Source organism: Natronococcus amylolyticus DSM 10524, assembly GCF_000337675.1.
In the GTDB taxonomy this organism is placed as follows: Archaea; Halobacteriota; Halobacteria; order Halobacteriales; family Natrialbaceae; genus Natronococcus; species Natronococcus amylolyticus.
This window is the reverse complement of sequence record NZ_AOIB01000028.1, coordinates 1-57,671: the sequence shown is the minus strand read 5'-3', so window position 1 is coordinate 57,671 and position 57,671 is coordinate 1. Positions and strand designations below refer to the sequence as shown.

The 57,671-nt window shown below is 52.9% G+C and carries 41 protein-coding genes, 10 pseudogenes and 1 CRISPR repeat array; of the genes and pseudogenes, 27 read left to right on the top strand and 24 right to left on the bottom strand.

Annotated features, from left to right (window positions below; all coding sequences use genetic code 11):
* Positions 1-943 precede the first annotated feature (943 nt).
* The 5 genes and pseudogenes from C491_RS13415 to C491_RS23710 form a co-directional block, all read right to left on the bottom strand.
* Positions 944-2,128 (bottom strand): NAD(P)/FAD-dependent oxidoreductase, encoded by a 1,185-nt coding sequence (locus C491_RS13415; protein WP_152421330.1) that lies wholly within the window; start codon positions 2,126-2,128, stop codon positions 944-946.
* 98 nt (positions 2,129-2,226) lie between these two features.
* On the bottom strand, positions 2,227-3,621 hold the full coding sequence (locus tag C491_RS13410) for a sodium-dependent transporter (RefSeq protein ID WP_049892056.1): 1,395 nt from the start codon (positions 3,619-3,621) through the stop codon (positions 2,227-2,229).
* A 127-nt stretch (positions 3,622-3,748) separates the two neighbouring features.
* Positions 3,749-4,315 (bottom strand): hypothetical protein, encoded by a 567-nt coding sequence (locus C491_RS13405; protein ID WP_241431315.1) that lies wholly within the window; start codon positions 4,313-4,315, stop codon positions 3,749-3,751.
* A gap of 671 nt (positions 4,316-4,986) precedes the next feature.
* A complete protein-coding gene (locus C491_RS23715) occupies positions 4,987-5,280 on the bottom strand; it encodes a hypothetical protein (protein WP_005557169.1) in 294 nt (97 codons plus the stop codon).
* Positions 5,281-5,576: 296 nt separating this feature from the next.
* Positions 5,577-5,801 (bottom strand): annotated as a pseudogene (locus C491_RS23710) (PadR family transcriptional regulator); the annotation flags it as partial.
* 26 nt (positions 5,802-5,827) lie between these two features.
* On the opposite strand from C491_RS23710, the pseudogene C491_RS21680 reads away from it, so the two are divergent.
* A pseudogene (locus C491_RS21680) lies at positions 5,828-6,462 on the top strand (IS6 family transposase).
* A gap of 47 nt (positions 6,463-6,509) precedes the next feature.
* On the opposite strand, the gene C491_RS21675 reads toward C491_RS21680, so the two are convergent.
* Positions 6,510-8,681, bottom strand: coding sequence for an acetate--CoA ligase family protein (locus C491_RS21675; protein ID WP_005557166.1), 2,172 nt, complete (start codon positions 8,679-8,681; stop codon positions 6,510-6,512).
* A 231-nt stretch (positions 8,682-8,912) separates the two neighbouring features.
* Between C491_RS21675 and C491_RS21670 the strand changes: the two genes are divergently transcribed.
* Positions 8,913-9,674 (top strand): enoyl-CoA hydratase/isomerase family protein, encoded by a 762-nt coding sequence (locus C491_RS21670; protein WP_083909325.1) that lies wholly within the window; start codon positions 8,913-8,915, stop codon positions 9,672-9,674.
* A gap of 167 nt (positions 9,675-9,841) precedes the next feature.
* On the opposite strand, the gene C491_RS13385 is transcribed toward C491_RS21670, so the two are convergent.
* The 3 genes and pseudogenes from C491_RS13385 to C491_RS21660 form a co-directional block, all read right to left on the bottom strand.
* On the bottom strand, positions 9,842-11,446 hold the full coding sequence (locus tag C491_RS13385; protein ID WP_152421329.1) for a BCCT family transporter: 1,605 nt from the start codon (positions 11,444-11,446) through the stop codon (positions 9,842-9,844).
* Between the two features lie 157 nt (positions 11,447-11,603).
* A pseudogene (locus C491_RS21665) lies at positions 11,604-12,106 on the bottom strand (IS630 family transposase); the annotation flags it as partial.
* A gap of 71 nt (positions 12,107-12,177) precedes the next feature.
* Positions 12,178-12,984, bottom strand: a complete 807-nt coding sequence (locus C491_RS21660; protein ID WP_005557161.1) for an IclR family transcriptional regulator — start codon at positions 12,982-12,984, stop codon at positions 12,178-12,180.
* A gap of 468 nt (positions 12,985-13,452) precedes the next feature.
* Between C491_RS21660 and C491_RS13375 the strand changes: the two genes are divergently transcribed.
* Complete coding sequence (locus tag C491_RS13375; RefSeq protein WP_005557158.1) at positions 13,453-14,481, top strand: zinc-binding dehydrogenase; 1,029 nt, start codon at positions 13,453-13,455, stop codon at positions 14,479-14,481.
* 236 nt (positions 14,482-14,717) lie between these two features.
* Here the strand turns inward: C491_RS13375 and C491_RS13370 are convergent.
* A pseudogene (locus C491_RS13370) lies at positions 14,718-15,152 on the bottom strand (IS630 family transposase); the annotation flags it as partial.
* On the opposite strand from C491_RS13370, the pseudogene C491_RS23705 reads away from it, so the two are divergent.
* From C491_RS23705 to C491_RS23695, 6 genes and pseudogenes are all read left to right on the top strand, one after another.
* A pseudogene (locus tag C491_RS23705) lies at positions 15,143-15,836 on the top strand (hypothetical protein); the annotation flags it as partial. The pseudogenes C491_RS13370 and C491_RS23705 overlap by 10 nt on opposite strands.
* 276 nt (positions 15,837-16,112) lie before the next feature.
* Positions 16,113-16,880 carry a response regulator gene (locus C491_RS13365; protein WP_005557154.1) on the top strand — a complete coding sequence of 256 codons (768 nt, stop codon included), beginning with the start codon at positions 16,113-16,115 and terminating at the stop codon, positions 16,878-16,880.
* Positions 16,881-16,996: 116 nt separating this feature from the next.
* Complete coding sequence (locus C491_RS13360; protein ID WP_005557152.1) at positions 16,997-19,105, top strand: PAS domain-containing protein; 2,109 nt, start codon at positions 16,997-16,999, stop codon at positions 19,103-19,105.
* A complete protein-coding gene (locus C491_RS23700) occupies positions 19,102-19,287 on the top strand; it encodes a hypothetical protein (protein ID WP_005557150.1) in 186 nt (61 codons plus the stop codon). The genes C491_RS13360 and C491_RS23700 overlap by 4 nt, the downstream gene beginning before the upstream one ends.
* Positions 19,288-19,686: 399 nt before the next feature.
* Positions 19,687-20,127 (top strand): annotated as a pseudogene (locus tag C491_RS13350) (transposase); the annotation flags it as partial.
* Positions 20,128-20,820: 693 nt separating this feature from the next.
* Positions 20,821-20,929: pseudogene (locus tag C491_RS23695) on the top strand (3-oxoacyl-ACP reductase); the annotation flags it as partial.
* A 388-nt stretch (positions 20,930-21,317) separates the two neighbouring features.
* Here the strand turns inward: C491_RS23695 and C491_RS13340 are convergent.
* The 7 genes and pseudogenes from C491_RS13340 to C491_RS23690 all read right to left on the bottom strand — a co-directional run.
* On the bottom strand, positions 21,318-22,649 hold the full coding sequence (locus C491_RS13340; protein ID WP_152421327.1) for a hypothetical protein: 1,332 nt from the start codon (positions 22,647-22,649) through the stop codon (positions 21,318-21,320).
* A gap of 71 nt (positions 22,650-22,720) precedes the next feature.
* Positions 22,721-24,151 (bottom strand): glycosyltransferase family 2 protein, encoded by a 1,431-nt coding sequence (locus tag C491_RS13335; protein WP_005557146.1) that lies wholly within the window; start codon positions 24,149-24,151, stop codon positions 22,721-22,723.
* Complete coding sequence (locus C491_RS13330; RefSeq protein WP_005557145.1) at positions 24,148-25,212, bottom strand: hypothetical protein; 1,065 nt, start codon at positions 25,210-25,212, stop codon at positions 24,148-24,150. Before C491_RS13330 ends, C491_RS13335 begins: the two co-directional genes overlap by 4 nt.
* The gene (locus C491_RS13325) at positions 25,212-25,583 is read right to left on the bottom strand and encodes a response regulator transcription factor (RefSeq protein ID WP_005557144.1); all 372 of its coding nucleotides are present in this window, start codon (positions 25,581-25,583) and stop codon (positions 25,212-25,214) included. The genes C491_RS13330 and C491_RS13325 overlap by 1 nt, the downstream gene beginning before the upstream one ends.
* Positions 25,580-27,091: a histidine kinase dimerization/phospho-acceptor domain-containing protein gene (locus C491_RS13320; protein ID WP_005557143.1), complete on the bottom strand. Its 1,512-nt coding sequence runs from the start codon at positions 27,089-27,091 to the stop codon at positions 25,580-25,582. Before C491_RS13320 ends, C491_RS13325 begins: the two co-directional genes overlap by 4 nt.
* Complete coding sequence (locus C491_RS13315; RefSeq protein WP_005557142.1) at positions 27,088-30,195, bottom strand: PAS domain S-box protein; 3,108 nt, start codon at positions 30,193-30,195, stop codon at positions 27,088-27,090. The genes C491_RS13320 and C491_RS13315 overlap by 4 nt, the downstream gene beginning before the upstream one ends.
* A 422-nt stretch (positions 30,196-30,617) precedes the next feature.
* A pseudogene (locus tag C491_RS23690) lies at positions 30,618-30,885 on the bottom strand (IS1595 family transposase); the annotation flags it as partial.
* 451 nt (positions 30,886-31,336) lie between these two features.
* Between C491_RS23690 and C491_RS22510 the strand changes: the two are divergent.
* The 3 genes from C491_RS22510 (at position 31,337) to C491_RS24135 (ending at position 32,286) form a co-directional block, all read left to right on the top strand.
* Entirely contained in the window at positions 31,337-31,528 is a 192-nt protein-coding gene (locus C491_RS22510; protein ID WP_152421326.1) for a hypothetical protein, read from the top strand.
* 330 nt (positions 31,529-31,858) lie between these two features.
* Positions 31,859-32,236 carry a DUF6884 domain-containing protein gene (locus C491_RS24140; RefSeq protein ID WP_338042747.1) on the top strand — a complete coding sequence of 126 codons (378 nt, stop codon included), beginning with the start codon at positions 31,859-31,861 and terminating at the stop codon, positions 32,234-32,236.
* Positions 32,197-32,286, top strand: coding sequence for a hypothetical protein (locus C491_RS24135; protein WP_338042746.1), 90 nt, complete (start codon positions 32,197-32,199; stop codon positions 32,284-32,286). The genes C491_RS24140 and C491_RS24135 overlap by 40 nt, the downstream gene beginning before the upstream one ends.
* 290 nt (positions 32,287-32,576) lie before the next feature.
* Here the strand turns inward: C491_RS24135 and C491_RS21635 are convergent, their stop codons facing one another.
* Complete coding sequence (locus tag C491_RS21635) at positions 32,577-32,798, bottom strand: MarR family transcriptional regulator (RefSeq protein WP_160167157.1); 222 nt, start codon at positions 32,796-32,798, stop codon at positions 32,577-32,579.
* Positions 32,799-32,991: 193 nt separating this feature from the next.
* On the opposite strand from C491_RS21635, the pseudogene C491_RS13305 reads away from it, so the two are divergent.
* Both C491_RS13305 and C491_RS13300 read left to right on the top strand, forming a co-directional pair.
* Positions 32,992-33,195 (top strand): annotated as a pseudogene (locus C491_RS13305) (cell division control protein Cdc6); the annotation flags it as partial.
* 397 nt (positions 33,196-33,592) lie between these two features.
* Positions 33,593-34,361, top strand: a pseudogene (locus C491_RS13300) (IS6 family transposase).
* Positions 34,362-35,457: 1,096 nt separating this feature from the next.
* On the opposite strand, the gene C491_RS21630 reads toward C491_RS13300, so the two are convergent.
* Both C491_RS21630 and C491_RS23685 read right to left on the bottom strand, forming a co-directional pair.
* Complete coding sequence (locus C491_RS21630) at positions 35,458-36,417, bottom strand: restriction endonuclease (RefSeq protein ID WP_160167156.1); 960 nt, start codon at positions 36,415-36,417, stop codon at positions 35,458-35,460.
* A 984-nt stretch (positions 36,418-37,401) separates the two neighbouring features.
* On the bottom strand, positions 37,402-37,611 hold the full coding sequence (locus C491_RS23685) for a hypothetical protein (RefSeq protein ID WP_005557136.1): 210 nt from the start codon (positions 37,609-37,611) through the stop codon (positions 37,402-37,404).
* A gap of 1,998 nt (positions 37,612-39,609) precedes the next feature.
* On the opposite strand from C491_RS23685, the gene cas6 reads away from it, so the two are divergent.
* The 8 genes from cas6 to C491_RS24210 all read left to right on the top strand — a co-directional run bounded on the left by cas6 (position 39,610) and on the right by C491_RS24210 (position 49,988).
* Positions 39,610-40,341 carry a CRISPR-associated endoribonuclease Cas6 gene (cas6, locus tag C491_RS24225; RefSeq protein ID WP_083909323.1) on the top strand — a complete coding sequence of 244 codons (732 nt, stop codon included), beginning with the start codon at positions 39,610-39,612 and terminating at the stop codon, positions 40,339-40,341.
* Positions 40,338-42,203 (top strand): hypothetical protein, encoded by a 1,866-nt coding sequence (locus tag C491_RS22500; RefSeq protein ID WP_152421325.1) that lies wholly within the window; start codon positions 40,338-40,340, stop codon positions 42,201-42,203. The genes cas6 and C491_RS22500 overlap by 4 nt, the downstream gene beginning before the upstream one ends.
* A 14-nt stretch (positions 42,204-42,217) precedes the next feature.
* Positions 42,218-43,162 carry a type I-B CRISPR-associated protein Cas7/Cst2/DevR gene (gene cas7i / locus C491_RS13275; RefSeq protein WP_005557132.1) on the top strand — a complete coding sequence of 315 codons (945 nt, stop codon included), beginning with the start codon at positions 42,218-42,220 and terminating at the stop codon, positions 43,160-43,162.
* Position 43,163: 1 nt separating this feature from the next.
* Positions 43,164-43,940 carry a CRISPR-associated protein Cas5 gene (gene cas5, locus C491_RS13270; RefSeq protein WP_083909322.1) on the top strand — a complete coding sequence of 259 codons (777 nt, stop codon included), beginning with the start codon at positions 43,164-43,166 and terminating at the stop codon, positions 43,938-43,940.
* Positions 43,933-46,389, top strand: coding sequence for a CRISPR-associated helicase/endonuclease Cas3 (locus tag C491_RS21615; protein WP_083909321.1), 2,457 nt, complete (start codon positions 43,933-43,935; stop codon positions 46,387-46,389). Before cas5 ends, C491_RS21615 begins: the two co-directional genes overlap by 8 nt.
* 346 nt (positions 46,390-46,735) lie before the next feature.
* A CRISPR array of direct repeats spans positions 46,736-48,017; the repeat unit is 30 nt; unit sequence CTTTCAATCCGTCGTAGGTCCGATTACGAC.
* Between the two features lie 217 nt (positions 48,018-48,234).
* The gene (locus tag C491_RS24220) at positions 48,235-48,744 is read left to right on the top strand and encodes a Dna2/Cas4 domain-containing protein (protein ID WP_005557128.1); all 510 of its coding nucleotides are present in this window, start codon (positions 48,235-48,237) and stop codon (positions 48,742-48,744) included.
* Positions 48,674-49,729 carry a type I-B CRISPR-associated endonuclease Cas1b gene (cas1b, locus tag C491_RS24215; RefSeq protein WP_083909320.1) on the top strand — a complete coding sequence of 352 codons (1,056 nt, stop codon included), beginning with the start codon at positions 48,674-48,676 and terminating at the stop codon, positions 49,727-49,729. Before C491_RS24220 ends, cas1b begins: the two co-directional genes overlap by 71 nt.
* Position 49,730: 1 nt before the next feature.
* A complete protein-coding gene (locus C491_RS24210) occupies positions 49,731-49,988 on the top strand; it encodes a CRISPR-associated endonuclease Cas2 (RefSeq protein ID WP_005557124.1) in 258 nt (85 codons plus the stop codon).
* Between the two features lie 242 nt (positions 49,989-50,230).
* Here the strand turns inward: C491_RS24210 and C491_RS23280 are convergent, their stop codons facing one another.
* Positions 50,231-50,407: a hypothetical protein gene (locus C491_RS23280; protein ID WP_005557122.1), complete on the bottom strand. Its 177-nt coding sequence runs from the start codon at positions 50,405-50,407 to the stop codon at positions 50,231-50,233.
* Positions 50,408-50,465: 58 nt separating this feature from the next.
* Positions 50,466-50,660, bottom strand: a complete 195-nt coding sequence (locus C491_RS13260; protein WP_005557121.1) for a hypothetical protein — start codon at positions 50,658-50,660, stop codon at positions 50,466-50,468.
* Positions 50,661-51,632: 972 nt separating this feature from the next.
* Between C491_RS13260 and C491_RS13255 the strand changes: the two genes are divergently transcribed.
* A complete protein-coding gene (locus tag C491_RS13255) occupies positions 51,633-52,451 on the top strand; it encodes an ion transporter (RefSeq protein WP_049891907.1) in 819 nt (272 codons plus the stop codon).
* A gap of 309 nt (positions 52,452-52,760) precedes the next feature.
* Entirely contained in the window at positions 52,761-53,375 is a 615-nt protein-coding gene (locus C491_RS13250; RefSeq protein WP_152421324.1) for a hypothetical protein, read from the top strand.
* Positions 53,376-53,579: 204 nt separating this feature from the next.
* Here the strand turns inward: C491_RS13250 and C491_RS22495 are convergent, their stop codons facing one another.
* Positions 53,580-53,966: a hypothetical protein gene (locus C491_RS22495; protein ID WP_152421323.1), complete on the bottom strand. Its 387-nt coding sequence runs from the start codon at positions 53,964-53,966 to the stop codon at positions 53,580-53,582.
* A gap of 502 nt (positions 53,967-54,468) precedes the next feature.
* Between C491_RS22495 and C491_RS13240 the strand changes: the two genes are divergently transcribed.
* Entirely contained in the window at positions 54,469-55,035 is a 567-nt protein-coding gene (locus C491_RS13240) for a hypothetical protein (RefSeq protein ID WP_241431314.1), read from the top strand.
* A gap of 159 nt (positions 55,036-55,194) precedes the next feature.
* On the opposite strand, the gene C491_RS22490 is transcribed toward C491_RS13240, so the two are convergent.
* A complete protein-coding gene (locus C491_RS22490) occupies positions 55,195-55,707 on the bottom strand; it encodes a zinc ribbon domain-containing protein (RefSeq protein ID WP_152421322.1) in 513 nt (170 codons plus the stop codon).
* 259 nt (positions 55,708-55,966) lie between these two features.
* Here C491_RS22490 and C491_RS21595 point away from each other — a divergent pair, with 259 nt between their 5' ends.
* On the top strand, positions 55,967-57,103 hold the full coding sequence (locus C491_RS21595; RefSeq protein ID WP_005557113.1) for an outer membrane protein assembly factor BamB family protein: 1,137 nt from the start codon (positions 55,967-55,969) through the stop codon (positions 57,101-57,103).
* A 122-nt stretch (positions 57,104-57,225) separates the two neighbouring features.
* Positions 57,226-57,671, top strand: a 446-nt coding sequence (locus C491_RS13235) for an IS6 family transposase (protein ID WP_005557111.1), incomplete at its 3' end; no start/stop codon positions are given.

Below are 57,671 nucleotides of genomic sequence, written 5' to 3'. Positions count from 1 at the left end.
GCTCCGAAAAAGGCTGTTCAGTTGCTCGAGTAGCTGATAGCCGGTGCTCTCCAAAAATCAAACAGGATTTTCAGTATACTGACTACAGTCGTAGGGCACTTTTTGGTGTAAACACCACACTTATTGTAGAAACATACTTTTAGCGGATTGCGGTTCGTGAGCGGCACAAGCACCCCAATCAGCACCCACCTGTCCGAGCCAGATTGGCTACAATTCCCCAACTTGTGGCCAACCCCGTGTCGCTCATATGCCGCTTTCCACTCGGATCCAGCAGCGGTCCACCATTGCTATCCAACACCCGCCTTTTGTATAATACCCCATCAGCCAGACGTCAGACACACAGCCAGGGGCACTAAACTACTCTGACCCTCGAGTGGCCGTTCCTCGATTACTTGGAGACGATCTCGTACCCGAGGAGGTAATGAGAACGTTGCTGGGAAGGCTGAATGTGAGGCTAAACGGTTTCTCGAGTTGTTCACCGACAACGAGAGTGATCGTTCGGCGAACGACTAACGATTTGGACCGTATTACCTGTTAATTCGGTAGCGCCTGGATAGCGATGAAAGGCCCACTAATTCGCGTTAACATTCTCTAATTTGGTTCCACAATCTAGTCGTTCAATATCCCTTCCGGTCATGATTTCGAGTGCCCGCAAGGGCGTAGGTGCAATCTCCAGTTGCCAGTCAGCTGAAGGGGTGCCTCCCCCTCCCTTCGCTGATGAGTCGTTGCACCAGCATCCCCACCTACCGTTCCCCCACCCCTGTCGTTCTGTGATTTGAGCAGAGAAATCTCTCGAGGCGACTTCCGTTCTGACCAGCTACGCATCTCGAGCTATAGGGACTCGTCTATAGGTAGGGATGATGAGTGCAACACTGCTTTCTGTTAACCAACGCCCGAGGGGATTATCATCCCCTGTTGGTTAAGCTGGTCAAAGGCCAAGCAGTTAGATGGCCTCGTCTGAGAGGGAATTTCCGTCAGCATCCTCAGAAAACCGATCTAACGAGAAATGATCGATGTCAATGAAATCTGTTTCACCGTGACCGATAAGGTCAGCAACGATTTTTCCGATCGCTGGGCCGTGTTTGAATCCGTGGCCGGAGAAGCCACATGCGAGATAACAGTTCTTCGTCTCGTCAATGATGAAGTCGTGGTCGGGTGTAGTCGAGTAGACCCCACAGTACTGGCCGCGTATACCAGCATCACTCAGTTCGGGGATGACATCGAAGATTTTGTCAGTCAATTCGAGTAGTACGTCTTCATCCGGTTTGTTCTTGTAATTGTCTGGATCGACCTGCTCACCACTGTGATGGGTTGCGACCAGAATACCGTCGCTGAAATCAGGGCGCATATACCAGCTTCCTCCAGGGAGGGCTGTCGTCGGCGTCAGTTCCGGATAGGCGTTCTTGTAGTCCTCGGAGGGCTCCAGGATGATCACTTGCTCCCGCTCCGTTGTGATTGGAATCTCGATTCCAATGGACTCTGCTAATCGAGGAGTCCATGGACCTGCAGCCAAAACCACATTTTCACTGCTGATCGTGCCTAATTCCGTCTCAACACCGTCGACTCTCCCATTGCTGGTTGTGAGATCAGTAACGGGAGTATTCGTAAGAATAGTAACCCCTTGTTCTTGGGCTGCCCGTGCGAACCCACCCGCGACATCCGCACCATCCGAATATCCAGCAGAATCATCACTGACTGCACGATCGAATTCGTCAAAGGAGAACATCGGATAGCGCTCTTGAACCTCATCACGGTCATACAGACTGACTGGAATACCGAGCGACTCAAGTGTCTCATAACCATCCATCACGTACGAGTCGTCGTCGGATGCAAATCGGACGAGAGGGCTATCAGCGTGCGCAATTCGCTCTCCAGTTTTTTCTGAAAACTGTCTATAGAATTGGTGGCTCCACCACGCCATCTTCGTATAAATCTCGTCGTCACCGTAGTGGTGGCGGAGAACAGCGGACGAGTCCCCAGTCGAGCCAGAGCCGATGTTATCTGCCTCTACCAGAACAACATCCAGATCGAGTTCCGTCGCGGTGAAAAACGCAATACTCGTTCCCATAATCCCACCTCCAACGATGACAACGTCTGCGCCATCCGGTTGTGACGGTACTGTCGACATACGCATAGCAATAGTTGCGGTCGCCATAACGTTAGCGGCGTATCACGTATCGAAGGAAGAACGAACTCAGAAAGCTGTTCTCTTATTGCCCCAAACAGTCAGGAGTTTTCGTTGATCCAACTGGCAAAGTCCTCAGTGAGGAAATCGATGTAGTCCATGACGCCCAGCGCGAGTGATACGATGAGAACAATGACAACTGGGACTCGAAGCGCCCAAATCCATATGTGTCCGAGCGATCCGAGATCTCCGATCCCCTTCTCGAGTTCTTGCACTGCGAACTGTGGCGTATACCAGCCGACCAACAGCATCACTAACAGCCCTCCAAACACCAACAAAATCGCATCAGCGAAAAGATCGAGGAGATCGAGGAAAATGAGGTCATAGGTGACCGGCAGCCCCAGTACGTAGATTCCGCCTCCCATGCCGAGAGCTGCTTTCCATCGCTCAATTCCCCATTCGTCGATGAGATACGAAGTTGTAACTTCGAGAACTGAAATCGCGCTTGAGAGGGCTGCAATCGCGACCGTTCCAAAGAATATCAAACCGATCCATCGCCCCGCAGTCACCTGGGTGAACGCATCGGTGAGACTGAAGAAAATGGCACCAACAGCTTGCTGGCCGGGATCTGCCCCGCCAGAGATGATGACTGGGAACACAACGAGTCCGACAAGAAACGCGATTGCTGTATCGAACCCGATGATGATCGCTCCGTCTTCAGCCAAGTTTCGATCTTCACCGAGATACGAGGCGTACGTGATTAGGATTCCCATCCCGAGTCCGATTGAATAGAACGCTTGACCGGCCGCTGCCGGCAGGATCTCTGTCCACTCAGTACGGATGACATCGAACTCTGGATTGAGATAGTAAGAATATGCGGCCCCCGCTTCGGGAAGCGTTGCCGCCCACACTGCAAGCCCGAGAAGTAAGATGATGAGCGACGGCACCATGATCTTCACAGCGACTTCGATCCCACGGCGGATCCCAAGCGCAACGATCCCAACTGTCAGCGCCATAAAAAGTGTGTGGAAGACGAGGGAATCGAGCCCAACTGCGAGTTCTTCGAACATAATCATCGCTTCAGTAACATCCTCGCCTGCTGCTGCTTCTTCATATTCCGAAAGATGACCGGCATAGCTATCGGTGAAGCCTAGCAAAAAATACCGCATAAACCAGCCAGCAACAACGCTATAGTACGACAAAATGAGGAAGCCGGTCGCGACGACGATCGCACCAGCGTACTTCCACCCATTGCTCCCGACTTCCCGCAGTGCTCCAACTGGATTCCGTTGAGTACTCCGGCCGACAACGAATTCAGCAAGGATAGCTGGAAAGCCAACGATAGCTATGAACAATAAATAAACCAGCAGAAACGCTGCTCCGCCTCCTTCTCCTGTGGCGAAGGGGAATCGCCAGACGTTTCCCAGCCCCACAGCCGCACCGATCGCAGCGAGAAGGAATCCTGTTCGGGTCGCCCATGTGTCACGCTGAACCATGTTGCCACTATTCATTCCACTCTTATATTATACGTTTTGGCGACAGACCCAGAAAGAGACTTGATCTCAACACGGGTCTATACTCAGCCCCTTGGTTCTCGGTGGCTGATACAGAACTAACTGTTCTCTACAGGTCCTCGAGACGGGACTCGATCTCTTCAGCCGCCTCGAGAGCCACACTATTGTTCGGCTCAGCGTCGAACCCTTGGATCTCCATTGCACCAGTAACCACAACCGCATTGCTCTCATGATAGCAGATTACCCCTGTCGAAGAAATCTCGCCTCGAACTGCTGTGTCGCCGATATCTGGATCCTCTGGGTTGACCATCTGACTTCGCCCGTAGTCCTCGACTGCTTCCTCTGCATCGTCTTCATCGTCAACGATCGCGATCATGACGAGTGCCATTGCGTCTTCGTCCCCGGAGACAAACATTGCATCAGTATCAGGGACTTCGTCTCGGTCGAAGGTCCACTTATAGCCATCATCGTCATCCTCAGTCGGATCCTCATCATCCATCGACTCTTCCGACCAGTCATCGCCGAAGAAGGATGCCTTGAGCATTACCTCTTGTTCGTCGCCTTCTTCGAATTCTGGTCCAAGAAAGCCATCTACGCTCGAGGTACAGCCTGCTAGTCCTACTGTTGCCAGTCCGCCTACACCGGTGATCGCCTTTCGACGTATAATTTCCACCATTCTTTCGATCATCCCCCCATGGGGACGCGATTCGCCTGCTATGATACAGGATACTGCACCGGAGGTCCGGGCCGAATCGCAGTCGTAGCGTTAGTATTCGAGGATAATACCAATATCGATGACTTTCAGCGAGCTCAACAGGTAAGAAACCAACTGGTGGTAAATCTCTATATTCTTGTCATAGGGATGACTTCGATTACAAGGGATCACTGGGCTACTCTTCGAGAGCAGATGTTGTAGTGGGGTTATCTCGGAGCGCAGATGCAGGGACGTACCGGTGGCCTTGGACGAACGCGACAGTTCGATCTGACTCGGACGCCGTTTTGTCGTTCTGGACCGGCTGCTCGAGCGTAAATCCGCGCTCAAGGTCGAGAAACAGGACCTTCTGCTCGCTTCCGTAGCGCTCTGCGTTCTGGTCTCGGAGTGTCGCGATCCCGTCCTCGAGTCGACGTCGCTGGGCTGGTGAGACTTGCGTTGCCCCTTCGGTCAGGTCGATGCTCTCGATTGTACTGGTGATCGCTGGGACAGCTGGTTTGATCTCACCATCAATGGAGAGAGATAGTTGGAAGGCTTGAACGAGCGGTTCGGTTGGCAGAAGTACAGGCCATGGGCGTTGTACTCGGGCCAGGCTTTGCGAGCGGCAACAACGAGGACGCGATCCTCGCGACCACTCACGAGGTCCTCCTCGTAGAGGAAGCGAACGAGTTCTCGAAGGAGGAATGCCTCTCGTTCGGTGGGATCTCGAGTGATTGTTCGGCGCTGCCGTGGTCCCGCGCTAAGATCGATTCAGCGGCGTCGACGAGCTGGTCGAAGTTCGTCCAGACGAGACGTTCGTCCTCGATGCGATCGAGTTTCGACGGGCGGCTGTGGTCTGGTGTGAGGACAACAAGGCGTTGTGTATCGCTTGCCTCCTGGCGGAGGCCGCTTAGATGGTTTCGGATCTGCTCGAGGATCGCTACTGTCATCTGGACCTGCTCGAGGGAGAGACAGCGAGTGCTGGCGGTGTCACACCTGTTGTGACCCAGCCAACAGCCGGAACCGCGTGAGAAGCACACGAACGCCACCACCAAGATAGGAACACGACCACGACCGGACTTGGTCGTCGACCCGAGAGTCGACGTCGCTGTCGCTTCTATTGACAACTCCGAGAAAATTAAAAGGTTTAGATATATTACCGGGGAGAATAACGCAGATTCGGCGGTTGGGCCTACTTTCAGACTCACAACGGGTGTGACTCGTCCCGGCTGTCCTAGTCGTGGATCTACTGGTCAGTCGGACGCGGCATGTTCTCGTACTTGGCCACCTTGTCAGGCTTGTCGGAGATCGTCTCGTAGATCCACTGGAGTGTCTCTTCAGCTTTGAGGAGGTTGTGTTCTTCGAGGAACTCGCGTCCACTGTCGGTGAGACCGTAGAACTTCCAGGGGCATCCCTGTCGACGCTCATCGTCATCGAGCGCGACCTCCTTTACGATCTCGGGATTGAAAAGTTAGGCGTCGCGTTTTCTGAGTGTCCATACCCGAAAACGCGTGCTTCGGTAGTAGTCTCGGCCAGATAGACTTGGATTCTGTGAAGCGAGAAGCAACATCTCGACTGCTAATGAAGGTGAGTATTCAATTATATCTAACAACATCCTCACTTCCTAATACTGTATTCGTTATTGAGAAATTCGGTATCGAGTGTGCTCGATCGACCATCCGTAATTGGGTCCACAAGGCAGATCTACAGCCGGCGGATAGACGGTTGCCGGATCACATGGCAGTTGACGAAACCGCGATCCAACTGAATGATGAGGAGTATTGGTTGTACGCTGCTGTCGATCCGTAAATAGACGATTTACTGCATACAAAGCCTAAATCAACTACAAGGAGGTATCTAGCTCTTTCATTTCTCACCGAACTCAGCGAGAAACACGGCGTCATCGACGCCGTGTTTCTCCTCGATGGTTCGCACTCGTTACAAGATACATGTCATCGGCACGACTCCGATTTCAGATATGAACGACACAGAAATGGAATGCTGTCAAACGTGTCTTTATAGAAACAAAACACAGAACTGTCTATTTCTCAAACTGGTTCAGCAATGTCGAAGCCAAAACAGCCGACGACTCGCTCAAATTATTCAGCTTCGCGTGGAATCAGCTTATCTGAACACGATGAAATATTGTTTCGCCCAACACATTTACCATTTTGCAACATCAATATTTTGATGATAGTGTTATACTTGCATCGATGATCGTAGCGCCATCCTCGTCGGCGAATACTGGATTGAGATCAAGTTCGGTGATTGCTGGATTATCTTTTACAAGCGACGAAACATCAAGAAGTAAATTAACCAATGAATCTCGATCCACACCCGGCTCACCGCGGACACCATGGAGTAACTCTTGAGTATCGATCCTGTCGAGAAGCAAATTCGCGTCGTATTCGGTCAGCGGTAGAGCACGAAAAGACACGTCCTCAAGGACTTCTACGAAAATACCACCAATACCAAACATGATGACTGGTCCAACTTCGTCATCATGAGTTACACCAATAATAAATTCTCGATTACCATCAATCATCGGCGTGACAAGAACCCCATCAATAGACGCTTCGGGGGCATACTGGCGTGTGTTTTCGAGAATTCTATCGAACTCACTAGCGGCGGATTCAGATCCACTCACATTTAGACAGACGCCACCGGCATCAGACTTGTGAACGATCTCAGGTGATACCACCTTCATCGCGACAGGCCCCTCAAAGGTTTCCACAGCACGTGCAGCTTCTTCGGAAGTCGTTGCAAGTTCAAACGGCGGAAGGCTTATGCCCGCGTTTTGTAGGACCTTTCGTGACTCATGTTCAGAAAAGGTTGTTCGCCCCGTAGCGAGTGCTTCGCTAATGATTTCGATGTCATTCTTTTTCTCAACACCAAGACAGAAATCTGATTTTCGTTCAACAGTGCTAAGATGTTCTCCATACTGGGATAGTTTCTCGAGAGACGTGACTGCATTATCTAGAGAGGCGAACGTCGGAACGCCAGACGTTTCGAACACATCGAGTGCTTTGGACCCTTGGGTCGAATATATACAATGGACAGCTATCGGGACTTTGTACTCTTCAGTCAACGAAGCAATATCTCTGGCGACGTCAGCTTCTTGCTTTGAGTCGGTATCGCCTGGACCGAACTCTTCGTATCCTCCAAATACACCAGTGAGAAGCAGAGCATCAACATTCGGGTCGCTGACAATAGCTTCGGCACAGTCAAAGAAAATCGAAAGATCGCCATCACCCTGAAGCCCCATCATATCAACCGGATTTGAGAGATTGGGTGCATCAGGAACAATATCTTGCAGACGTTTGCGTGTGGATTCAGTGAATTTAGGAAGGTTGAATCCACCTTGAACGAGCGCATCGGCACTAATAGTCGCATTCCCGCCACCATCAGTTAAAACCGCGATATTTTTACCCGACGCAGGAGGGAGTTTCGCGAGCGTGTCAGCAATCGCAACAGCCTCGTCGGTGTGTTCGGTTCGGATGACTCCCGCTTGTTGATACGCAGCGTCGACAACTGCTTTTTCCCCTGCCAGTGATCCGGTATGGGATTGTGCTGAGTTCTGCCCTATATTGGTAATTCCTCCTTTTAGAACTACGATCGGTGTTTCGGTGCTTACTTTCTGAGCCTCACGGAGAAACGCTCGAGCATCAGTCATCCCATCTACGTAGTGAATTATTGCATCCGTTTGTTCGTGTTCATTTAGGTATGGAAGGAATTCATGAAATTTTAGATCAGTCTCATTACCAATGCCGATATTGAAACTAAATCCTGTCGCACATCGGCCCGCTGCGTGGGAGCCCAGCTCTAAACCGACATTGCCGCTCTGGCTCAGAAGGGCGAGATTCCCCACTGGAATATCATACCCTCCCAGAAGATTGAGACCATCATGAACATTCGCGATACCCTGGATGTTCGGGCCGAATAGACGGATATCGTGTTCGCGTGCCATCTCTAATGTTTGAGCTTCCAAATCGTCGGCTCCAGCTTCACTAAAGCCTGCAGCAATAACGACCGCTCCCGCGACATCTGCTGAGCCACATTCTTCGAGAATCGACGGAACTGTTGACGCCGGTGTTGCAATGAACGCTAAATCGACCGGATCGGGAATTTCGGAGACCGACTGGTATACTTTGTGCCCTTGGATCTCTCCCTCGTATTTTGGGTTGACTGGATATATATCTCCCTCGTATCCGCTTTTTTCAAGGTCAACAAGAGTTTGGTGTCCTCGTTTTCCAGGCTCTCTTGATGCCCCAACAATGGCGACTCCTTGCGGCGAAAGAAGTTGTGAAAAGTCCGTTGTCGCTTCAGCCGTTGTATTGTTATTTATCGTCATGGCCGTGTGGAATTATGTCCTACACCTTGCGGTGAGCTATCTCATAACGTTGATCTAAACACGTATAAATCTTTTGGCATTACACACGCTACTGAGAAAATATTTAACTAAATACTACCCAAAAAAGTCTAGCAACAATACACTCCTATTCTAAAGCCGGCGAATATCATTCAATATCGCGGCATATGTCACCAATAATCTTATTACGTGTGATATCTATCTCCAAAAGGCATGGGTTCAAACATAGACGTAGACGTAGCTGACGGCAAGGCAACGGTTTCGATAAATAGAAAAAACAAGAATAACTCTATAACCGCTGGAATGTATGAGACGCTCTTAGATACGTTCAAGGAATTTGAACAAGATGACTCGCTCTCAGTAGTGACAGTTCGCGGTGATGGTGAGCACTTTTCCGCTGGTGTCGATGTTGGTCCAGTCCCTGAGTGGGGTGAAGCGAAACCCAAAACTATCCGTGATCAGTACGAAATCACTCACAAGACGCTTCGAGCAATCGAGTCACTTGGCGTTCCGGTTATTGCAGCGATTGACGGATACTGCCTCGGTGGAGCCCTTGAACTCGCAATATCATGTGATATCCGTGTTGCCCACACTGATGCCCAGCTCGGTCTACCGGAAGCGAACATGGGCTTCTCTATGGACCAAGGTGGGCCACAGAAACTCCCCGGAATAATTGGTGAAGGAATGACGAAGTACCTTGTAATGACTGGCAACCTAATCGATGGCCGGCGTGCTTACGAGATTGGCCTTGTGCAAGAGGTGGCAGAGTCTGAGAAAGCGTTCAATGAGACGGTTAGGAGACTTGAAGAGAACCTGGCCGATCAGCCAACATACGTGATGGATTCGGCCAAGAGACAAATCCATGGCGTGCGCCCACCAAATCTTGACGAAGAGATGGAACGGGCTATCCATCATGCAATTCTTGCATACAAAGAGGAAGAAACCCAACAGCACGTGGAAGATTTTCTCAATTAATTCCGTAATACCCACAATGTACCGTTTCAACATAGCAAAAACACCAACCACAAATTTCACTCACCAATGCGATGAGTCACAGGTTTTCCCAGCACTCGAGTCAAATATGGCGCTACTGTCGGTGGAACCTCAAGCAATCGTTGTGACGTGATAAGTAGGGGTAGAAATTAATCGTCTTCAGCAGTCCCGGTTGATCCCCTGTCCTTACCTTCGGAAGACGCAGAATAGTCTGGATCCGGTCGTTGTAGCATCCCGTGCTCGTCAGTCAATGAGTGATACTTGCGTCGAGCCTCGACGTACGAGGCGTAGATCATCACGAGGAAAAAAATTGAGAAGGGTAACGTGAACACTCCAACGAACGTCTCCATAACGGCTGCTTCGGGGAGTTCGAGAGTCATGAGCCCGAGAGCTGACAGAACGATTCCCCACACGGCGCGATTACGCGCGTTAGGCTCTTCAGTTCCGAGATTGATCGAGGAGATCATGTAGACAGCCGAGTCGAGTGTAGTCACGAGGTATCCTACCAGGACCATCACGAACAATATAGCGAGAACCTCGGCCGCTGGAGTGATATTAATCGCTTCGGCCAGTGCGAACGGTTCGCCACCCTCTTCGTAGGCGCTAGCAACCGTATCGAAGTTCCTTGGAGCTAACGCCCAGCCGCCGAGGATGGCATGCTGGATGAAGAGAAAAATTGCAGGGCCGAGTCCGACGCCGATAATCATCTCGCGAACCGTGCGACCGCGGGAGATGCGGGCGACGAAGCTGCCAACAAAAATCCCCCACGCAGCCCACCAAGCCCACCAGAAACCTGTCCACGCCTGCGGCCAACCACTGCCTCCCACGGGATCGGAATACATCATCAGCGTTGGCAGGTAGTTGAGCCACACTCCGAGGGATTCAGTGGTCATATTCAAGGTGAACATCGTCGGTCCGACGGCGAGCAGTATACCCATCGTGATGGCGATGAGGACGACGGTTAACCTGGCGGCATTACGAATGCCGTGTCTGAGACCGAGGTAGACGTCCAGTAGGAAGATTAAGCCGATCAGGACGAATATTGCGTACGTGATCCAACCGGCTCCAACCCCGAGCGAGTGATCGATAATCACCTGCAACTGCCACGCAATGAATCCCAACGAGGTCGCCAACCCACCGACGATGGCTACTAATGCTGCGATGTCGGTGATCCAGTACACGAACCCGTACTTCTCTCGATCGAGAATAGGTGTTAGGATAGTACTCACGCGGAGCTCGTCTTTGCCCCACACGATGATGCCGAAGGCTACAGCGAACGGGAGATACCACGCCAACAGCCCCGGAATTATGTTGTGAGTGTACATGAACGCTAAACTAACCGATTCGATAGAGCCAATTTCAAGGGGAAATCCTGGTGGTGGATCATTCACTACGGCGACTGGTTGGGCAACTCCGTAGAAAACAACTGCCGAGGCGAATCCAACTGTGAATACCATCGAGAACCACGAGAACAGACCAAATTCCTTTTCGGCGTCTTCACCACCGATACGGAGACGGCCATACTTTACTATCGCAAAAGCGATTATACACGTCGAAAGGATGAAACCTAACAGCATGTACCACCATCCGAAATAAGTGAGTACGTAATCAAATGCCTGTTCCATGTTTCCGGCGAACTGTTCCGGGAATCCAATCCCCAACGCGGCCAGGGCGATAACGAACGATATTGTAAGCAGAAACATCACTGTCTCTGATGTCGTTGCGTCATCTAACCCAAGGTAATATTTTACCATGGCACATGACATCACATGTAATAGTATGTAATAAGTATTTATAATTTTCGTATAAACTAACACGAATACAACCTAGCTGATAAATAATACAATATAGAGTTATAATAAAAATGGATTCTGAGTCGGTACGTCGCTCGAAGGGAGCTATTCGTTGAGTCACATGTGATCCATGCTTGTCCAAGACGAGCAAAATCCCGGCAAGCGGATTCTGCTCGCGGGTCTCCTCAAAACACCCGCTGATTTGGTTTTTCTCCTGGTTCGGTAGAAACGATAGCACGCTTTCTGTTAAGCGCATAGAACCCGGCCGCTGGTGTATCGATTTTCACCAGCGGTCGGGTGATGTGTGGGTCATCGACCGTGTACAGCCGCTGAGAATTGTCCCATGGTTGTGGGTGCGAGATATCGAAAAATCCCACCATAGTCCCGCCATCAGTGCAGATGTCCTCATCGGTATCCCCTCCTCTTCGCCGTCATCTTCGTCACTTTCGCGCTTGTTGTATGGTTGGTCGGGGGCATCCTCGTCGGCGTTATCGGGTCGATCAGCCGTCTTGTCCGAGGAATGGCGTAGGAAAGGCCGAGATGGTCTAGGAACGTTGGGAGGTAGTGTGGATGATATTCGACATCGAACTCGTCGTCGAGAAGATCCCGAATCCCCTGTTTTGTGGCAATATAATATCCTTCCTCAGTAGGATATCAACTCCAGCGGCTATCAAGGTTCGAAAAAATCGAACTCAATCGGAGAGCGTGACAGACGTAACGAGTTTCTCCTCCAACTTATCCACTGTGTGGGTAAGATGTTCAGTAACCTCCTCTTCCGTAATGTCCTTATTCAGGCGGTATGCTGGTGCGGAGAGTGATATTGCCCCCAGAACACTCCCATCTGGAGATAGCACACGACGACCGATTGCCCGGAGTCCGTCTGCGTATTCCTCATCAGAAAGCGCGACACCATACTCACGGATCTGATTGATATCTTTAAATAGATCAGCTCTTGACGTGTGTGTGTTTTCCGTTCGTTTTGGAAGTCCCCATTGGTCGATAATACGGCCGATCTTCTCATCGGAGAATTCAGCCAAGAGAGATTTTCCTCCCGCAATGCTGTGTAAATAATAATAGGTGCCCGAGTGTTGTGCGGTTTCGGTCGGATGGATAACCTCTTCTTGATACATACTATTTCGGTGGTATGATGTATGGACTGCAACCGCTCGGCCATCGTTAACAACGAGAAAGTCAACCTCTTCATTTGTAGTCTCTGCAAGGCCCTGTACCGCTTCTGCAGCAAGCCGATACGATTTTTTCCGTGTCCGAGCATATTCGCCACGATTATGAAATTTCAATCCGATGTGATACTGTTCTCCTTCTTTTACTACGTAGCCATGATGACGGAGCGTCGTTAAATGCCGGTGAACTGTACTTTTTGCAAGATCTAAATAATCAACAAGTTCTGGCAGTGTTGTCCCATTGCGCGTTTGGATCTCATCGATAATTTGTAATGATAGGCTCGTCGTTTTTACCAGGTCAGATTCTTTTTGTGCCATACTATGGTGCATGTGGTGCTATAACATAATAGTTCGGTATGGTAGAACTGTGTCCTGATAGTTCTAAGTGGTCAAGCATAGCCGTCTGATGCGTGTCTTGATCGCCAATAACTGGGCTTGTCGATCCATATGCCAGAACCAGACCTATGAATCCCGTTTCTATTTGATTTCTGTCGCAGCTTCTCACCACCATTTAAACTGGCCAATAGATTTACGCTCGTACTCTTGTAAAGATCTTGTAGTGCTGTGCAGGTTGCATTACACACACGATTGTAATTCTCTCTTGTAGTCACTTTAAATCGTATTACATACATGGCTTGTAGGTTATTGATTGGTGGTTCAATGGAGTTTCTATCCTAGTTCGAATATATCGAACTACTAAATAGGAATAATATGTGTGTGAACCTGCTAAGTGGTATGATTTCCCCTACCACAATTATTTTATATTAGGTGGACGTTGACCAGAACATGCAAGCTGTCAAAATCCTACAGCACGGAGATACAGATGTTATCGAGTACGGCGAGTACCCTGACCCAGAGGTCGGTCGCGACGAGGTACTCGTAGACATCAAAGCCGCCGCGCTCAACCACCTCGATATCTGGACCCGTCGTGGACTCCCGATGCTTGACCTCGAGATGCCCCACATTCCGGGCAGTGACGGTGCGGGCGTCGTCGTCGAGACCGGTGTGGATGTCACTCGGTTTGAGGAGGGCGATCATGTGGCGGTCTCGGCCGGCGTCGGCGACCTTCGGATGGACGACCCCACGCTCGATCCGAACTTCCACATCATCGGCGAGCACGTCCCGGGTGTCCACTCTGAATACACCGCCATCTCCGAGGACAACCTGATTCCGGTGCCCGAACACGTCGACTGGGAGGTCGCGGGCTCGTGTTCGCTCGTCTTCCAGACCGCCTGGCGGATGCTGATCGAACGGGCGGAACTCAAACCCGACGAAAAAGTGCTCGTCCTTGGAGCCAGCGGTGGTGTCGGCCACGCCGCTCTCCAGATCGCCGACTATGCGGGCGCGGAAGTGTACGCCACCGGCAGCACGGAGGAGAAACTCCAGTACGCCGAAGAACACGGCGCCGACTACGTCTGTAACTACGAGGAGGAGAACTTCGCCAAGTGGGTCCGCGCCGAGACCGACGGCGCGGGCGTCGACGTCGTCGTTGAACACGTCGGCGCGCCTACCTGGCGTGACTCGATCAAGAGCCTCGCGAAGGGGGGCCGACTCGTCACCTGCGGTGGCACCGGCGGCGGCAACCCCGAGACTGATATTCCACGGATCTTCTGGAACCAACTCGAGATCATTGGCTCGACGATGGCCACACCCGAACAGGTCGATGACGTGCTTGAGCTCGTCTGGGACGGCACCTTCGAACCCGCCATCCGAGACGTCTTGCCTATGAGCGAGACCGCCCGCGCCCACGAGATACTCGAGAACCGCGAAGGCTTCGGAAAGGTCGTTGTCCGCCCTGACAGCGAACTCAAGTAATCGACGCCGGTTTGTTTGACACTGCCAGCACTCGAAGCGGACATTTTTGACGGATTAGACACTTGAGCGGAGCTTCAGTGACGCGAGAAAATCTATACAGCTTTATTTAGATCATAGAGTGTGTTTTTGTACGTTCGGCACCTGAAAATGCCAAAAGCAGCCGGTAGAGACGATATACAATTTACTTGGTTAAAGGCGGAGAGCACCTTCGCCTCAAACGAGCTATAGTAGCTATAGAAGTAATTGCTCACCTTGGAAGCGAGAGTTGATCAAGAGCGGTATCAATCGCTGATGTGAGTTCAGAAAGTGAGTCGAAGAACCGGTTGCTCAGTGCTGATTGGAGTTGTCTCCAGCACTCTTCGACCGGGTTTAGCTCAGGTGAATACGCTGGCAATGTCACGAAGGCGAGGTCGTCACGGGCCGCTAGGTCCGTGACGGCCGACGCCTGAAAATACGGTGCTCCATCTAGTACAGTGACCAAATTATCTTCGAACTCTTGGCATAGCGCGAGAATGAAATGTTTTGCGTGGGTGGCGGTCACGTACTCTTCGAATCGAGCGAAAAAGCGATCACCGTCCTCGCCGGTCGCGCCCAAGAGACACGTCCAGTCACGTTGCCCAGACAATTCGACGGACCGGCCGCGTGCCCTGAGGAAACCACGCGGCACGCGGCCATCCGTCTCCATGCGATCGGATGTTCGCTTCGAAAGACACAAGCAATTCTTCGCTTGATCGGCGTTGAACGCTCTTATCAGGCAATCTGGCACTAGGTACCTCGGCTGGCTGACAGCGTTCCAGACTCGCCGACGTCCACGAGAGTGGAGCTCTCGTGCGGCCCATCAGAACACTTCGCGTTCTGAGGACGCCATCGCCGTCGGGGGGCGTTGTCGACGAAACCGTTGTCAAAATCAATGGCGAGCGGTCTTGATCATATGATACAATAAAACTCGAGACAACGTTGATTTTCGACGTCGCGTTGTTTGGTCGGCATGGCTCTGATCCGGCAGCTGTATTTCTGTATGGACTCCGCGAGAAACACGATCTCTCGGACGCGGCGTTTCTCGTCGATCAATTTGGTTACCGGACTGTCCTTACTGGATTAGGATTAAACAGTCGAGTGAACTATACCGACCGAAACCTCGTCGAAACGTGGTTTCACACCTTCAAAATACGAGTCGGCCACTTCCATATTCGTGAACGGGCAGTCGGGCGATCGTCCGTGTTTGACTTGAACAATTCTTACATTATTACAATCATTACAGACCGTATCAAACGTCCGACAGAAACACGCCAGCTGAGGTGATTCAGAACTACACAGTGCCGCAACACCCACAACGTCGGAGCGAACGTCGTTGAATGTGGTGGCAGCGTCGAGGTACCATCTGTCGCGTCGCTCGCGAACGTGATCGGGAGACATTCCGTCGAGTACGCTCGACACGGCCGCATCTACACCGCGAAGAACCTCGTTTACAGTCGTGATGACTACGTTCTCGTCGTCGTCGTCCACAGAGTCTGGACCCCTGAAAATTGAGCAGACGAGAGGAGTTTCCACGCACTCAGACGGTCATGCTTGGTAGTAATAGTCTCGAATACCAAATAATGCTTATGTTTGAGTGGAACTCTCTACCGCGTATGAGCGAAGAAGGCCCCGGTTCAGACGATCACGACCACGCGATGTTCCCGAGCGACGACTTGTTCCACGTTCTCTCCGATCCCAGCCGACGAACGGTGCTGTTCCATCTCCGCCAGCACGGAATTGCAACGCTCGAGGAACTACTTGACGTGCTCGAAGCAGTACGCTCGGAGGAGTCCGAAGAAGTCGACCGAACGCAGGTTCGTACATCGCTGCTCCACAGTCATCTCCCACTGCTCGAAGAAACGGGGCTCCTCACGTACGACCTGAGTGAGGGCGTAGTCAGGTCACCGAACCTCCACGACGATATCGGCGAGTGGCTCGATCTCGCAGTCCGTCAACAGCTCCGGTACGAGAGCGCGCTCGAAACGCACGACCGACCGGACGAGGAAATCGAGGTCCTGCTCGTCGATGACGAGCCGGGACTCCCCGAAACCATCGGGGCCTACATCGAACGCGAGAACGACGATATAGTTGTCACGACCGCAGCGAGCACGCTCGAGGCGGTGTCAACCCTCGAAGAAACGTCGTTTGACTGTGTCGTCAGTGACTATCAGATGCCGGCCATTAGCGGCCTCGACTTTCTCAAAGCGGTCCGCGAGAAGGACACGCCCCTCCCGTTTATCGTCTTTACTGCCAAAGGAAGTGAACGGGTCGCGAGCGAGGCTATTGCGAGTGGTGTCACCGACTACGTCCAGAAAGAACCGACGTCCGAGCAGTTCGACGTCCTCGTTGAACGAATCCGCAAGGCCGCTACCGGGGACTGACTCCTTCGGATACCCGGTCCAAGAAGGCCACCTAGTGTCCCTCGAGGACACCCATCTTGCCGGCCAAACACGCTCGCCCCGTACGAACTCATCTCGACCGCATACCCACCCCATCGATGACTGACGCACGATCCGAGTACGAGCGATTAGCCGGACGTATCTCAGACGCCTACTTCGTCGTGGACTCCGAGTGGCGGATCACGTACTGGAACGAACGGATGGAAGCGTGGACGGGTGTCCAGGCAGTAGACGTCGACGGTGATGTTCTCTGGGATGCCGTCCCAGTGCTCCGTGAATCGTCCTTCGAGCTACACTGTCGTGCGGCTATGGAAACACACGACTCACGGTCGGTCGAAACGCAGCTCCGCGAGTCCTCAGACACGTGGTTCGAGGCAAATATCTACGCCGACGAGGGCGGTCTATCGGTCATTGCTCGTGAGACCACCGACCGAAAGGTTCGGGAAGCAACAGCCCAACTCGCGGAGACCGTCTTCGAGAACACACAGGATGCTCTTTTCTTCGTCGAGGTCTGTGAAGACGACGAGTTCCGACTCGAACGAGTGAACCCCGTCTACGAAGCCCACACTGGCTTATCGAACGAGGAACTCAGCGGGCAGCGGCTACGGGACGTCTTCGGCGACGAGCAAGGGTCTGCCATCCTCGAAAACTACCGTGAGTGCGTCGACCGACGTGAGCCACTTCACTACGAGGAAGTTCTCTCGGTCCCGGACGAGCAGACCTACTGGGAGACCCGAATCGCACCGGTGGTCGTAGACGGCAACATCGAAAAAATCGTTGGTTCGACACGTAATGTCACCGAACGCAAAGAGCGGGAGCGGCAGTACCACGCTACCTTCAACCAGACATATCAGTTTACGGGGTTGGTCGATCCCGACGGAACACTACTGGAGGCAAACGACTCCGCGCTGGAATTTGGCGGGTTCGAACGTGAGGCCGTGATTGGTAGTCCGGTCTGGGAAGCGGAGTGGTGGCAGACAACTACAGAGACCCAAGAGACCCTGAAAGCTGCGATCGAGACGGCGGCCGACGGTGAGTTCGTTCGGTACGACGCAGAAGTCCAGGGCGCCGACGGGACCGTAATCATCGACTTCTCGCTCCGACCGATTACGGATGAACGGGGCGACGTCGTCCTGCTCGTGGCCGAGGGGCGAGACATTACGGACCACAAACGACGAGCCCAGGAACTCGAGCAGAAACGGGAGTTTCTCAAACACATCCAGTCGGTCGCAGCGGTTGGGGGGTGGGAAGTCGACTTCCGAACGGAGTCGATGCGATGGACGGACGAAGTCTATCGCATCCACGAGATGCCTTCGGAGTACCAGCCGACGGTCGAAGACGGAATCGGCTTCTATCATCCTCACGATAGGGAAACGATTACGGACGCATTCGAGCGACTGGAGACGGCGGGTGAGGGGTACGATATGGAGTTGCGGATCATCACGAACGGTGGCGAGCAACGCTGGGTCCGAACGATGGGAACACCGTGGTACGGCGACGACGGCGAACGGATCGGCGCCCGTGGAGCGTTTCAGGATATTACCGAGCGCAAGGAACGCGAGCGCACGCTCCAGCGGACCAACGAGCGCCTCGAGGAGTTCACCACTGCCGTGAGTCACGATCTTCGCAATCCGCTCACAGTTGCGCAGGCCGCGCTCGAACTCGGACGGGAGAGTGGTTCGCCGGAAGACTTCGATCGCATCGAGGCAGCACACGGACGAATGCACGCTCTCATCGACGATCTGCTGACGCTCGCACGCGACGGCCAGCAGGTCGACGAGACCCGGACGGTCGCACTCGACGCCCTGATCGAGTCCGTCTGGGAGACGATTCCAGGTGGGGCCGCCACTATCGACGTTATTCTCGACGACTACCGAATCGAGGCAGACGAGGCCCGGTTGCGCCAGTTGCTCGAAAATCTCCTTTCGAACGCGCTCAGGCACGGCGGTGACGACGTAACGCTCAGAGTCGGTCTCCTGGACGGTAGAGAGGGGTTCTATGTCTCGGACGACGGGCCTGGCATCCCTCCTGCGAGACGGGACGCGATATTCGAGCAGGGTTTCTCGACAACCAGTGACGGAACCGGTTTTGGCCTCGCTATTGCCAAGGGGATCGCCGAAGCCCACGACTGGACCGTTACCGTGACCGAGAGCGTCGACGGTGGCGCACGGTTCGAAGTGTGTACTGAGCGGTATCCTCCGGAATGATCGGGTCCGTCTCCGACGGCTTCCCGTCAGAGAGCGTCGACCACGTTGATGCAGAGATGGTCTCGAGCGACGGGATGGACGTGCACGTGAATGTCGGAATCCCCTCGAACATCGTCCTCGCGGATCGGTTCTCGGAGCTGTTCGACGGGTTCTCGATCGGTCGAACGAGCTCACCCAGCTGACGCTGGGCGTCGACCGGAACTCGGACCAGCTCGCGCCGCTGTTCGACGAGACCGATGAGTCGGTATCTGCGGCGACGCACCGTCGACGATCCCGGAGTACGTCGAGTTCCTGCTCGAGGCCGACAATCGACTCGATCTCGGTTTCGCCGGACGTTGCGGTTGAAACGCTGCTTACCGTGGCCGACCTCGAGGATGCGTAGTAGCGGGCGGACGGCGCGTACCCACGGCCTGAAGGCCGTGGCATTGCACCTGTTCAACCTGTAATCGGCGTGTGAGTCCGGGCTCCGGATGATTCACGGGACCGGTCTCGTGGATGCGATCACGGTGGATCGGCGCTGACTGGGACACAAAACACCGGGACGTCGGCCTGTCGGACGACGTTTTCGGTGACGCTACCACTATCACCTATACATCACGAATCTGCCGGAAGACGAGTTCCTGCCGTCGGATCTAGCGACGCTATATTGCTGTCGGTGGGAAGTAGAGCTGCTGTTCCGTAAGCTGAAGACGCAGTACGAACTGGACGAATTCGACACGAGCAAGAAGCACGTCGTTGAAATTTTGCTGTATGCAGCGTTGCTCTCACTGCTGGTAAGTCGTGATCTGCTCGATCTAGTGACTGAGCAAGCGGATGATGACCTCGTGTTTCCGCCGGAACGCTGGGCGGCGACCTTCCGGTCGCACGCCCAGCTCATCCTCCACGAACTCGGAGAATACCTCAGCTACTCGCCGCCACCGCTGTTGGAACGGTTGAACGAAGACGCACAGAAGATTCACCAGCAACGACCGGTGTTACAGGAGACGCTCGCTACCGCTATACAACCGAGGGCTAAGGCTTAGCTAAAGACGAATGGCTATTATTATAGCTGGGTGTGAGACTAACTGGTTCCTCGGGTTGTTCACCGACAACGAAAGGAATCGTTCAGCGAACGACGACTAGTGATTTGGACCGTATTGCCTGTTAGTTCGGTAGCGTCTGGATAGCGATGACGGTCCACTAATTCGCGTTAACATTCGCTAATTTGGTTCCACAATCTAGTCGTTCAATATTTCTGCAGGCCATGATATCGAGTGCCCGCAAGGGCGTAGGTGCAATCTCCAGTTACCAGTCAGCTGAAGGGATGGCCTCCCCCTTCCTTCGCTGATGAGTCGTTGCACCAGCATCCCCACCTACCGTTCCCCCACCCCTGTCGTTTTGTGATTTGAGCAGAGGAATCTCTCGAGACGACTTCCGCTCTGAGCACGCTACGCATCTCGAGCTGTAGGGACTCGTCTATGGGTAGTGAAAACGGGGGCAACACTGCTTCCCTGTTAACCAACTTCTAAGGGGAATCTCATCCTCTGTTGGTTAAGGCGCGGTCTTCAAGCGCTCAAGTTCGGTCAGTTGATTGCACATGAGCGACGCCCCCTATGACAAGTCTCGAGCTAAGTGCCCGTGGATATTCACAGTCAGCAATGAAGTCACTAGCCATACCGAGTATCTTGATGAGTACCGACAGGACGAGTGACCTAATACAGAGATCGGGCGACAGGCTCGACGACCTCGTCAACAACGCAGGCGTCTCGTTCATGGCGAACTTCGACGACATCTCAGAAAACGTCGGGGACGATCGTCGATATCAACGTCTACGGCATGTACCACGGCATAGGTTGTAGATGAGTACCTCCAGGATAGGACGGACGGTGATCAACCTCAGGTTCTCGAACGCCGCAGTCGGGGTTGAGTGCCCGTCACTTAAAGAGATCGCCGCTCATCGCCCCCTCGACGATCACGCTTGTCGTCGACCGTGGATTCCGGTCTCAGTACGTTTGCATCGTTCACTTCATCACTCGATGGAGGCTCACGTCCGGCTTAACGAGCATGATGCACGATGGGACTGGTATCAGTGGAAATTTTGGATCCATATCGGTACGTCTGTGCCATCGCGTCAACACTCGCCCATTGCTACCTGTTATTCGGAATCGCAGAATTCACTCAGTTCATCTAATCGTCCGTCGCTGCAAGCATCGTACAAACGCGCTCGTTATCTCTAATTCGGTCTCCCTCGCCTGGGGTTTGTAACAGAGAGTATCCCGAGGTCGCGTTTAGCAAGCACGACCGGCGTCGATCGGATCGCGCTCTTTTCACGCGACTCGTCCTCAAACGTTGTATCAGAGAGTGTAACCGTCGCTGCGTACTCCCCAGCTGGGGCATTCCTGGGAACCCGCCACTCAACCGAAATATCAGTAAGCGTGCTTGACGGTGGGGTCACTGCTCGATTCACGGTGTATCGTTGTGGACCGTCGAACGCAATCGTGAGTTCACTCTCGTGCGATGAAGTGGGGAACGTGTCGTCGAAGACAACGATCGTGTCAATCTTCACCCGGTCGCCAGGACGTACCATCGAGCTCTGGAGACGCGCGTCCCACAGCGCATCCCATGCTGTCAGCCCGTTCATATAATGGTGAAGTGCGATCCCGAGGTAGCCCTCTCCGGGTGGATCCGTCGCAATCGCGGATTCAATCTCTTTGACTCGTGACCAGCCTTCCTCATATGTCGTGACACGGTTGTTCGCGGTCGTGCCAGGAAACTTCTGGGTCTCGATCGCAAGTACATACGGTGCATCAAGATCAGAAACGACGGTTGCCAAACGATCGCGGACCTCTTCGGGGGTGTCCCAGTAGGCCATGATCACGCTGTAGTCGAGCGATGGATGGGCAGCGATCGCCCGTGCGAGCGATGGCGTGTGTTCGGGAAGTGACCACCACCAAGCGACTGTTGCTGAGACCGTAAGTCCTTGTGAGGAGACCGTCTTTCCATCTCCGATCTCCGGGACCTCGTCAAGGAATCGCTCATATGCCTCGAGCGAGTCACTCAGTCCATCCGAAGCAAACTCGACGTTCAAATGGATCCCGTCGAACCGATCCGTATCCTTGCTCTGAGCGTTGTGCTCAACGACCATGGAAACGACTCGACGGGCATCATTGATTCCCTCTGGTCCGTACGTTCCTGTTAATGCGTGTACCTCCAAACCGGCTCCGTGCATCGCTGTGATGAGATCCCGCCGATCGTTCTCAGATACAGTTCGTAGTGCCCCCCATGAGAGATAGACCGTTTCGATACCAAGGCGATCAGTTCGCTCGAAGAACCGCCTGCGAGCGTCGGCATCGATCGTCAGGACCGAAGCAAACTCCCAGATGTAAACAGCTCGATCGTCGAAAACCGACGACGCACGTACCTTGCTGGTACCCACCGAACCGAGTACCAAGAGGCCGAGACCGCCAGCAAGGAGGCCCTTCAGTAAGTACCGCCGGACTCTGTCCACCGGCCCTCTGAACGAGTTGTAGTCAGTTGATTGAGAATATTCGGTTTCGCTATTCATCGAATTATACATGTTCTGAAAGTAGTTAACCGTAACGCCGAGGCGCTGGTACAATTAGCACTCATTTGTCGCTACGCTTCGTCATCGCCGAAGCCTGCTCGCTCCATCGACCCCCACGACTCGACACCGCGGAGGAACTCAATGAACCCGCGCCAGAGGACGATCGTCCGCCACTGCCGGTAGACGAGGTTTTCACCGATGCCGTAGACGAGAAGTAATGCAATGTCTTGGGGTCGTTCGTATCGTCTGAAGCTCACGACCTCGCTCAACACAGACAACCAGGAAAGAAACGTTCCAAGCGCGATTGCGAGGAGGAGAAAAGCGATGAAGAACCACCCGTCGACGATCCCGAGGAGAAACGAGAGCGGAACAATGACATATCCCGCTCCCTCGATGAGTGGTCCGAGTGCCTCAACGAAGACGAAAAATGGAAGCGCAAATATCCCGGTGACGCCGTATCGGGGATTGCCGATCATATCCCTATGTTCAGTGAGCGTCTGAAACAGTCCGCGGTGCCAGCGTCGGCGCTGTCGGCTCAGAACAGTCCTGTCCGCGGGAACTTCGGTCCAGATGACTGGCTCGGGAACGAACTCGACGCGGTACTCTTTGCCCTGTTCGTTCAGGTGCCGATGAAGCCGGACGACTAGCTCCATGTCCTCGGTAATCGTCTCCGATCGGTAGCCGCCAACTTCTCGGACGAGTCGGGTATCGAACAACCCGAATGCTCCCGAGATGATCAGCAGGCTCCGAAGGCTTGAGAGGCCGATTCGTCCGGAGAGAAATGCACGCATGTACTCCATGGTCTGTAGGCCGACGAGCGGTTTTCGTGAGAGTCGGACGTCCTTGACGATCCCGCGACTGATCGTACAGCCGTTTGCGACCCGGACGACTCCGCCGGTCGCGACTGTCCGTTCTGGGTCCTCCAGAAAGGGCTGAGCGACCGACAACAGCGCTTCGCGTTCGATAATGGAGTCGGCATCGACCGCACAGAACAATTGTTTTTCCGTGAAGTAGACTCCCGCGTTGAGCGCATCGGCCTTTCCGCCGTTCTCCTTGTCGATCACCGTGAGTTTCTCGTTCTGGCGTGCCCGGTAGACAGCATGGACCGGTTCGCACGGGAGTTCCCACGGTGGATCGGCCGGCACAGCTTCCAGGTCGAATTCTTCTACGAGCTTTTCGAGGGTGGAATCGCTCGACCCGTCGTTAATTACGATCACCTCGTAATCGGGATAGACGAGATCGAGAAACGACCGAACGCTCGAAACGATTGTCGGGGCCTCGTTATATGCAGGAACAATGATCGCAACGCCGGGCAAAAACGGTGAGCCGAAACGCTGGTAGACGGATCGGAACGTCCGCTCACTTAACAGCCGACGCAGCTCGACGAGTGCGAAAAGGTGGACAACAGTGTAGACCGCGTTGGCGACGACAAAGTACGCGAGGACGATAACGCTGAACCCAAGCAGGGCTGTGACGCCGATCGACTCGAGGGCCTGGATCACGTAAGCCCCCGGGCGGCACGGCGTTCTGCGACGATCCATCGTCGGGTACGGTCAAACGCCTCTGAGGTATGATCGAGTTCCGTACAACCATTGGCTTCGAGGACACGAATCCCTACGAGCCGAGCGAGATCGTCTGTCTCCTCAGACAGCGGATCGATTAGTCCGTCGATCTTGCCCCATTCACCAAACGCAATGTAGGCAGCTCGTCTGACCTCTGGATCAGGATGACGGGTAAACTCAGTGAGGTCGATCACTTCACGAATCTGCGGACTCCAGCCATACTCGGCGAGCAACAAGAGTGCTTCGGCAAGAACTTCGGGATCGCGATCGACACAGTCTGTCACCCACTCGATTGAGGCTGGCCCGACACCGGAGCGGCCGTGACGGATCACGAGGAGTACCTGCAGGAGCATTCGGTCGTCCCACTTCTCATGGCGCTCTTCCGCGAGGTTGAGAAGGTATGTCGGGTCCTGACGAACGATCCGATACAGTGTATCGAGGCCGAAGACCGAGAGCGGCTCAACTCCCTCGTCGAGGAGTAAGTCGATTCCTTCCCGGCTCGCACGTGGATCGTTGTTCTCGTACAGTACCCGAGCAAGCGCCGTACGGACAGCCCTGTCCCCGGTACAGTGTTGGATCGCCCGGTTGACGACCGAGGGGTACTCGACAAGCGCGAGCCAGGTCAGCGCACGAAGCGTACGGTAGAGCTCGCCAGACTCTACATCTCGACCGATGCGTTCGCGATCGATCCCGAGTGCGGCCGCAAGCCGGCCGAGTTCGCGCCGTTCCGCACCACGGAGCTGGCGAAGCAGTCGTTCGGTCGCCGACCGCGCAGCGTCTTGTTCGACGCTGGAAAGCCCGGTAACCCACGTCTCCCAGTCGGGATCGTCATCGTTGAGCCGCGAAAACAGCTCGTTTGTCATCTCCGGTCTAAGCTCCCGTCGGCGCTTCTCATTGCGATACCGGTACGCCGAAATCACGAGTGTTGCGAGTCCTATGAGTGAGACGACGGCGGCAAGCGCGATTGCCGCCCAGATGACGAGCGTTGAGAACGCCATCATTAGCCGATGAGCCGCTCAATGCGTGCGATGACCTCGTTAGGACTGAATGGCTTCGTGACGTAGTCGGTCGCACCCCGTTCGAAGCCCTCAACAACATCCTCCTCGCGTGAGCGGGCCGTAAGCATCAGAACCGGAACGTCCGCGAGCGCGTCATCGTCTCGGATTCGCTCAAGGACTTGGAACCCATCCATCCGCGGCATCATCACGTCGAGGACAACCACGTCGGGGAGGTCCTCTCGCTCGTGGAGGTGGTCGAGACAGGCCTGGCCGTCCACAAATCCCTCAACGTTGAAGCCGCCTCGATCAAGTTTGAACGAAAGTAGCTGTCTGATATCTTCGTCGTCCTCCGCGAGTACTGCGGTCCGGTTCATGTCAAACCCCCAGTCTGTTGATCAGGTGACCGCAGGTCGTGTGGGCCCGGACATGCACTGATCAGGGCTGCCGTTAGGTCGGTGACATTGAGCGGCCGCTGGACGAACAATCTGCCCCCGACCGTGTACCACGTTCCACCAGCGTCGGGATCTACAAGAACGACTGGCATCCGTCGGCCGCAGCGCCGCTCGCGAAGGGCGGCAACTGTCTTGCAGTCGGTCCGTGCGTCCCCTGTCGCGGCGACGATTGCGAAGTCGTACCCGCGCTCGCAGTGGGCCTCGATTGCGGCCTCCCGACCTACGACCTGCGTCACGTCAACAGCCGATGACCGGTCCTCATTGCCATGGCTCTCAACAGATCCGACGACGAGGAGGTCGACGTCGTCACATCGTTCCATATCGATGAAATGTTTACCGACCGTCATAGCTGTATCGAAATCACCGTCGGTAACCGCAGAGACCCCTAATTGTGACTCTCCGTTCGACTCGTCGGCGACAATCGAGAGGAGGGCAACCGGAAGTTCCTCGTTACACCGCTCATTCAACCGTCGTGCGAGTGCGAGCCCATTTTCGTCCCCAACGAACCAATCCATGACGAGCACCGCCGGCGGTTCCTCGGTGATGGCCACCTCCGCCTCAGCCGCGCTCTCTGCGATCCGAACGCGGTAGCCGGTCGCCCGGAGGCGGTCGGCGAGCAACGGCGTGACGTCGCTTTTGGACTCGATGAGCAAGATCGATCCCGAGCCGACGAGTGCTCCCAATCGAGTTGAATTAGCGGCGTCCTCGAGGGCGACGTCTAGGGCGTCGTCGAATGTTGTTGTCAGGGTCTCAACCGCGGCTTCGAGTTCGGTTGCCTTCCGATAAACGAATTTGAGCAGCTCCTCCTGGTCCTCGCCCAGCGTGCCAACGTCCTCTTCCAAGACCAGCTCCATATAGCCAATAATAGAGGTAAGCGGCGTCCTGAGTTCGTGAGAGGCACGTTCGAGTGCGTCACGGTGAAACGATGTGAGCGCGTCGAACCGGTCGCCAATCACGTCGACCTCGTCGGAGAGAGAGAGTTGGGCCAGCCGTGCGCTCGCAAGAAACGAGAGCAGCTCCACATATTGGACCGCCTCGTCGTCGAACACGTCTCTTCCGATAAGCTGGAGGATGCCTTTGTCCCCAAATGGGACACACAGCGCCGTCCCGTCGGCGAAGGGGTGGTGTTCGCCGGCTACCTCCCCAATTGCCTCAACAGTGACCGTTTCCTCTCGTTCGATCGTCGTCTCCACCATCGTTCCCGTGATCGGTAGCGGGGGGGTGCCTGTTGTCCTGTCGGGGTGGGTGATCGATACCCACCTATCGTCTCGGCGGAGCATGACCACCACCTGCTTGACATCGAACAGCTCGTGGCTTCCGGCGATCGCCGCGTCGTAGACAGCGGTCTCACTCTGGCAGCGAGCCAGGTCGAGCGCTACCCCGTGGAGGGTGTCAATACGGGGATCGTCTGCGTCCGACGGTCCCGTCATCGCTGTCTACCCGATTCGATCGGGTCCGTCTCAAGCTGTACCTGACTCTGTGTCTCGATCTCGAATCGCGCACCGCCGTTATCCCCATTGGTTACAGCTATTTCCCACCCATGTGCCTCAACGATATCGCTGACGATTGCGAGCCCGAACCGCGCGTTCTTGCCATCGGACTCGCGAGTGACAAACAGCTCCGCCCGATGTTCTTCGGGGATGCCCGACCCATTATCCTCAACGTAGAATCCCTCCGTGAGGGCACCAAAGCAAATGGTAACGTCCTCACCAGCATGCTCGATTGCGTTCCGAAAGAGGTTCTCAAAGAGCTGTGTCAGCCGGAGGCGGTCGCCTTCGACCTCAACCTCATCTTCGATTAACAGCCGTGCCCGCGACGTCCGAACGTTCTCCCAGGCCTTCCGTGCGAGCGACTCTAGCTCGATCGACTCGCGCTCGCCGATTCCCTCGCCCGCACGGGCAAGCGTGAGTAGGTTCTCGGTGATTTCGGCCGTCCGGGCGAGCCCGCGTTCGACCTCCTCAAGATATCTTCCGTCTCCGACCTCCTGGGCCAGTTCGAGGTAGCCCGTCGCGACTGTCAGCGGGTTCCGGATGTCGTGTGCAACAACGCTTGCGAACTCCTCGAGACGAGCGTTCTTCCGCTCGAGTTCACGTTCGTAGGCGAGGCGGTCACTGATGTCGCGGCCGATCCCGCACACTCCAATAATCTCCCCATCGGGATCCCGTACGGGTGCGCCAGTCAGTTCGTGAGGAACCTCTCGACCATCGCTCGCCACGATGTGGATAGCGATGGTAGTCGGTTCTCCGTTGAGAATGCTCTCCAATCCGTCGAGGAGGGTTGCTTCGTCAGCCTCAGCGACGAACTCGGTCACACTCGTAGTCTCAACCTCGGTATCGGAGTAGCCCGTCAGTTCGGTCAGGCGGTCGTTCCATCGGACAAACGTTCCACTCGTTGTATCGAAGACGTAGAACAGGTCCGGAAGCGTGCTAATGAGTTGATCGGTAAATTCGCGTTGCTCTCTGAGTTCGCGTTCACGATCGGCACTGGTCAGAGCGCTTTCGGTCATCGTCGAGAGAATCGACGCGAACTCAAGGGCGTACTCGTCGAACCGTCGCCGCTCGACTGTCCCACAGAGGAACACTCCGTGCTCGCCGAGTGGCAGCAGTATCTCACTCCGAAGCGGTGTCTCGGGGTCGTACACCTCATCCTCGTCAGTTACGTCGCGAAAGACCTCCGGCCGACCCGAAGTAAACACACGCCAGGACAGCCCCCGGCCTTCCTTGAAGGTGGGGAGTTTGTCAAAGATTTCTTCCGCTCCCGAGCTTGTGACGAACGGAGCGAGTACGTCTTCGTCGGACTCGTGGCGCCAAATACCTGCGAGCGGCAGGTTAAGGACGTCCTGTGCGGTCTCGACCGCAATTTCTGCAGTCTCTTCATCAGTCTCCGCGTCAATCAGTGACGTCGCGACCTCGGTCAACGAATGTAACACCTGCTCGCGTCGACGGAGTTCGCGTTCGCGTTCAATGCGTGTTAGCGCTGTCTGGACGGTCGCCGCGAGGGTCGCGCCGAACTCTCGTTCGTAATCGTCGAACGTCTGGGCGTTGGTACTCGCACACAGTAACACTCCATATTCACCGAGCGGCAGCACCATTTCGCTCCGGATTGAGGTCTCAGGATTGAACATATCGGATTCGCCAGAGACATCTTCGACAAATCGCGGCTGGCTGGTCTTGAAGGCCTCCCATGCGAGGCTCGTACCCTCTTCGAATGTCGGAGCCTCACCAACGATATCTCTCGAATGATCGGTTTCAGCGACCGGGACGAGTGCCTCTGCCTCGGCGTCGTATTCCCACACCCCCGCCAACGGGAGCGAAAAGGCGTCCTCTGCGGTATCAACGGCGAGTTGTGCGACCTCCGCTCGGTTACGTGCGCCGACCAGCGCCGTGGCCGTCTCGTTGAGCGCATGAAGCGTCCGTTCGCGAGCCTTCAGTTCGGTGATATCGACAGCGATACCGTAGAGGAAATCGAGTTCACCGTCGTCGAATAGTGGGATCCGCGAGGTGAGAAAGCTTCGGTGGGAACCGTCAATCTCGATCGTCTCCTCGGTAGTCGTCGCCTTGCCGTTCTCGATCACGTATTGATCGTGGGCTGTGATCATCTCCGCCATCTCCTCTCCATGGATTTCGACGGGGAGTCGGCCGATCAGCTCCGAAGCCGGTCGATCGAATAGCCGCTCGTAGTACCCGTTGACGTACTGATACCGTCCCTCCGAATCTTTCTTGTAGACAGCTGCGGGGGTATTATCGAGAACCGCCTGGAGTTCCCTCCTAGTCTTTCGCACCCGTTCGGTCATCTCCGTTCGCTCCGTGACGTCACGGACGACACAGATCAGTCCGCCGGAGTCGAGTGCTGTCAGTGAGACCTCCTGTGGGAAGTGTTCACCGTCGACCCGGTGTCCGGTAGCCTCCCCGCGCCACTCGCCTTCAGCAGCGATAGTTGACATCGCCTCGCGTTCAAGCCGATCAATCTCTTCGTCTGTGTACATAGCCCGCCAACTTTTGCCGATCAACTTGTCGGGGTCGTCAAAGCCGTACATCTCGGCGTGTGCTCCATTAACATAGACATACTCACCCACATTGTCCAGCACTGCGACCCCGTCCATCGAACTCTCAACCGCCTCACGTAGCTGGCGAGTAGTCCGTTCGGCTTCCCGTCTTTCGGTTACGTCCCGGACAACAGCAAGCAATAGGTTCCCCTCCTGAACAGTTTCACGAGTGAGTTTGACGTCAACGGTCCGCTCAGTGCCATCCTTTCGTTCGATCATCCACTCGAAGCGGTTGTTGCCCTCCTGAACGGCTCGGTCAATCTGCTCGATAGCTCTTGTCTGAGAGTACGCCGGTTGATTAGTGCTGAATTCCCCAATATCCATCTCCAGAAGCTCTGCTCTCGAGTAGCCGTAAAGCTGCTCAGCCGCTGGGTTTGCGTCAAGGATCGTACCCGTCTTTGCGTCGTGAACAAGGATCGCGTCGTTGACAGCGTGGAATATCTCCCGGTACGATAGCTCCCCCCGTATGTTCCGAGTTTTATCCGCCATGGAACGAACTCACTCGGTAAATACATATATGTTCGGTCAACTGCATATCGCAGATAGTGAAAGACTTCAAAGACATTTTTCGAATCCATAACTTGTGGTTTCTTCATCCATATAGCATCTGATAAGGCAAATGCTAACTCCAGATACGTCAGTTGGCGTACTTTCCACTGATAAGAGTTTCTGCCGAGGAAACTACCAGTAGTTTAGCGACTTCAAACACGCGTGATTTCTGCATATGAAATGATCAGATCAAAATCGTCAGTTCAAGTGTACTCGTCGTGATGCTCAAGGTTAGACTGGATCGATTTTCGGCAATTTTCGTTCGTATCTGGAAGCCGCTCTTTGAACCAATTGACATACTCGAACTGTCCGAGGTAGATCACGTTCCAGGCTTCGTCATTATTCTCGAGCTTCCGTCGCTCTTATGTAGGGCTGTGGAATGCCTCCATGGCAAGGCGGTCAATGACGCTGAGGAGGGATGCTCCGGCGAAATTCAATGAGCAGATGAGTCCAAATGTGTGAGCAGCCTGTTCAAAGCCGTGTTTGGACAGGCCGCGAAATTTCCGTAGCTATGTTTGACAAGCGAAAAGGGGCACTCAATCTGGTTGATTTGGACACCGTCGATCGAAACACGGTCTCGTCGTGTACGACGACCTGGTGAGTGTACTCCATTTGTCGATACACTTGAATCTAACCAACACTCGAGGGCAGCGTGATCGTTGCAGCACTGAATTGGTTGAGTGATGAGTTTGACGACATTGAATCGGGGTTGAGCTGAGTCAAGTGAAGCCTGAAAGTGAGTTCGTATACTGTAGGCCACCACAGACTTGCCCCAATTGTAAACTTCTATATTTATGTGGTCGCTCAGGCGGCAGTGTATGTTGCTTGTGTAATGCATAGCTGCAGAGTTTTCCAAAGCGGTAAAATGAGACAGCAAGACAGTCGCTAGTCGAACAGCAGAACAAGTCTATTGTAAGTACGGGATGGTATTCCCCCAACTGGCGAGAGCGGCAGTTCTGTCCCGGCTGCTGTCCCATTCTCGAGTTTCTTCGAACGCAGCTGTCATGGATGGCTACGGACCGGAATCTCGAGCCTTGAGAAGGACACAAAAGGTTTCACAGAAGAGTCTGTAGAGTACTCTATGTCTGATATGAATTCAACCGCCGATATCGAGAACTGGGAGGGTGCCCTTGGTCCACAGTCTGAAAATGAGCCGTTGTTCTACGAGCTCAATGCTGGGGACAACTCAGTCCGTCTCGTTGGTCCCTCTCCTGGACAGATCTACGACTACGAGCGAGATGAGTTTGAGCAGCTTGTTGCTGAAGGCGAATGAATACTGGCTGAGGATGATCCCGAAAGCGAGGTCTTCCGACCGCCTGCTGGTGACCAGCCGTACTAACTGAGTGTTGACGGTGCGTTTTGGGTTCTCTGGACTACTCCTTGAGAGCAGATGCTGTAGTGGCCATGAGTGTCGACGTAACTCGGTTTTCGCCATATGTGTATGTCGAGAAGAGTGGAGTTGGCATGATATGATAGTCTCTGTAAGCCGGGCAGTGAAGATTTCGTTATTTATGGTGTTGTTATTCTATTGGTACAGAATAAGGCCTAAATAAGGATCTCAGAGAGAAGTAGGCTCATTAGTGGAGCCTCAGAATGGTTGATTGTGACTGAGATCGGACTCGTGAGCTGTACAAAGACCAAGATCGAGCAGCCTGCGCCACCTGCCGAGTTGTATGCTCCATCACCGCTGTTCAGCAAAGCTCGGCAGTACTGTGAGCAGAATCATGACGACTGGTTCGTCCTCTCGGCTAAGCACCATTTGCTCGAGCCTGACGGACCGTCTATCGAGCCGTACGATGAGACCTTGACGGGTGGACGGGTTACGACAAAGCGAGAGTGGTCGGAAACAGTGTTCGAGCAATTGCAGTCGGCTGGATTGCTCGTGGCGGGGATGCGCTCGTGTTCCACGCTAGGCGTGCATATTACGAGGAGTTGCTGCCGTTGCTCGAAGAGACGGCTGTCTCAGTCCAGTTTCCGGTAGGGGGACTAATAATCGGTGAGCGGCTGAGCTGGTACAACGAACGGCTCTGAGTTGGGCAGGGATGCCCAAGAGTGGCGGAATTAGATTCAGATGAGTTCGCAGATGACCCACTCTACGGATAGCGACACGCGCTCGTCGCCGTCGGTCACTGGAACGAGCCGCAGAAAACCTGCTGGGGTCGCGTTTTACTCGTTGAGTGCGATCGTATCACGGAGTAGTTCATCGGTTCTGCAACGTCGATTGGCTTTCCTTCAGCGTCGATTGGCTTTCCCGCGAAGAAGGAATCGTCAGAGGCGTGCTCACCTGTGTTGTCAGGTGATTGCTCGGGGTTTGTGAGCCATCATTCGGCGGCTTGATTGCCTACCTTTCGGCGTTCGACACACCCTTGCTCGTGTAGCCCCTTCAGCTTCTTCGTGACGCGCTCTGGGGTACAGTCGAGTGCGTCGGCGACGTCACGAGTGGTGACGATAGGTGCGTCACTCTCGTGTATCACGGCGAGCACACGCTCTGGGGCAAGCGTCTCGACGACTTCTTCGGAACTATCACAAGTTCGCTCACCCATACTGTCTCTTTCTCCCCAGTGATACATAGCCCTGTGCCTCCTGCTAATAGGGGAGGATCACACCCAGTTAGCACGCACTAATAGGAGGTGGCAGACCAACTGTTCCAAGCGACCAACCTCTCATAGAGTTGGCCAGCATAGAAGCACCGTGCGATCGGATGTCTGTGGACCAACAGCCAAACGGATCAGATATCACCGAAATATCGACATCCTGTCCGTGCGACGGTTCCGGGTCATCCTGAAAGAACAACCGTTCCTCGGTGTTGTCGAAATTGAAAAGATCAACAAGGGAAGTGCGGGCGGGATTCATCTCCAAAACCGTCTCATCGAAGATCCCCAGATCGCCCGCGAAACGATCCTCGAGGACAGTCGCATGCAGGGCTGGATGCGTGAGTAAATCCCCTCCTGATGGGTGAGTGGACGACGGAAATCTGGGGTGGGGTATGAGAAGACGACGGAAACGACGGAAACGAGGGGGGTTGAAAATTACGTCGGAAACATGGGGTTGGTTCGAAACGACGGAAATCTGGGGTGTGATGTAGGTTCGCTACCAATATCTGAACGATTCTTGGTTAACCAACATCGAGATGGTCAAGTAGGGCCCTGTTGGTTAGACTTGCGAGACTCGTAGGGATTTTTCCGATTGGCACTGTCTAGTTGAGCCAGTTTGAGAAACGAGCAGGTCGTTGAGTGAATTGGTTAGGATGCTCGCAGACCTGCTCAGCGAGAGCTACNGGCACTGTCTAGTTGAGCCAGTTTGAGAAACGAGCAGGTCGTTGAGTGAATTGGTTAGGATGCTCGCAGACCTGCTCAGCGAGAGCTACGACGCGGATTTAGAAGAATCTTGGGAGAACGAGCGGACGGCGACGCCCGTCAGGGCGTTCGCCGTCCGCCTTCATCAGACCGGTTGTTCACTTCGGGAGACAACAACGATTCTCGCTGAATTAGGCGTTGAACGCTCTCACGGAGCGGTCTGGAACTGGGTACATCGGCTGGCTGACAGCGGGTGCGACCCGCCTGAGGCGCAGCCGAAGCGGGTCGCGATTGACGAGACCGCTGTCAAGATCAATGGCGAGTGGTCTTGGCTGTACGCTGCAATAGACACCGAAACGAAGCTGATTCTCGATGTCGCGTTGTTTGGTCGGCATGGCACCGATCCGGCAGCTGCGTTTCTGCATCGACTTAACGAGAAATACGATCTCTCCGACANCCGTATTTCTCGTCGATCAATTCGGCTATCGNACCGATCCGGCAGCTGCGTTTCTGCATCGACTTAACGAGAAATACGATCTCTCCGACACCGTATTTCTCGTCGATCAATTCGGCTATCGGACTGCCCTTGCTCGATTAGGGTTAAGCGGTCGGGTCAACTATACCGAGCGAAACCTCATCGAAAAGTGGTTTCACACCCTCAAAGTGCGCATCGACCGCTTCCATAACTCGTGGGTGGGCAGTCGGGCGAGTGCACGCGAATGGTTTGAACAATTCATGCACTACTACAACCGCCAGAGACCGCACCAAGCTCTCGACGGAAAGACGCCGATCGAGGAGGTGCAGAACTAGACAGTGCCNGTAGCTCTCGCTGAGCAGGTCTGCGAGCATCCTAACCAATTCACTCAACGACCTGCTCGTTTCTCAAACTGGCTCAACTAGACAGTGCCGCCTTCGTTATCTTCTTTTTTGCAGTGATGATTGGAAACGGTCTACCTGGAGGACTTGAGTATATTGCTTACGTTTATCTGTGGGCTGTTCTTCTTGGTGGTCTCGCCGGTAGCAACTTGGTCAATTCATCGTGGCCACAATGGTTAGCATCCGCTCTCGTCACGACCTCTGGCCTATTTGGTTTTATATTACCCGTGGTCCTCGAAGAGAACCCAATAACTGAGGAAACACCTCTTCTGATAGCGATACTATTAATCGGACTACGATCGTTCTACTTCGAGGCATTCACCCTCATAGCCATTGGATTACTCTATCTGATTTTTCTTGGTGTACGGACGGTAGACGCGTTTGAATTGGGGAAAGCCAACCCTCACTCTATCAAATAGTGTATTTGATTCAGAATTCATTGTTGGAATATTTGTATGGAGGATAATCAGATATCGTCGAGATACTGGCATCGTTGCTCAATCTTTCCGCGTTTGGCACGGCGGCCGTAGTGCTTGTCAATCACTCCTCCAGAAACGTTCGCACGGCTGTTCATGACTTTTGCTGGCCACTCGTGATTGAGTGCATACGTGATCCCGCCACGTCAGAGTGCATGCGGGCTCACGCTTGACGGACACTCGTACTCGTTCTCATGGTCGAGAGCCCAACACCTCTCCTAATCATGGTCGGCGACGTTGGACTCAAGGCGCCGGCGGCGATCGTTATCGGAAACCTGGTGTCGTTCTACAAGAGGCCCTGACATGCGCGACGCCCCGACACCGATACGGAGTTCGAGGTCGTTCACAGCGAGACCCCGATCGAACTGGACAGCTTCCTCAAAAGGCGAGCCGACAGGCGGGATCATGTGCGAGGAGTATGGCGAGTTGCCGATGAACATCGACGAGATTCTGCACAATCAAGACAGTCCACACTGCTGGACGAGAACCAATCACGGCAGGAGCAGTTTCTAGCCGAGTAACAGTAGTTAGCAGCACGGCTTTGTAGAAATGTGTTAAAAGAAGAACCGATAAATCATCTCTAACGATCTGTTTCCAAGAGATACAACTGAAGTTCTCGTACTGGTAGGATACTCATCTACCCGAGATTCGTAAGCTGGCCACTCGTCCTTTATTTCCCACCAAACATCAACCGGCACTACAGTGGGACGTTCGTCAGGGAGAGAAGTGATCCGTTCCTCGTATGATCCGTCAGTCCAGTGTTCAAGGTATGCAGATGAACTCCTCAGTTTCAGTTTTGCACTGCAATAAGGGCACTTCGAGTGGGGGTCGGGTTCAGATCGTTTTCGTTCACGCTTTGCTTCTATCTTTTCAATGATTTCGTCCCAGTTACTGTTGAGAACGGGAATGTCCTTTGGCTTAGTTTTTGAAAAGTTACACATTGACGAAAACGTCCAATGTTGAATAAGGGCTTTTTCGGAGTAATGGACTGACTGAGAACAAAACGGACATTCCTTCCTCCATGGGGTTGATGACGTGTATTCCGGTGAACTGCCATCCGACGAACCCTTGCTTTTCGACGATATCATGTTTTTCGAGGTTAAAGGAGAACGAGACGAAGAAGCAGCGGATGAGAGTCCCCACTTGCGGTAGAAGTCATTATTCCCATAGGACTTGACCAGATGATAGAGTCGAGATCCGTTGTAGATCTCGACGGAGAGCTCTTGAGCTTCTTGACGTGCAGGGCCAGTGAATTCGCCGGTAGTTACTATCGTTACTTTAACAGGATCAGTCCTACGCTGATATAGCGAAGCGTATTGTTGAACTTCTGGACTTCCGACCTTGTTACTACTTGAGTAACACTTTACTTGGATAAACTCTGTCAACTGACTCTGATCATGAATTGCTTCAACGTCTATCCCCCGGTCCCTTCCCCTTTGCGTCACGTTCACTGTGCATCCACGTTCACTCCACAGATCACCAACGAACTCCTCCAGTTCGTATGGATCTCGCATCCGTAATCGCCTCAGCACAGTGTCGCACTCCGCAAGGGGACTCATCTAGTCTTGTATAAACTAACCGCGTCTGATTTCTCTTGCGAATAGTCGGTGTACGGATTCTTCACCCATAGGCGGTAATACGGTATAGAGTGGGACCTAAGTGTAAATCACTCGGCTAGATAACAGGTATCTTCATCTAACTATTCTCCTGACTTATATTCGGAATTGCAAGCCGTCTTTTTAACCTATCGTACAGATCGGATTGATATGACTGCTAATACTTGGACTTTTGATAATCCTTCTTTGACGCCAGGTCCGTTGCACAGGGAGGCTGAAACCAAGCAGTTACTCCGGCGATTCACGACTACACCCCTTCGAGCGTCGGACGTTCCGATCTCTGAATCCAATGATAGGGGAAGACACTGCTCGCACGAAACGCCGTCAACCACCTCGAGACGCAGACCGAGATTGCCCGCATGTTCGTCGACTCACTTGGGAAAACGACCGGCAGCGTACTCCGCCCGTCCTCGAGGAGTCCGAAGCAGACACTTGAGGGTCTCGACAGCGTTGCCACCCAGGTTGCAATCTACTGACCGAACCGGCAAAGCTCTTAACCAACACAAGGTGATTCCCCATCCACATGTTGGTTAACAGGAAACAGCGCTACTTCTCGAGCCTGTGATTGCCGTCGAGAATCTTGAGCAGTTTTATCGTACATTAAGACAACTACGCCGGTTGCACTCGCAGCTTCTACGCAGTCGTCAGCCAGTCCAGTAGCGAGTACCCCGTCGATATAGATGAGGCCACAGTCACACCTGTTGTGAGGGGCAGCACAAGCCCAACCACTAAGTCTGCGTTATTTCTACTGCTACTACTTCTGAATCGGGAGGTTCCTCTTCATAGTTGTCACTAGAAGAGACAGCGACGTCGACTCAAGAGTCGACGACCAGGTTCGTTTGTGTCTGCGTTCCTCTCTTGTAGTGGTCTAGCTCGTCGCTCTCACGCGGTTCCGGCTGTTGGCTTGGTCACAACAGGTGTGACACCGCCAGCACTCGCTGTCCCTTCCTCGAGCAGATCCAGATGACAGTACCGGTCCTCGAGCAATCCAGTCGCGATCTCGAGGTCCATCACCAAGATCTCCTTCACTGGCTGCTTCGGACTCACTTGTCGTGTTCGCTCCTCGAGATCACCTCCACCAAGCTCCTCCATCGAATCCCAAACTCGAGTAATAGTCGTTCCATGGGGCTGTTCGCCCATGATTGCAGTCAGGGCTGCCCGTACGTCGTCGCGAGTGAAGAACACACCCTCACTAGTGGTTCGCTTGGTTGCGAACTCCTCCCAGCGTTTGGTGACCAGTAGTGCTCGGTAGGTGTTTTGCTCGCTACGGTCGTCGACAAAGCGTTGCTTGACCTTGTGCTGGCGGCAGTTCGCGAAGAAGTCCAGTGGACTCGTCGAAGGCTCGACGTCACCGGGCAGCTGTGCCGTCTCGTTGGTTGTCTCATCGCTTTTGCTCTCCTCGAGTGTCGCTTCAACTTGGCAGGCTTTGGCGCTGGCAGAGCGGGCGATCTCCTTTGCTTCCTCCGCCTTTGAGTTGGCCTGGGTCGCGTTCTTCGCGAGGTCCTTGCGGGTCTGGTCGTTCTTGTCGACTCGCTCCTCGAGTTCGTCGATGCGCTCGGACTGCGTTTCGACCTGCCGTTCGAGTACTTCCTTTTCGGTCTCGAGTTCGTCGACTCGTGAGCGGAGTGCGCTGAGTTATTCGACCAGAGACTCGAGATCGGTCGTGGACTATGCGTCGTCGCTGTCAGTGGTTGTGGAGTTTGTGGACATCTGGACGTGGTTGTCGCGAAAAATCGATGAGCGGACAATACGCGGCACTGTATGGACACTGCAATCGTCGGCTCTGGCTCGTGTTGGTTTCTCAAGCGGTTGGCTCCAAGTCGGGGATCCGGCGGCGTGTCCGGCATCGAGAGTGTGGTTCGGTCGGCGCTACTGTTGAACTGTGTCGAGTGCTTCTTACGTGAACGGGCGGATTCGTTGGAGTTCATTGTCGTCGGGTGACAGTAAGTAGCGGGGACGTTGAGACCCGGTAGGAGTGCCTCGATTTCAGCTCTGTTTCAGTCCGGGGATGGAGGCTGCGTGCCCGTGTCTAGGTCTGCGCTTTCGTCGGTCTCAAGTGTAGCTTGATTTTCGGCAGGTTCACTCGGATCTGTCACTTCGGGTACGGACTTCCCTTGCTCGGCTAGGATTGAGCAGTCGAGTAAACTATACTGACTAAATCTCACTGAGACGTGGTTTTATACCCTCAAAATGCGTGCCGACTGTTTCGCAACTCATGAGCCAATGATCGGTCGAGCGTGCGTAATGGATCCAGTTCATAGCATGAAAATTTTCTGTTTATTACAACCCCCAGAGACTGCACCAACCGCTCGATAGAAAGATGCCAACTAAGAGGGTACTAAAATAGGCAGTATCGTGTGAGGGGGTTTATATTGGAATGCGAAAGAGGGGGTTGAATGCGAGTTCGCGTCTTTGCTGGGAATTTTTGGGTTTGGCAGTAATCGGTGGAAAGCGTGGTTGGTGAAACGTAAGTAGGGTGAGCCAACTATCTCACGAACCTTTATTTTGGTGTAAGGCATCCGGAAGGATGTTGGTCGTAATCGGACCGACGACGGATTGAAAGATGCGAAACTGCGTGTTCCACTGCAAGTCTGGAAACTGTCGTAATCGGACCGACGACGGATTGAAAGTAGAACTCTTTGAGGTCTTGTTCGGTCGCCCGCTCGTCGTAATCGGACCGCCGACGGATTGAAAGATGGAAAATCAGATGTGGGAAAGAGAAGGTTTCGAGTCGTATTCGGACCGACGACGGATTGAAAGTTATCTCGGGCAACAGCCTTCGGGGCCAACTCCGCGAGTCGTAATCGGATCGCAGATGGATCGAAACTGAGATCCCATTTCTCTTGTTCTCTGAGCCGCAGTCGTAATTGGACCGAGGACGGAAAAAAAGAGAAGGGCTGATGACTTGGAATCATAGTCCTCAGCTAAAATATAGGTTCAGATACAAAACCAGACCACTAGATTGGTTTTCTAGGTAATCCTTCTGTTCCTCTCCTCAAGCCTTTTTTCAGGTCGAAAGAGATGGCATCTTACAAGTGAGTAAGCTAGCTTTATACTACTGTATTGCTGACATTGGTGTGTAGCACAGGAATGCGACTATACATTTACGCGGACAGCGGAACACAGCCCCGATTCCATATCCCGTGGAACTCACACCTGTCGTTCCAATCATTCGTCTATGAAGCGGTTAACGAGTACGCGCCAGAGTATGCAACAAGACTGCATCAAGACAAGCATGCACCACCGTTCAGTTTCAGCGAGTTCATCCAGACCGACTCCTACGACGTAACAGATGACGGTCTTCTCTGTGAAGGCGGCTACTGGATCATAAACTCGCCCGATAGTGAGCTTCTGACCGCATGCGCGAATTATGCGCAAGCACACGAAGAGCTTTCACTGGGCCATACAACCATTCCGGTAACTGGCGTCGAAGTAGATAACGTTCGGCCTATAGAAGGACGAACACGCTACAAAACTGTAAGCCCTATCGCAGTGAGCGAGCCGAGTGGCGGCCATGATTCGCCACCTGAATGGTACCGTCCAGAGGACGGTATGTGGTACGCACGTGTTTGCCAGAACGTTCGTGATCGGCTTCTTGCCCGACACGAGGACGCCGAACCAGAATTCGTTATTGATCAGCTCCATTGGACTGACCCGAAACTTCTGCAGGTTGGACCTAGCGCGAAAATCCCGTGCGTCCGGTGTGAGATGACACTTACATGCAACGAGCGGACGAGTCGATTCATCCAGGAAGAGGGCGTCGGCGAGAAGACCGGAATGGGTTTCGGTACGATCGTGCCCACTGACGAACAAATTGCATGAGTACGGAGACCTCCCTTGGTGAAAATGAATGGGAACTGTTTAGATACAGTAATGACCCATTCGTCAACGAGGGCGCGGTTGAGCTCGGCCGAAACCTCGCTAACGCAGGTGTTGCACGAATCACCAAACGAGCAGTTGTTGCCACTAAGCCACCTGAGCAGGTGCTACCGAAACTCCGTGCGGAACTGTTTGGCTCGAACGGTGTCATCAATAATACGCACCGGCGTACCAGTCGTGCGTACCACGTCAACGCACTCTCAACCGGGACACTTTCGAACGGTGAGTCTGACGATGTAGATCCCGATTGGCTTGGCGACAACGGCAACGGACCAACGATCCCTGCTGCAACCGAACCGTTCCCTGGGAGTGACGATGATGCGACGGTCTTTCCTGGCGATGAACTAAGCGATACCAATGTTGAACAACTTGGTCTCGACGCCAATACGATCAACCGAGATGAGGCAAACGCATATTCGCTGCATCCAGCCTATCTTGGGGCCCCAACTGCAGACGGCTTTGAACGAGCGAAAGACCGAGCAGAGATATACTTTGACATCTTCGAAGATGTACTCACTGGCGACCACGAGACTGTCGCTGACGACACTACCTGCATGACCTGTGGGTCGTCGCTTCCGAATTGGAGATGGAAACTCGACGGTGAGAATACCGACCTTGAGTATGGTCAGAGTTTCACGCCAATGGCGACGAAATCTGGCCGGCCGATGCCGCTTGGCCAGAAGTCAAGTCAGCAAAGTTACTATCGCGGGCGATGCCCTGCATGTCTGCTCGCGGGATTCTACTATCTCTGCATGCCGATAAAACCATTAGCAAGCACTGGCGACTCTGGTGCCTATCGTGTGTTCTCTGCCAAAGGTGACTTTGAGGCCATTGAGACCGTTCGCCGAGCCTATGAACAGACAGTAGGACTCAACGACTTAGCGACCCCAACAGCAAATGGCACTATTCGATTGGGATCGTTCTCAGTTTGGTCGGCTATCTCCGAAGTGCAAGCGGTGGCGTTCTACGCAGCACTTTTGGAGGCATTGTCAGAAGATCCTGTAGCTGATCAGGAAGCTCTATTTGCCGACCTGAGTGAAAAGGGTACAGACGTCTCTCTCACTGGTGCAATATCGGTTCGTAGCGCACCAAGCAAAGGTGGTCGTGCTGTCCGCAGCCTCACCGCGTTTCGTGAGGCACCAGCGACGCGTGCCCTATACGAACGACTTCGAGAACAAACGCGGGATACAGCTGAAGGACCAGAAACCTACGCGCCATACAACGACGTCCTGGCGTGGTACATCGGCTTTCGAAATCCGAACATAGAAACAGAAATCGCAGTGGACGCGAAACGCGACCTGGCACAGGGTGTTCTTGATGGCAACCTGGCAATGCTCGAACGTGGAGTATTCGGGCTGCTCAAGCAACTTGCTGGTGACGCAGAATCACCTTATGCAATGTCAGTCGGTCGACATCAACACTACTTCCAGACCATCATGGCAGATATAGCAACCAATATCGACAGCGACACGAGGGATAGTATCAAGAACGTCGGTCGGTCGATCGGTCAAATGTTCGCTGAACGGGACGACCTGAGCGTGCTTCAGTCGTTCCATCACGCGAATTCGCCCGATCAGTTCCTCTCCGCGTTCGAGAAAGCAAGCATGGGGGCGGTAAAAAAGAGCCATGATACCGGCGAAGTGGCGGCCCGAAGTACGTTTTTACCGAATTCCTCGGTAAACGACCTCCTTGGAGCTATCAGTGATGAGGAGACGTTCGAAGCTGCCAAACAGATGTTCGTGATCCATGCGTCGCTTTCGGCGCACTACCAGAATAGCACAGCAACCGACAATACAGACAACTAACGAGGTAACCATCCATGACCCAAATGACCCAAACCGCACTCGGAATGTCCTACCTGACGCATGCACAGCTCGGCAACCACAACGCAGGCGAAGGCAGTAAGCAACTTTCGGATCTGAAAATGTATGGGAACCGTCCGTACATCTCTGGACAGGCGTACCGACATGCGATCCGAGAGGCCGTGCAAGAGTCCACTCACGAGAACGTGAACTGTACGTCAGCGGACGCATGCGGAGAACTCGAAGATTGTGTTCTCTGTGATCTCTTCGGGTACATGAATACAGACCTCGAAGAGCCGACACCGAGCAAACGTGTCTCACCGCTTCGGGTGACACCGCTTGTCGGCCAGTATGACGCCGAAGTAACTACCGACATGATCCTCCAGTACGCTCCGGGTGGATCTCGAAAAAAGGACGATAACGAAGAATCGAACGGTCCAGAGAACAAAATCGGCTACCGCGAACTCACTGACAATGTCTATAAGGGTGCGTGGATGCTGGATTGTGAGAGCGTTGGTCAACGAGAACGCGAAATTTTCGATGACGATGAAGAGGTGGGCCATCGCTACGAACGCGAACTCGAGACGATCGCCGAGGACCGGAATGCTCGGATTCGACACCTTCTCTCAGGTCTCCAGAATGCGTCCGGCCTCGCAGGACAAGCACGACATATGGCTGACTTCATGCCTGACACCGTCGTTGCTACTGCAAGTGACACCTACTCTCAACGTGTCACAAATGCACTTCACATCGAAGAGGGCAACCTCAATATCTCTGCGTTCGAATCGGTGCTGAACGATCTGACCCACGATGATGGGGAAGTTTGGGTTGCTGGAACACATAATCCGACCGTGATGAACAACTGGGACGAGTTCTTCGACGCTGCTGAGAGTCACGACAATGTCGAGGTCTGTGACTCTGTGAGCGCGTGCTACGATAAACTCAAAGCTACTCTCGACTAATATGACGAGCACGGAATCGAATCGCTCAACAGAGGACAACTCCGTCGATAGTCGTACTGTTATCGCGGCTACGTTTGATGTCCCAGTCGAATGTACGTTCACAAACGCCGGAGCGATGAACGATTTGCCATCGTATCCTGTCCCACCATTGACGACAATTCGTGGACTCCTCTATGCAGCATGGGGCCGTCCCTCACTCCTTGGACAAGGATCAAGCCATAGTCGGACGATGGAGAAGGACGCTGTCGAAAAAGAACAAGCGTTTCGTGAGGAGTTCGAGACAGAGACGGCTATCGGAATCAGAGTTATTGAGGATCCAGTATCGAAGCGAGATCTTCGAACCCGTAAAAAGGTCGCTCGGAACAGCGATAATAAAAAATATATTTCATACCCTGTAGAAGAAGAGACGTTGCTGTTCCCGACCTTTCGTATCTATATTACAGGCAGCGCAGAACGATGTAGTGCAATTGCGGACGCGTTCCGCAATCCCGAGCGTCTGCTGTACCTCGGCCGATCGGACAACCTTGTAGACATACGAGATGTGACGGAAACACGCTTCACAATACATCACGATGAACAGGTCCTCGAGGATGTAATGGTGCCGAACGGCGACGGTGACGATCCAGTGATGCTCCCAGTCCGAACAGAGCGATTGGGGTCATACAGTGCTCGTCCAGCAGAGGTACAATTAGTCACCTACGGTGGAACCGTCGGCTCGTACAACACACTTGAAAACGAACTTGACAAGGACGGCCCCTTCGTATTCATTGATGAGTAAGCCCGAAGGAAACGGACTCCGAGATACGTTCTACGCTAAGAGTAGTCCGCCGACGCCCCTCGATTCACATCTTAAGGATGTTGCCAACGCGACAAGCGAGGCACTCAATTCACCAGCAGTTGAGCGGGCAGTCTACCCGGCTGAAGTCACAAAGACACGGATACAAGAACTCGGCTACCTTGCAGGTCTGCTCCACGATACCGGGAAAGCACATCCCGATTGGCAAACCGTCTGCCAACAGGCTATCGACACTGGAGAAAACGTTACTCTCCCGCACCATAGCGCGCGAAGCGCCCTTGTCGCATTCGTGCTCACACGCTCGAGTAATCGCGTTCCCGTTCTAGATGTATCACTTGGTAGTGTCGAAAGAGCTGCGGTTATCCTCGCTGTTCTCCATCATCACACACCCATTTCGGTAGAAAGCCAGCGTCCAAACGCAAATCTTGTTGACGCACAGAACTGTGACTTGCTATTCAGAAATCTCGGCGAGATAGTAGCCTTCGAGAACTGGGCTCTCGAGGTCGATACTGCCCAAGTGATACCTGAATTTAGGAAGTTTGTCAAAAGAGTTCGTCATTTGTCTGAGTCGCCTGGGCAGTCACACGCTATTGGTTCGCTCACCACGGTTCTCCGGAGTGCACTCATTCAAGCCGATCATCACGCGAGTAGCAAGTCAAAGGATGGCCCACCTGCTCCGCTCCCGCAGCGACTCACCGACGAGAAGATAGCGTTCTATGACGACCTCCGCCCGTTCCAGCAGTCCGTCGCCGACCATGTTGAAGATACAGGACCGTCCAATCAACTATTTGGTCTCGCAAGCTGTGGTGCAGGAAAGACTCATACTGCACTCCAGTGGGGTGCTGCCCAGTGTCAGATCGGGAACGCCGATAGACTCGTTATTGCGATGCCGACACGGACAACTTCAAACAATCTTTTCCACGCAATTACTGACGACCATGCCGATCCGAATACTGTTGCACTTTATCACAGTACCAGCGAGCGAATCTACACGAATACACTCTCCGATGAGACGGAACTTGCAACCGTAAATGAGTATCCACGCCGCTGTAAATGGTTCCAGCAACCGATTACAATATGCACAGTAGACCACCTGCTCGCCACGCTCGTTAACAACGATAAACACTCAGATATTGCGCGCGGTAATCTCCGACGTGCGGCGGTTGTCTTCGACGAAGTCCACGCCTACGACCAGCAATTGCTTCAAAAGATCACGGGCGCAGTCGAGTCTTTCGACACTAACCAGATGCCATGGTACGTCATGACTGCGACGTGCCCCCCGGAACTCAAAGATGCACTTGCCCCGTCTACGACTATATACGACCCCCGTAAGAATCATGTGCCGTATCGGGTCGAACATCACGACCACGAACTAACCGCTGAAGTCGTTGTTAACTCCTTAGAAGAGGATACGGCTCGGACAGCGATGGTCGTAAAAAACACTGTTCGGGGAGCCCAGAGCCTTGCGAAAAAACTCGCTGAAGACACTCCTTCTGATGTGTCCGTCACGTACTACAGTAGCGAGTTCCCTTCGTACGACCGCCGTGCGAAAGAGGAGGAGGTACGAGACGACTTCGAACCGGGTGACGTACCGAGCGACGAGCGACGCATTCTCGTTTGTACGCAGGTCTGTGAACTTTCACTCGACATCAGCGTCGATACGCTTCACACCGATCTTGCGCCAATGGACGCAGTTATTCAGCGCGCAGGCCGCCTTCACCGTCGAGGGAATCAGCCAGACACAGTAGAGTGCGAGTGTATCGATTGTGTAGGCCACGATTCTGACCACAGCTATACCTGCCATACGTACTTCGATGAGACTTCAAGTGCATGGTATCCCTATGCGACAAGTCGAGACACGCCTGAGTGGAGCCTTCTGCTGGCAACCCGTGGCGCACTCCAGGATGCGACTGCATATTCTTTCGATAATGCTCGGCAATGGATGGCCGAGGCGTACTCGATATATGAGCTCCAAGTTCGAGATAACATGTTCTGTAGCCATGCTGCTGCGGATCTACTCTATGGGAAGGCCCGGTGGGAAAATGGGGGAATGGAGTTTCGAAGCCAGACACATAACCGACTTTCAGTTGTCGCATGCTTGTATGATCTACATGACAATTTGGGTGTATCGGTCCCGTTTAGTGAACTCTGGCAGACTTTCGATGCTCACGAATGTACCGGAACATGTGGTCTAGAGGTAGACCATTATACCTCGTGCCACGAGGCATTATGCGAGGCCATCGACGAGTACAGTATTGACATTCCAGCATATTGGATTCTAGAAAAAGACATTCCATGTCGTATGTCTCAAGTGTTTCCCGACTGCCCTCGAGTTTTCCTTTCGGAAGTCGATTTAGACTACTCATATGAGGAAGGTATACAGAATCCGCGGGAAGACCCGACGACGGACCCCTCAAAGCGGGACTACTGAATATAATTTGGGATTTTTACAGGCGGTGTTAGATAATATTATATTTATGATAGGTTCGTCTTAGGCCCGATTACGACTCCTACTTGAGTTCGCCAGTAAGGTATTGAACGTGAATTTTCAATCTGTTGTGGATCCGATCACGATCTCTTCGAATACATCCCAAACGCCCATACGCTCTTGAGAAGCACATTGTTGGTGGACAGCTCTCTTGCGATTTCCCGATTACAGTGACCATGGTCGTGGAGCAGCCAGGACATCGTATTCACTGCTGAGCGGCCACTCTTTCATTCCCCGGACTGGTTCCACATCGCTACCAACAATCTACTTCAGAAGAGCGACTCCCATCTATTCGATCCATCGTAGGTCCAATTACGATTGCACTTTATGAGTCGGTTACTCCTCGAAGTCCATCTCTTTCAATCCGTCGTAGGTCCGATTACGACCCGACGGTTTCTGTGAAAGACCAAGAGGATAACACCTTTCAATCCGTCGTCGGTCCGATTACGACGCGTCGTTGTAGGAGTCTGGGAGGACTACGAAGTCTTTCAATCCGTCGTCGGTCCGATTACGACTAGCGGTCGTTGATGATTTCGTCACAGTCGAGTTCCTTTCAATCCGTCGTCGGTCCGATTACGACCGCACACCTATACGAGTTCAAGTCGCTGCGTGACATCTTTCAATCCGTCGTCGGTCCGATTACGACCGGCGAGTACGACTCTCGAGTGGCGGCGTGGGTCAACTTTCAATCCGTCGTCGGTCCGATTACGACGAGGCCATCGTCGAGAACACTGGCGATGCTGCATCCTTTCAATCCGTCGTAGGTCCGATTACGACACGCCGTGCCGATCGTCGAGTTCCGACTCCGTGATTACTTTCAATCCGTCGTAGGTCCGATTACGACGTGAGCGCAGTGGACTGTCGAAGCCACCTGAAGAGTACTTTCAATCCGTCGTAGGTCCGATTACGACCTTCTCCAAATCGCTCTGTGATACCATCCATATCAAACTTTCAATCCGTCGTAGGTCCGATTACGACGAGCGGCGCCCGTATCGAGGTGCATGAGACGTTCGACTTTCAATCCGTCGTAGGTCCGATTACGACGCTCAAGGAACGCTGCCTGAAGGTCGCGTTCAAACTCTTTCAATCCGTCGTAGGTCCGATTACGACACGGGTCGTAGAGGTCTTTCAGTAGCTTCCGGTGTTTCTTTCAATCCGTCGTCGGTCCGATTACGACCCTCTTCGGGGTGGACGACGTTTCGCTGGCCGACTTCTTTCAATCCGTCGTCGGTCCGATTACGACCCTCTTCGGGGTGGACGACGTTTCGCTGGCCGACTTCTTTCAATCCGTCGTAGGTCCGATTACGACACGTCATCTCACTGCGCTTGATCGCGAGGACACGACTTTCAATCCGTCGTAGGTCCGATTACGACCGGTCACTCCCCGGCAGGGCGCCGTAGTGTTGGATCTTTCAATCCGTCGTAGGTCCGATTACGACGAGTACATCGAAGAGCACGGCGCTTATGTGATCATCACTTTCAATCCGTCGTAGGTCCGATTACGACCGGCGAGGACTCACCGACTGTCTTCGAATCGCTGCCTTTCAATCCGTCGTAGGTCCGATTACGACCAACATCTATCCAAACACCTCGTACAGGGATAAATATTCGTGAAATCGCTGACTCACCCTGTCTACGCTGTACCAGGCACGTTTCCCATCGACTACCGCCAAATCTAGTAACCACGACAAAAACTGGGTTCAATGTTCAACCTCTCTATTCTGCTATCTAATATAAACCCCCTCTCAGCACCCGAATAACTAATACTTCGATCGTTGGCATAGAGCTATGCCTCGCTCACTTACCGGAGAGCACTATCATTACTATGGAATCTGTTCGACAAAACTTTGGTATCATCATCATCGAATCCTCTACGCACAAGAAAATGAATTTGTCAAACTCGGAAAGATCCTCTCAGAAACGGCGTACAGCCGAGACGACAATGTTGCAGTCGGCACAAGTAAATTCGATCTTATACGACACCCAGATGAACAGACAATAGAAATTAGCGAAATAAAGCGGTCTTCAACGTATCAAGAGGCAGACCGTCTTCAGTTACTTCACTATCTATCGTTGCTCGCAGAAGCGCAATCTAACGGATCTGATAGAGAACTTATCGGTAAATTACGTTATCCGCGTGAAAATACCGTTGTGACAATCAAATGGACGGATAAAACAGCGGTAGAGTACGAGGAGGCAACGGCTGAAATATTGTCAGCAGTTAGTGATGAATGCCCATCACCGGAACGAATACCAGCGTGCCGGAAATGTAGTATGCGAGAATTCTGTTTCGCGTGAGGTTTCCATGAAAGAACGTTATTATCTCTCGTCAGTGGGACGTCTCGAACGCGATAGTCACACGCTCTATTTTGTCCGAGACGATAAACGAACACCACTCCCGGTAAAGAAAATCTACGATATCTTCGCTGGAGAGGGGGTTTCTGTAACAATTGGTGTATTCGACCTACTCGCAGAGAATAATATTGCTCTTCATATTTTCAGCTATAATGGAGCGTATCGAGGAACGTTCCTTCCACCACGCCCAATCCTATCAGGAAAATGCCATATCGAGCAGGCACGAGCGTATTTAGATGAGGGAGCAAGACGAGATCTTGCCGGTCGGTTTGTAAAAGGGGCTCTCGAAAATATGCGTCTTAATCTGCAACGATACTGTGATGAGAATTGTGGTAGTACCAGAAAGCTTTCAAGAAAAGTAGCGCAAGTCGATGAACCAACAACAATTCCAGAACTCATGCAACTTGAAGGGTCCGTACGAGAGTTGTATTATCGTTGTATCGATCACTGTCTCCCTGATGATTTCTCGTTCCCACATCGTACTCGACAGCCTCCAGAAGACCCTGCAAATAGTGCAATGAGTTACCTGAATGCGCTCGTCTACGCTTCAGTGGTCACAGAACTCTATCATACTCGACTCAGCCAGACAATTAGTTTTCTCCACGAACCACATGAGAGACGATACAGTTTGAGCCTCGATATCGCGGAAATCTTCAAACCACTCCTTGCTGATCGGTTGCTCCTTTCGCTTACGAGGCAAGGGCAATTGAAGCCGACTAATTTCAAGAGTGAAGGACGGGCAGTCCTATTGACCGACGATGGGAAGCGCGTGCTACGCCATGCGTTCGACAAGAGATTATCTGAGACCCGAAAGCATCCAAGTATTAGGAGGTCGATTTCATGGCGACGTTGGATTCGAACTGAGTGTTATCAGGTATCGAAACACGTCCTCGGTCTTGAAACGTACCGACCGACGACAGTGCGATAGTATGTTTGTTGTTATCGTATACGATGTGCGGGCTGGCCGAACACAGGAAATTTGTAACTATCTTCGACGCTGGCTTGACTGGCGACAGAACAGTGTATTCGATGGCCATCTCACACAAAGCGAGTACGAACGCGTGCTATCATGGCTTCAGACGTTTGTAAACAGTGGTGAGCAGGTTCTCGTTTATACAACGACACGAGCGGACACACTAGATATCGAAGAAATTGGAGATGAACGTGAAGAAAAGAGATTTTTGTAATGATGAGGATAGAATAGACGCTTGGCTCTTAATCGAACTGTCTTCTTACAACCGATCCAGCTTCAGGTACCGGAGACGTAACGGATTTTTGTAGTAGTCCTTGATCCCAGCACCATCAAACCCGCCATCTAGACCCTACCGAATAAACCGGTAGTATGGCCGATATATCGCTCGTCGTTCGCTGAAGAGTCAACCTTGTCTGCAGCGGGCAACTCGAGAATTCGTTTGGTCTCTCACTCAGCTTACAACAGCAACTCTCGCACTGCCTCCTCGGATTCGAGACCGTGCTTGAACAAGCGATCAGCGGCCAACTGCCAGGCGTGCTCAGCGAGTTCCGGATCTACTTGCTCGTAATCGACCGAGAACCGCGTCAGTGCGACGGCAATCAGCAGGTCGTTCTCGCAATTATTCAAAGGCATCGCTGGCGCTGGCCTCAGCTTCAGATATAAACCTATAGCCTCCCTGCTCGAGCACCGGTTACTCGTCGCCCGTGTCCGTACTCTCGTCGCGATCACGCCGAGCCTGCCGCCCGGCCTCCGTATCCGGCCAGTCGTCGCGTTGGTACTCGCCGGCGTGCTCGGTATTTATGTGCTCGGTGAACTCTTCTCTTGCCCCGATCGTCCTTGAGCAGTCGGGGGATGGACAGTCGTAGGTCTCGACGTCATTGCTCATGGACCGATCTACTGACGCCGCTCGGAAAAGTCCCTATGGCTTCCATGACCTTAACCAACACCGGCCGATAGACACCCCGATCGTTGGTTAAGTCGGATCACTCCTCGAGCTCGACGTCGTCGCCACGGCCGCCGTCGACAGGGACGCCGGTGAGCCATCATTTCACCAAGTGAGGACGCCAGCTTGATCGACCATACGTTCGCGGCGTTCACGATAGCGCTTGAGTTCTCGCTGCTCCTCAACGTGCCCGACTATCTCCGTGATCTCATCTTGGCGTTGGTTTGTCGCAGTGAGCTTTCGCTCGAGGCGATCGCGACGGCCAGATCCCATGCCACTCGACTTACCTCCGGATCGATGCACTCAAACTCGTAACTTAACCCGCTCAACGCCGTGACAATCACGTCATGCTTGAATGTTGTCGTCTGCATCACCCAACAGTGGCTCCGGCTTTGATGAGAAACCACGACCCCCTACAACAGCGGGGGCTACGCTACCAAGTTGAGAATCACGAGAGAACGACTCCTGTGACCCACTCTACTGGTGGCCTCGTATAGGATTTCTCAAACGTTGGCCCTACCAACCACGTATCGTCCAGAGACTCGGCATTGTCGTATCGAGAGACCACTTGAGGTATCAAAGGAAAGCGACCTGCACTGTATCTTAGCCGGTATGGTAGTGGGGAGTGGGGAGAGGTGGAAACATCGCCACAGACGCGATCTTGGGGTAAAACGCTCTGTAGCGACATATCGATGATAGGGTCATAACCACCTAACCATGCTGCAGTCGTTTGCAGCGTCGAAATAACCCTCTTGTCGACCCGAAGTGGACCAACTCACCGACGCCGCAGAATCTATTCCAGCACAGAACCACCGCCACGTCGAACCTCACTCGAGATCCCCCACTCAACCTCGAGTCATTCAAATCAGCGTGTATGTCGATAAGTCTATCACAAATCTACTGCCAGTGATTTCCATGGGATACCGGGAGACCCGTAGTTGGGTGCATGGACTATTCAAAGTAGGTGCTGGTGGCCGAACAGGGGGCCACATTGACCACCTCATCATGGGGCTGATCGTCCTGAACGTCATTGCGGTCATGCTCGAGACCGTCGACTCACTCTACGCCTCATACGCGACGAAATTCCTCTGGTTCGAAGCGATCTCGGTCGCAATCTTCTCAATCGAATACATCAGCCGACTCTGGGCGGCAACAGAACATCCGGACTATCAACATCCAATATGGGGACGACTGCGATATGCGTTTTCTCCGTACATGATCATCGACCTCCTAGCCATTCTGCCGTTCTTCTTCGGAGCAATTCTCGACCTCCGATTCCTCCGAGCACTGCGCTTGCTTCGATTCCTGCGGCTGTTCAAACTGGCACGCTACTCGGAGTCCATTCAACTCTTCGTCAGAGTGCTCCAACTCAAACGAGAAGAATTGGTTATCACCTCGGTTGTCGGAACGATTATTCTGCTGATGTCCTCGAGTCTGATGTACTTCGCTGAACGCGGTGCGCAGCCAGAGGAATTCTCATCGATCCCTGCGTCGCTCTGGTGGGGCGTGATCACGCTGACAACGGTCGGATATGGTGACGTCACACCAGTCACTCCAATAGGTCAGGTACTCGGAGCGGTAATCGCTGTCACCGGAATTGGACTCTTTGCACTGCCGGCATCGATCCTTGCCTCTGGGTTTATCGAGGCTGCTCGAGGAAAGATCGATCAGTGTCCGCATTGCGGCCAGGAGATCTTGGAAGAGGACCTCGAGAAAATACTCGAGTCTGACTAAGCGTTCACTCCTCTTCTCGAGGTTACGGACGGCTTAGATTGGCTGTCTAGTCCGGCGACATAGCTGCTCTGTCACGGACGACTTCAGCAGCAGAATCGATCTAGCGGCTGTGATAGTCTACGCTACCGCATTAGGAAGCACAAGAGAACGCTACTTTTTGCCATTTTCCGTCTTTGTAGCTAGAGCTACTTGGATGATAAATAGTACTCTCGTTAGATAACAGCAACTCCGATGAACCCTTCTTAGTAGATATAGGCGTCAATCGGTAATATCCGAAACTCTTACAACAACTCTTCTGAAGGAAAGGATATGTCTCTCACCAAAAAAACGCCGGGAATGGTGCCCGGGTCAACGGTACGAAATCTGTTAGTGGGGTACGGGTACTTCTTGGGCGCACTCATCTCAATTCTTCTTTTTCCAGTGATACTCGGCGTTGTTGTTGGGAAGAACTACTGGAGCGCAGCTGAGAAGCTTGCAAAGGTTCCTGGAATTGATCCAAACGGGGGTGTGAAATCTGGAGGCATAGCTTTGGTATTTGGGTTCGTAATTTGGTCGGTTGTGTTTGGTGCCGCCGGCGAGGACGATGATATAGACTCGTTAGATGATCTTGAATCCGAATTAGAACAAAATGATATCCATGTCTCATATTTAGATGGAGGGGATCATGTGTTTCTTGATTACTATTCACCGACCTCTACGGAGCAGATAGATCAAGAGGAAGTTCGAATTATCGCCCTTTCATATGCTGCACTTGTTGACTCCGGGTATGAATCTGAGTACTTCCATGTGATCTTCATGGATAGCCAAGGAAGCGACCTCGGCGGATATACTATATTTCCAGACTGGGCTCAGGACTACAATGACGGCGATATTTCCGAAAAGGAGTATCTGGAGTTGATTCTGGATATGGTCTCCTACGACTAATGTGTGATACCGATACCCGATCTCCCATTTTGGATTTTCTATAGATTCTGTAGTTTTATTCCTCTGGACGGTCCACGAAGGCTAATATGGGGATAAGACTGCACTCATGTGCTAACAGCTCTACTTGAGACAACCCACTCTCAGACAGTGGAGGTCCTTGAGCAAAACACAACCCCTACGGCACCTACAGTAAGCCAGTAGGAGTCATGGGTCGCTAATATCAATCTCTACGTCAACGATAACGTCCTCGTTCATCGGACTCTCGTGGCGTTCAGGGATGGTTTGAATCGAGTGTTGCCCACTTTCTTCGACCTCGTATTCGTCTGTTCCGTCCTCATAGATGTGTTCGCGATGAACGAATCCAGTTCCATCTCCAACTGTGAACAGGACCCGATCCCCATCGTTGAGACCAGATATCGCTGCGGTAACTGTCTGACCTTCTGCGAGATCAACTGATTCCTCACAAGTTGCTTCAATGCTGTCCTCCTCTAGAACAACACCGTTATCGACATCTTCCTCACTTTCTGCTGCACACCCTGCGCAGACTGCTATTCCCCCGGCGCACAGTAACGCGCGACGTGTCGGTCGCATATCATGTGATTTAAACTACAGATACTTGACTTTTCCTACAAAACTGTTCTTAGATTCGAGATCGTCCTCGAGCAGTCCGAAGCAAGATACTCGGGGTCTTGACAGCATTGCTACTCAGGTGGCAGTCTACTGATCACACCAGCGAAAGTCCTTAACCAACAAGGAGATATAATCCACCCGAGAGTTGGTTAACAGAGAACAGCGTACTTCTCGAGTTTGTGATTACCGTCGTGAACCTCGAGCAGTCTGTCCAGAACGACAAGACTGCGTCCGATTTTGAAGAGTAGCCTTGCGATCCCTTGTAATCGAAGCTATCACTATGTGAATAATATTGTGGCTTGCCATCAATTGGTTTCTTACCTATTGAGTTCGCTGAAAGCCATCGCCATTGGTATTGTACTCGAATACTAACACTTCGATTGCGATTCGGCCCGGATCCCCGGTGCAGTATCCTGTATCATAGCAGGCGAATCGCGTCCCCATTAGGGGGATGATCGAAAGAATGGTGGAGATTACACGTCGAAAGGCGATCACTGGTGTGAGTGGATTAGCAACGGTAGGACTAGCAGGCTGTACCTCGAGCGTAGATGGCTTTCTTGGACCAGAATTCGAAGAAGGGGACGAACAGGAAGTCATGCTCGAGGCATCCTTCTTCGGCGACGATTGGTCTGAAGAATCGATGGATGATGGGGAACCGGCTGAGGATGACGGTGATGGCTATGAGTGGACCTTTGACCGAGACGAAGTCCCTGATGCTGATGCCATGTTTGTTTCCGGGGACGAAGACGCAATGGCACTCGCTATGATTGCGATCGTTGACGATGAAGACGAGGCAGAGGAAGCAGTCGAGGACTATGGCCGAAGTCAGATGGTCAATCCAGAGGATCCAGATATCGGCGACACAGCAGTTCGAGGCGAGATCTCTTCGATGGGGGTAATCTGCTATCATGGGAGTAATGCCGTTGTGGTTACTGGCGCAATGGAGATCCAAGGGTTCGGTGCTGAGCCGAACAATAGTCTAGCTCTCGAGGCAGCTGAAGAGATCGAGTCACGTCTCGAGAACCTATAGAGAACGTTCCACTAATACCCTCTATTGAATTTTGATGCTGCAGTGTCTACCTGAGTAAATCGAGCTTCAGGATTGATAGAGTGTGATTCAGGATTTGTCTATAGCCCTAACTGCACACCATCTGTGGTCTTGAAAAGCGAAAGCTCAGAATACAGTTAGCTAGAGAGTCCGGTATCCACTTATCCCTGCTACGAGAACCGCAGCTCCGCCTAGCAAGGTTACGTAGACACCAAATGCCGAAATGCTAGAGAGCGCAAAGAGTGGAATGACCGTTATGAGGGCCCCGCCGGCGATCGTTCCGTAAATTGCCTTCTCTTTCCACTCTTGTGTGTAGACTAGAGCAAGAACACCAATTCCAATAAGTAACGTAAGAATCCCATCACCATCAATTCCTAAAACACTCTGTCCAAGGATAGATGCCCAAGGGAGAAACGAGCCGACAATCGCAACGCCTGCACCACCCATTGCGACTTTCGGCTCAGTTTCTTGGTCGAGCAAATCATCGAAGGTTGCTAAAAAGTCGTTCTGACTCTGTGCCTTGCTTTGTGCTGCACCACATTCTCCACAGTAGTCCTTTGATGGATCCAACTCAGTTCCACAGTCCGTACAATAAGCAGTATCTGAACCTACAGGTTCCTGTCCTTCCCCGGAAGCAGTTGACTCAGCAGCCATAGCTATCTATCTATGGTAATATCACATTATACTTTTGTTATTACAGACTCTAAAGTATGTATTGTAGTCCAACTACTGGTTGTAATAAGTTATAAGAAACCAATGACACAACCATACTGAAATCGAAACAGGGCACAGAGGCTACTGAACTCATCTAGGTGAAGAGGGATCGCTACGCAGTTCGATAGACAAATTAGTTGATAATAATAGAGTCAAATTGGCCACTCCTATTTTATGGCAGACGGAACAAACACTCACTATGAACTGTAACCGGAGAGAATGTATTGCCTCAACTGTAGGTATTATCGGGATTGCTGGATGTTCAGACGACCCAGACGCGGACTCCTCATCAGATGAGATTGAACAAGCTGAAGATGAGACTCAAGAGACCCGCTCGGATGATAATGAGGCTGAAACTCATCTAACACAAGAGTGGGCGTTTGAGACGGGTGGTAGCACGAACACACCGGCCGTTGGGAGCGAGCTAGTCTACACTAGCAGCGGTCACCAATCAAATACGCTCTACGCATTGAATGTAGAGAATGGCGCAGAGGAATGGTCGTATAGAACAGAGCAGGGATTTGATGCAGGACCCTCTCTTGGCGATGAATTACTCTACATTGGAAGCAACGAAGGGTATCTCTATGCATTTGATGCGGAGTCAGGAGAGGAAGAGTGGCGATTTGAGACCAATGGGCGGACACGGGCTTCACCAGTAGTTAAAGATGGAACGGTCTACGCAACCGAAAATTCGGGTGAAATCTATCTGATAGATGCCGAAACAGGGGTTGAGCAAGACCGTCTCGAGGGTTCTAATCGTGCTGGACAAATCAACTCGCTAATGTCTATCGATACTGAAGAACTCCTCATTGCGGGCATGCGGAATGGAGTCCGAGCGTTTGATTTGGCCACTACTAATGAGCGCTGGCTGGTTGAAACCGAATTAGATGCATATCCGTCTCTAACAGCATCAAATGGCGTCCTGTTCGCTGCAGGGATGGATCGACATATCTACGCCATCGATATAGATTCGGGAAGCATAGAGTGGGAGGTTGATTCTGGACAGTCTATTGAGCATAATCCTCTCGTTTCAAATGGTCTCGTTTATGCTGGGAATCACGAGGGGTATCTATTTGCATTTGATCAGGAAACGGGAGAAGAAGAATGGCGATTTGATACAGGAAATCTAATCTCAACTAGTCCTGCTCTTCTTGACGAGTATCTTTGTGTCTTTTCTAATCAGACTACTGTCTATGTATTAGATCCAGAGAGTGGTGCTCGAGAGGGAGAATTTGATCTTGGTAGTAATGCAGATTCAAGACCTGTATCTGCAGATGAGCGATTGTACATTGGAACAGACGATGGCTTTCTTTTCTCTCTCACGGACGGCCCCTGATCCAGTTTTCGGGTTGGAATAAAAACCGCATATATATTGTTAATAGGATAAGAAGAGATGTAAGGCACTGTCTAGTTGAGCCAGTTTGAGAAGTGAGCAGGTCGTTGAGTTAATTTGGACTAATGCTCGCAGACCTGCTCAGCGAGAGCTACGACGCGAATTTGGAAGAGTCTTGGGAGAACGAGCGGACGGCGACGCCCGTCAGGGCGTTCGCCGTCCGTCTCCATCAGACCGGTTGTTCTCTTCGGGAGACAACAACGATTCTCGCTGAATTAGGCATTGAGCGCTCTCACGGAGCAGTCTGGAACTGGGTACATCGGCTGGCTGACAGCGGACACGACCCGCCTGAGGCGCAGCCGAAGCGGGTCGCGGTTGACGAGACCGCTGTCAAGATCAACGGCGAGTGGTCTTGGTTATACGCTGCAATAGACACCGAAACGAAGCTGATTCTCGATGTCGCGTTGTTTGGTCGGCACGGAACCGATCCGGCAGCTGCGTTTCTGCATCGACTTAACGAGAAATACGATCTCTCCGACACCGTATTTCTCGTCGATCAATTCGGCTATCG

What these genes read in the sequence shown, in the direction of transcription:
- C491_RS13260 (WP_005557121.1), bottom strand. Translation starts at nt 50,660, where the DNA reads ATGAGCAATGACGTCGAGACCTACGACTGTCCATCCCCCGACTGCTCA.
- C491_RS21675 (WP_005557166.1), bottom strand. Translation starts at nt 8,681, where the DNA reads ATGACGATAAATAACAATACAACGGCTGAAGCGACAACGGACTTTTCA.
- C491_RS22510 (WP_152421326.1), top strand. Translation starts at nt 31,337, where the DNA reads ATGTCTGATATGAATTCAACCGCCGATATCGAGAACTGGGAGGGTGCC.
- C491_RS13330 (WP_005557145.1), bottom strand. Translation starts at nt 25,212, where the DNA reads ATGATGGCGTTCTCAACGCTCGTCATCTGGGCGGCAATCGCGCTTGCC.
- C491_RS21595 (WP_005557113.1), top strand. Translation starts at nt 55,967, where the DNA reads ATGAACTGTAACCGGAGAGAATGTATTGCCTCAACTGTAGGTATTATC.
- C491_RS13360 (WP_005557152.1), top strand. Translation starts at nt 16,997, where the DNA reads ATGACTGACGCACGATCCGAGTACGAGCGATTAGCCGGACGTATCTCA.
- C491_RS24210 (WP_005557124.1), top strand. Translation starts at nt 49,731, where the DNA reads ATGTTTGTTGTTATCGTATACGATGTGCGGGCTGGCCGAACACAGGAA.
- C491_RS13365 (WP_005557154.1), top strand. Translation starts at nt 16,113, where the DNA reads ATGAGCGAAGAAGGCCCCGGTTCAGACGATCACGACCACGCGATGTTC.
- C491_RS13255 (WP_049891907.1), top strand. Translation starts at nt 51,633, where the DNA reads ATGGGATACCGGGAGACCCGTAGTTGGGTGCATGGACTATTCAAAGTA.
- C491_RS13315 (WP_005557142.1), bottom strand. Translation starts at nt 30,195, where the DNA reads ATGGCGGATAAAACTCGGAACATACGGGGGGAGCTATCGTACCGGGAG.
- C491_RS22500 (WP_152421325.1), top strand. Translation starts at nt 40,338, where the DNA reads ATGAGTACGGAGACCTCCCTTGGTGAAAATGAATGGGAACTGTTTAGA.
- C491_RS24220 (WP_005557128.1), top strand. Translation starts at nt 48,235, where the DNA reads ATGCCTCGCTCACTTACCGGAGAGCACTATCATTACTATGGAATCTGT.
- C491_RS23700 (WP_005557150.1), top strand. Translation starts at nt 19,102, where the DNA reads ATGATCGGGTCCGTCTCCGACGGCTTCCCGTCAGAGAGCGTCGACCAC.
- cas7i (WP_005557132.1), top strand. Translation starts at nt 42,218, where the DNA reads ATGACCCAAATGACCCAAACCGCACTCGGAATGTCCTACCTGACGCAT.
- C491_RS21635 (WP_160167157.1), bottom strand. Translation starts at nt 32,798, where the DNA reads ATGGGTGAGCGAACTTGTGATAGTTCCGAAGAAGTCGTCGAGACGCTT.
- C491_RS13340 (WP_152421327.1), bottom strand. Translation starts at nt 22,649, where the DNA reads ATGAATAGCGAAACCGAATATTCTCAATCAACTGACTACAACTCGTTC.
- C491_RS13325 (WP_005557144.1), bottom strand. Translation starts at nt 25,583, where the DNA reads ATGAACCGGACCGCAGTACTCGCGGAGGACGACGAAGATATCAGACAG.
- C491_RS22490 (WP_152421322.1), bottom strand. Translation starts at nt 55,707, where the DNA reads ATGGCTGCTGAGTCAACTGCTTCCGGGGAAGGACAGGAACCTGTAGGT.
- C491_RS23280 (WP_005557122.1), bottom strand. Translation starts at nt 50,407, where the DNA reads ATGCCTTTGAATAATTGCGAGAACGACCTGCTGATTGCCGTCGCACTG.
- C491_RS21615 (WP_083909321.1), top strand. Translation starts at nt 43,933, where the DNA reads ATGAGTAAGCCCGAAGGAAACGGACTCCGAGATACGTTCTACGCTAAG.
- C491_RS13250 (WP_152421324.1), top strand. Translation starts at nt 52,761, where the DNA reads ATGTCTCTCACCAAAAAAACGCCGGGAATGGTGCCCGGGTCAACGGTA.
- cas1b (WP_083909320.1), top strand. Translation starts at nt 48,674, where the DNA reads ATGAATGCCCATCACCGGAACGAATACCAGCGTGCCGGAAATGTAGTA.
- C491_RS23715 (WP_005557169.1), bottom strand. Translation starts at nt 5,280, where the DNA reads ATGACAGTAGCGATCCTCGAGCAGATCCGAAACCATCTAAGCGGCCTC.
- C491_RS23685 (WP_005557136.1), bottom strand. Translation starts at nt 37,611, where the DNA reads ATGGAGGAGCTTGGTGGAGGTGATCTCGAGGAGCGAACACGACAAGTG.
- C491_RS21660 (WP_005557161.1), bottom strand. Translation starts at nt 12,984, where the DNA reads ATGGCACAAAAAGAATCTGACCTGGTAAAAACGACGAGCCTATCATTA.
- C491_RS13240 (WP_241431314.1), top strand. Translation starts at nt 54,469, where the DNA reads ATGGTGGAGATTACACGTCGAAAGGCGATCACTGGTGTGAGTGGATTA.
- C491_RS13385 (WP_152421329.1), bottom strand. Translation starts at nt 11,446, where the DNA reads ATGGTAAAATATTACCTTGGGTTAGATGACGCAACGACATCAGAGACA.
- C491_RS13410 (WP_049892056.1), bottom strand. Translation starts at nt 3,621, where the DNA reads ATGGTTCAGCGTGACACATGGGCGACCCGAACAGGATTCCTTCTCGCT.
- C491_RS13375 (WP_005557158.1), top strand. Translation starts at nt 13,453, where the DNA reads ATGCAAGCTGTCAAAATCCTACAGCACGGAGATACAGATGTTATCGAG.
- C491_RS21670 (WP_083909325.1), top strand. Translation starts at nt 8,913, where the DNA reads ATGGGTTCAAACATAGACGTAGACGTAGCTGACGGCAAGGCAACGGTT.
- C491_RS13415 (WP_152421330.1), bottom strand. Translation starts at nt 2,128, where the DNA reads ATGTCGACAGTACCGTCACAACCGGATGGCGCAGACGTTGTCATCGTT.
- C491_RS21630 (WP_160167156.1), bottom strand. Translation starts at nt 36,417, where the DNA reads ATGCGAGATCCATACGAACTGGAGGAGTTCGTTGGTGATCTGTGGAGT.
- C491_RS13320 (WP_005557143.1), bottom strand. Translation starts at nt 27,091, where the DNA reads ATGACGGGACCGTCGGACGCAGACGATCCCCGTATTGACACCCTCCAC.
- C491_RS22495 (WP_152421323.1), bottom strand. Translation starts at nt 53,966, where the DNA reads ATGCGACCGACACGTCGCGCGTTACTGTGCGCCGGGGGAATAGCAGTC.
- C491_RS13405 (WP_241431315.1), bottom strand. Translation starts at nt 4,315, where the DNA reads ATGGTGGAAATTATACGTCGAAAGGCGATCACCGGTGTAGGCGGACTG.
- cas5 (WP_083909322.1), top strand. Translation starts at nt 43,164, where the DNA reads ATGACGAGCACGGAATCGAATCGCTCAACAGAGGACAACTCCGTCGAT.
- cas6 (WP_083909323.1), top strand. Translation starts at nt 39,610, where the DNA reads ATGCGACTATACATTTACGCGGACAGCGGAACACAGCCCCGATTCCAT.